We start from the raw sequence: 56,376 nt of genomic DNA, 5'->3' as shown, positions 1-56,376 counted from the left end.
GCCGTCGTCGACCGGTACCTGGAGGTCGCCACCGAGCTCCAGACCGACCTGGAGGGGCTGGAGGCGGAGGTGTTCTCGCCGGACGGCGGGGACTCGCGCGGGGCCGCGTCGCGGATCTACACCTTCAAGCGCCAGGTCCTGGAGTTCCGGCGGGCCACCGGTCCGCTCACCCTGCCGCTGACCCGGCTGTCGGGGTCCTACGGCACGCCCGTGCCGTTCGTCCACGACACGTCCCGGCCGTTCTTCCGGGACGTCGGCGATCACCTCGCGCGCGTGAACGAGTCCGTCGAGGGGCTCGACCGGCTCGTCTCGGACATCCTGTCGGCCCACCTGGCGCAGATGAGCGTCCGGCAGAACGACGACATGCGGAAGATCTCCGCGTGGGCGGCGATGGCGGCGGTGCCGACCATGATCGCCGGGATCTACGGCATGAACTTCAAGCACATGCCGGAGCTGCGGTGGGTGTGGGGGTACCCGGCGGTGATCCTGGTCATGGCCGTGTTCGAGGTGGCGCTGTACCGGCTGTTCAAGCGCCGGGGGTGGCTGTAGGGCGGTACGTCGGTCGGACAACTCACCCGTCCGACGTACCCCCACCCCGTAACCCCGCGCGTGCAGTGACGTTGTTCCTCACAGTCGGCCGTGGCGGGGAGACCCCCGAGCCCCCGCCACGGTCGTGGAACCCTCCGAGGAGTGTTCCCGGCGTGGTTACGCCACTCCGGACAGCTCCAGGGCCTCCACGCCCGCGCGCAGGGCCGCGAGGCGTTCTTCGAGGGTGAAGCCCGCGGGGGCGAGGGTGAGGGTGGTGACGCCCACCGCGGCGTAGGACTTCATGCGGTCGGCGATGCGGTCCACCGAGCCGAGGAGGGCCGTCTTGTCGATCAGGTCGTGGGGGACGGCCGCCGCCGCGCCGGTCTTGTCGCCGGACAGGAACTTGTCCTGGATCTCCGCCGCCTCCGACTCGTACCCCATGCGCTGGGCCAGCTGGTTGTAGAAGTTCTGCTTGCGGCTGCCCATGCCGCCGACGTACAGGGCCGTGTACGGGCGGAAGGTGTCCGCGAGCTTCTCGACGTCCTTGTCGTCGCCCAGGGCGAGCGGCAGGGTCGGGCAGACGTCGAAGCCTTCGAGGGTGTGGCCGGCCTTCTCGCGGCCCGCGCGGATGTATTTCAGCGCGGTGTCCTCCAGGTGCTCGGCGGAGGGGAAGATCAGGAGCGCGCCGTCGGCGATCTCGCCGGTCTGCTCCAGGTTCTTCGGGCCGATCGCGGCGATGTAGAGCGGGATGTGCTCGCGCTCGGGGTGCACGGTCAGCTTGATCGGCTTGCCGGGCCCGCCGGGCAGCGGAAGCGTCCAGTGCTCGCCCTCGTACGACAGGCGCTCGCGGGTCATCGCCTTGCGGACGATCTCGACGTACTCGCGCGTGCGGGCCAGCGGCTTGTCGAACTTGACGCCGTACCAGCCCTCGGAGACCTGCGGTCCGGAGACGCCGAGGCCGAGGCGGAAGCGCCCGCCGGACAGGGAGTCCAGCGTCGCGGCGGTCATCGCGGTCATCGCGGGCTGGCGGGCCGGGATCTGGAAGATGGCCGAGCCGACGTCGATCCGCTCGGTCTTGGCGGCGACCCATGTCAGCACGGTCGCCGCGTCCGAGCCGTACGCCTCGGCCGCCCAGCACACGGCGTAGCCGAGCCGGTCGGCCTCCTGCGCCACGGCGAGGTTGTCCCCGTCCATCCCGGCACCCCAGTACCCGAGGTTGATCCCGAGCTGCATTGGCCGCATCCCCTTACCGATCAGTAACGTCCCTTGTGGACAGACCATAGCGCGCACCCGGGTACGGCCGTCAGTGGCGGCCTCACGATCCACAACCTGCGGATTCGGTTATCCACAGGCCACCCACCGCCCGGTTCTGGCCAGTAATCTCGGCGTTCATGGAGCAGAGGCATCTCGGCCGCACCGGCCTGCGCGTGTCCCGTATCGGGCTCGGCACCCTGACCTGGGGCCGTGACACGGACGAGCACGACGCGGCGGACCTCTTGAAGACGTTCTGGGAAGCGGGCGGCACCCTCGTCGACACGGCGGACGTGTACGGCGACGGGGATGCCGAGTACCTGCTGGGCCGCCTCATAGAGGGCCTGGTCCCGCGCCGGGACCTGATCATCGCGACGAAGGCGGGCAGCGTGCCCGACCCCGACCGCCGCTACGACGGTTCCCGGGGGCACCTGCTGGCCGCGCTGGACGCGTCGCTGGCCCGCCTCGGCACGGACTACGTGGACGTGTGGCACATCCACGCGTACGACCCCCACACGCCGATGGAGGAGACCCTCCAGGCCCTCGACATCGCTGTCTCCAGCGGGCGTGCGCGGTACGCGGGCGTCTCCAACTTCTGCGGCTGGCAGATCGCCAAGGCGGCCACCTGGCAGCTCGCCGCGCCCGGCACGCGTACGCGGCTGTCCAGCACGCAGATGGAGTACTCGCTCCTCCAGCGCGGCATCGAGCGCGAGGTGCTGCCGGCCGCGATCGACCTCGGCATCGGGCTGCTGCCCTCCTCGCCGCTCGGGCGCGGTGTCCTCACCGGCAAGTACCGGGGCGACGCCCTCCCGCCCGACTCCCGCGCCGCCTCCGACCACTTCGCGCCGTTCGTCGAGCCCTACCTCGACGACACGGCCAGCCGCATCGTCGACGCGGTGACGACCGCCGCCGACGGCCTCGCGGTCACCCCGCTGCACGTCGCCCTCGCCTGGGTCCGCGACCGGCCCGGCGTCGCCGCGCCCATCATCGGTCCGCGCAACGCGCAGCAGCTCAGCGCCGCGTTGTCAGTGGAGGCCCTTACGCTTCCAGACGAGATCTGCCGGGCCCTCGACGATGTGTCGGCGCCTGTGCACCGCTATCCCGATCACGACTGGAGCACGCTGTGACCACGGACCCGGAGACCACGGAGAACGAAACGCCGGGGGCACCGGAGGGGGGAGCTGATGCGGGTCTCGCCGGGGGCGGAGGCAGCGGGGGTGGAGAGGACGCCGGGAGCGTCGAGGCCGAGGAGCCTGCGCGTCCGGTGGCCGTGGGCGGGGAGATCGAGGCCGGGGAAGCGGGTCTCGCGGGGAGTGGGGGTGGAGTGGACGTCGGGGATGACGAGAGCGCGGAGGGTGAGGTTGCCGGCGGGGAGGAGGCCGCGGAAGGCGACGCGAGCGGGGAGACCGGCGGCGCGGAAGGCTCCGGCGAGGCTCAGAAGGGGGAGGCCGCGGCTCCCGAACTCACCGAGGCCCAGGCCGAGCTCGCCGCGCAGAAGGTCGAGCGGGAGCGGATCGCGCGGCGCAAGGCCGAGAAGGGCGGGCCGATCGCCGCCGGGGGCAAGCTGAGCGGGACCGCCGCGGATCTGCTGGCCGCCGTACGGGCCGTGGAGAGCGGCGAGAAGCCCGCGAGCGCGTACGCCGCACCGCCCTCGCGGAGCGTTCCCGGCCCTGGGCGACGTCCTGAGCGGGGGGTGCCGGACGGATCCGCTGCGTCGGCTGCGGGGAACGCCACGACCGCCGGGGAGTTCGGGCCCGGCGAGGGAGACCGCGCCGCAGGAACCACCGGCGTCACGAGGGCCGCCGGAGGCACGGGTGCTGACGCCGGGTTCGTGCCCGCTGGGAGCGCGGGCGGCGCGGGAAGCACAGGTGGCGCGGGTGGCGCAGGTGGCGCCGGAAGCACGGGTGGCGCGGGAAGCACTGGGGGCACGAGGGGCGCAGGGGGCGCCGCGAGCCCCGGGATCGCCGGGAACTCCCTGGCTCCGTCCTCCGAGGGCGCCGGAAGCCCCTTCGCCTCGTCCTCCGGGGGCTCCGGGAGCCCCTTCGCTCCGTCCTCCGAGGGTGCCGGGGGCCTCTTCACCCCGTCCCCCGGGACCGCCGGAAGCCCCTTCGCCCCACCCCCCGGGCTCACCGAAGGCTCCCTGGCCCCGTCCCCAGGAACCGTCGGAAACCCCCTCGCCCCCTCCCCCACCCTCGTCGATGCCGTCCGGCGTGTCCTCGTCAGCGGGTCCGCGCCCGAGTCCCTGGCGGCGCAGGTTGCGGTGGCCCTCGGAGAGGGTGCGGCCGAGTTGCTGCGGGAGGACCCCTGGCAGTTGCTGCGGGTCTCCGGGGTTCGGCCCGAGCAGGCCGACGGGTTCGCGCGCGCGTTGCTCGGAGCCGAGTGCGGGCCGGCGGACGAGCGACGCGGACGCGCGGTGACGCTGTGGCTGCTGGAGCAGGCCGCGCTGGCCGGGCATACGGCGCTGGAGCTGTCGGCGCTGACCGCCGCACTGGCCCAGCGGGGCGTGCCGGACGCCGACGGCGCCGTACAGGACACCGTCGCCGAGGGAGAGGCGCTGATCTTCCAGGACGCGCTGGAGGAGCCCGGAGCCGCGCCCGCGCAGGACGACGACGAGGAGCGTCCCGTCCGTGTGCTGGTCGGCCTTGAGCGGTACGCCCTCGCGGAGGAGAGCCTCGCCGACGGGCTCGCCAGGATCGTCAACGCGCTGCCCAAGGACGACTCCCCCGCGTGGGAGACGGCCGCCTCAGCCGCACCCCGTGGCGCCGCCGACCTGATCCGTGCCGTCGCCGAGAACGGCCTCGTCCTGCACACCGGCGGCGAGGCGTCCCGCGCGGAACCGGCCGCCCTCCTCGACGCGGCCCGCGCCCTGGGCCTGCGCGCGGTCGCCGCCTGCCACACGGCGGACGGCCGCCAGAGGTTCGCGGCGCTGCTGAACGAGGGACGCGGGACCGGGGGAACCATCCCGCACCCCGCGCACCCCACGGAGGCCGCCGCAGGCAGCAGGCCCGCCCACGAACCCACCGTCGTCACCCTCCCCGGCCTCCTCGCCGGACTCGAAGGACCCGGTCGGGACTCCGAAGGAGCCTTCGCGCTGGACCTCCTGATCCTGCTCGACGCGCCTCAACTGGACGTCGAGGCCGCCGCGATGGTCGTCGAGTCGTTGGCGGACGGGGCACGGCTGGTGCTCAGCGGTGACCCCGGCGTGTTGTGGTCGGCCGGCGCGGGACGCGTGTTCGGGGATGTGCTCGCCGCGCGCGTGTGCCCGCAGGTCGCTTCGCGGACGCCGGACCCGGGGCCGATCGGGGAGCTGGTCTCCGGGATCGGCATCGGGGAGCTGAACCAGGTGGCCGCGCCCGGCAAGGAGATCGTGATCGTGCCGGTGCGGGACGCCGGGGAGGCCGTGCACCGGACCGTGCAGCTGGTCGCCGACTCCGTACCGAGGGCGTTCGGGGTGTCCCCCGAGGAGACCGTCGTGATCACGCCGGGCCACGGCGGCGCGGCCGGCACGCGCGCGCTGAACGCGGCCCTCAAGGAGCGCCTGAACCCCGGCCCGGGCCGCTTCGCCGGGTACGACCCGGGTGACCTGGTCGCCTACGCCCCCGCGCCCGGCCGCACGCTCCCGGGCCGGGTCGTGGGCGCCGACGCGGACGGCCTGCGCATCACCTGCGTGGGCGCCGGCATCCTCGTACCGAAGGACCGCGTCGAGCAGACCCTGCGGCACGGCTGGGCGCTGACCGCCCACCAGGCGGCGGGCGCGCGCTGGCCGGCGGCGGTCGTGGTGCTGCCCGGGGACGCGGCGCAGGCGCTGTCGCGGGCGTGGGTGTACACGGCGTTCAGCCGCCCCGAGCGGCACCTGTCGGTCGTCCACGGCGTGGAACAGGCCCTCCCGCACGCGGTCGCCGAGGTCCTGCCGAAGCCGCGGACGACCCGGCTGCCGGTGCTGCTGCGCGGGCAGGTGCCGGTGGCGGCGGGGTAACCAGCAGGGCAGTACGGACCGGAGTGCGCGAAGGGCGCGGGAGGAAATCCCGCGCCCTTCACCATGAGCACCCGCGCCGCGAACCCCGGCTACCGCCGGTCCGCGTCCAGCGGCTCCAGATCCTCCACATCGACCACATCGACCTCGTCCACGTCGTCGACCCCGTCGACTTCATCCACCTCGTCGACCTCGTCCTCGTCCTCCTCGAAATCCTCGTCCTCCGACTCCTCGTCGAAGACCGCGCTGACGTCGAAGCGGCAGACGACCCGCTGGGGGTCGGCCTGGTCGAAGGGGGACTCCAGCCATTCGCCGGGGTCGGCCGGGTCGTCGGCGGCGACCACCCAGAGCGTCGAGTCGCCCTCCTCCAGGCCGAACTCCTTGTGCCGGGAGGCGATCTCGTCGGCCTCGTACTCGCCGAAGAGGATGCCGAGGGCGCCGTGGACGGTGCTCGCGGTGTCCTCGCCGCCGTCGTACTCCGCCGCCTCGACCCGCTGGGCCTGGGCGAGGAGCCGCTGGGGTTCGGCGACCGCGTAGTCGCGGCGGATCAGCACGCTCAGGGCGTTCGGCTCCTCCGGACCCGCGTACGGCGGGAGGGAGTCGTCGGTGCCGGGGATCTCGAAGGGGGTGACCTCGTCGTACCGGTCGTAGAGCAGTTCGTCGTACGTCTCCGCCGCAGCGGCCAGTTCGTTGAACGCCTCGTAGACGGCCGGGTCGTCCTCCCCCGACCGGCGTTCGACCGCGGCCAGGTGACGGTCGAGCGCGGTCTTCACCGCCTCGGCGGCGGCGCGTACCTCGGCAGCGGTGGGCTGCGCAGCATCAGACATAGTGCAGACGCTATCCGTACGAGGCACCAGCCCGCACAATAGATGCGATGCCGGAATACGAATTTGTCGACGTGTACGTACCGCGCGGGGTTTCCCGCAAGGAAGCCGCGCGTCTGCTGACGGACCATGCCGAGTACGGTCACTGGGAGTTGCACCGTCTGAGCCTCATGCGGGACGGCAGCCGCAGGGTGCGGTTGCGGCGGCGGATCATCCGCCAGGTACGGGCCACGTGGTGAGCTGAAACGCAGACCAAGGGGCCGAAGGGGACGGGCGAGACGACGGAGCGGGCCCCGCCGGGTCGGGGCCCGCTCCGTCGCGCTTTGCGCGCGGGGTGATCCGTGTGTCCGGGATCACCCTCGCGGTTTCACGGCAGTTGGGGTGCTCTGCGTCGCTCTGCCGTGATTTTTACGGCCGTTGCCTCAGCTTGGCCGAAGATCGCCGTCAGCCGGACGTGTTCTTCCGGCGGTAGAGCAGCGCACCGGCGACGAGCATGCCCGCGCCGGCGGGGAGGGCGAGGCCCAGGGGGAGTTCGGCACCCGTGCTCGCCAGTTCCCCGGAGAGGGTGGGGTGTTGGACGGTGTGGGGGACGTGGTTCGGGGGCGTGTGGTGGGTGGGGGTGGTGGGATGCGTGGGGCCGGAGGGGTTCGAGGTGCCGGGGATGCCAGGGTTGCCGGGATGCCCCGGACCACCAGGACCTCCAGGCCCACCCGGATGACCAGGTCCCCCCGGGTTGCCGGGCCCGCCGGGATGCCCCGGGTGCCCCGACGTCCCGTTACCGCACTCGTTCCCGAACGCCGGGTTCATGGCCCCGACGACGTCGATGCTGTTGCCGCACAGGTTCACCGGTACGTCGATGGGGACCTGGACGTGGTTCCCGGAGCCGACCCCGGGCGACCCCCCGGCGTGCCCGCCCGCGTGCGCGCCCCCGGAAGCACCGTGCCCGCCCCCTCCGCCGTACCCACCGGAGCCGTGCCCGCCAGACCCGTACCCGGCCCCTGCCTTACCCCCGCCCCCGTTCCCGCACGAATTCCCCATCGCCGGATTGAGCAGCCCCACCACATTCACGGTGTTCCCGCACACATTCACCGGTGCGTGCACCGGCACCGACACCGTGTTTCCCGCGAGCACCCCCGGCGACTCCCCGGTGGAACCGTTCGCCGAGGAGTCCGCGTGGGCGACCCCTCCCGCCGCGGCGATCGCCCCCGTCGCCGCCGCCACGGTCATGAACCCCTTGCGGGTGACCTGTCGCATCGCTGATTACCTGCCCTTACTGATGTCCACGTGGTCCGCTGTTGCCGAAACCGGCCGGCCCCGGAGCGCATGGCGCGCGCTCCGGGGCCGGTACGGCGTGGACGCCCCCTCAGCGGGGTGGCGTCACTTGTTGATGCAGGTGTTGCCGAAGGCGGGGTTCAGCAGGCCGATCACGGAGATCGTGTTGCCGCACACGTTCACCGGGACGTGCACGGGGACCTGGATGACGTTGCCGGACAGGACGCCGGGGGAGCCCACGGCAGCACCCTGCGCACCGGCGTCGGCGACGGCCAGGCCCGCGCCCGCGAGAACGAGACCACCGGTGGCGGCAGCGGCGGCGACGACCTTCTTGATCATGTGTATTTCCTCCTGAGTAGGTAGACGGCCCAAGGAGCGGGCCGCACGACCTGTAACGAGGAGGAGCCATTGGGGCTACGAGCGTATGGTCGGATTCACCCGTCCGAGGGGAGACCGAACAGGCGCGCGGCCCCTTCAGGACGCGTCGATGAACCGGTCCAGGACGCGCACCCCGAACTGGAGCCCGTCGACCGGCACGCGCTCGTCGACCCCGTGGAACATGCCCGCGAAGTCCAGCTCCGGCGGCAGCTTCAGCGGCGCGAAGCCGAAGCCGCGGATGCCGAGGTCGTCGAAGGACTTGGCGTCGGTGCCGCCGGAGAGCATGTAGGGGACGGCCTTGGCGGTGGGGTCCTCGGCGAGCAGCGCGGCGGACATGGCGTCGACGAGGGTGCCGTCGAAGGAGGTCTCCAGCGCCTTGTCGGAGTGGACGTCCTCGCGGCGTACGCGGGGGCCGAGGAGGCGGTCGAGGTCGGTGAGGAACTCGTCCTCGTGGCCGGGCAGGAAGCGGCCGTCGATGTGGGCGGTGGCCTCGCCGGGGATGACGTTGACCTTGTAGCCGGCGCCGAGCTGGGTGGGGTTCGCGGTGTTGCTGAGGGTCGCGCCGATCAGCTTGGCGATGCCGCCGAGGCGGGCGAGGGTGGCCTCCATGTCCTCGGGGTCGAGGGGGGTGCCAAGCGCGTCGCCAAGTTCGTCGAGGAAGGCGCGGGTGGTCTTGGTGACGCGGACGGGCCACTTGTGGCGTCCGACGCGGGCGACGGCCTCGGACAGTTCGGTGATCGCGTTGTCGCGGTGGATCATCGAGCCGTGTCCGGCCGTACCGGCGACGGTCAGCTTCATCCAGTGCATGCCCTTCTCGGCCGTCTGGATGAGGTAGAGCCGCCGCTCCTCGCTGACGGTGAAGGAGAACCCGCCGACCTCGCTGATCCCCTCGGTGACGCCCTCGAAGAGGTCGGGGTGGTTGTCGACGAGGTGGCGCGCGCCGTACGTGCCGCCGGCCTCCTCGTCCGCGAGGAACGCCAGGACGATGTCCCGGGGCGGCTTGCGCCCGCTGCGCAGGCGGTCGCGGACGACCGCGAGGGTCATCGCGTCCATGTCCTTCATGTCGACGGCGCCGCGCCCCCACACGCAGCCGTCCGCGACCTCGCCGGAGAACGGGTGGTGCGTCCAGTCGTCCGCGTTCGCGGGGACGACGTCGAGGTGGCCGTGGATGAGGAGCGCGGGCCGCGAGGGGTCCTCGCCCTCGATGCGGGCCACGGTGGAGGCGCGGCCGGGGTGCGACTCGAAGATCTTCGGCTCGAGACCGACCTCGGCGAGCTTCTCCGCGACCCACTCGGCCGCCTGCCGCTCCCCCGGGCCCGAGTGGTCGCCGTAATTGCTGGTGTCGAACCGGATCAGCTCGGAACAGAGGTCCACGACCTCGTCCTCGCCCCTGACGTACCCGCCCGTGCCCGTGTCGCTCACGCCTGTGCCTCCCGCTGCCGGTGCTGTCTCTCCTCTCATCCTCCCTCCCCCGCCCCCGACACCCAAGACCGCTCCCACCTCGTCACACACCGTTCACGCCGGACCACCCGTGATCGAGCACCCCGGAAACCCTGGTAATGTTTACGGAGTCGCCGCCGGGGAAACCCGCGCGAGACACACCCCGTCCGGGTGGCGGAATGGCAGACGCGCTAGCTTGAGGTGCTAGTGCCCTTTATCGGGCGTGGGGGTTCAAGTCCCCCCTCGGACACAGTGAGCGAAGGCTCCGACCAGTCGGTCGGGGCCTTCGTTCGTTATGTGGTGGATCTCTCCTCCGTACCAAGATCGCGCAGGTCAGAGCCTTGCCCAGAGTCTCGATCGGTGGCTCGAACGGGTCTCTGCGGTGGCTGTCGAACCGGTTGATCCATAGCGTGGTACTAAAATTTCCGGCTTGTTACGGGCTGGAGCCGGACAACCCCAGGCATACCTGCGGGCCCGCCAGCGCCCCGGAGGTTTCCGGGCACGAGACGCGAGGGACCTGATGGCGGCCATACACGAGGTCAGCACGGCCTTGTTCGAAGAGGAGGAGACGGCGTTCGCGCGGTTCTCGGGGGGCTCTGCCGCCCCGGCGCGCACGCTCGTCGACGTCTTCGACAGCGCTGTGCGCTTCTACGGCGACGAGCCCGCGCTCGACGACGGAAACGCCCAGCTCACCTACCGCGAACTCGCCGGTGAGGTGGCCCGGTTGCGGGGCCGGCTCGCGCAGGCGGGCGTCGGCCTCGGCGACCGGGTCGGGGTGCGGGTGCCGTCGGGGACGAACGATCTGTACGTCGCGATCCTGGCCGTCCTCGCGGTCGGCGCCGCGTACGTGCCGGTGGACGCCGAGGACCCGGACGAGCGCGCCGACCTGGTGTTCGGCGAGGCGGACGTCCGTGCCGTGATCACCGGCGGGAACGCGATCACCGTCCACCCGGGCGAGGGCGGACCGGCGGGGCGGCCGGGCGTCGAGCACGACGCGTGGATCATCTTCACGTCCGGGTCGACCGGCAAGCCCAAGGGCGTCGCGGTCACGCACCGCAGCGCGGCGGCCTTCGTGGACGCCGAGGCGCGGCTGTTCCTCGCCGAGGAGCCGATCGGACCCGGTGACCGGGTCATGGCGGGCCTCTCCGTGGCCTTCGACGCGTCCTGCGAGGAGATGTGGCTCGCCTGGCGCTACGGCGCCTGCCTGGTCCCCGTACCGCGCTCCCAGGTACGCAGCGGCGCCGACCTCGGGCCCTGGCTGGTGGAGCAGGAGATCACCGTCGTGTCGACGGTGCCGACGCTCGCCGCGCTGTGGGAGCCCGAGACCCTCAACGACGTACGCCTGCTGATCTTCGGCGGCGAGGCGTGCCCGCCCGAGCTGGCTCAGCGGCTGGTGACCGAGGGGCGGGAGGTGTGGAACACGTACGGTCCGACCGAGGCGACGGTCGTGGCGTGTGCCGCGCTGATGACCGGCGAGGAGCCGATCCGAATCGGACTCCCGCTGGACGGCTGGGAGTTGGCGGTCGTGGACGACGCCGGTGAGCCCGTACTCATGGGCGGCACCGGGCAGTTGGTGATCGGCGGCGTCGGGCTCGCGCGGTATCTCGACGCGGAGAAGGACGCCGAGAAGTACGCGCCGCTCGAATCCCTGGGCTGGGAGCGGGCGTACCGCAGCGGTGACCTCGTCCAGGCCGATCCCGAGGGGCTGTTGTTCCTCGGGCGGGCCGACGAGCAGATCAAGCTGGGCGGGCGGCGGATCGAACTCGGCGAGGTGGACGCCGCGTTGCAGGCGCTGCCGGGTGTGGCGGGTGCGGCGGCGGCCGTACGGACCGCGCGCAGCGGGAATCAGCTGCTCGTCGGGTACGTGGTGACGCAGGAGGGCTGGGACCAGGCGGCTGCCGTGGAGCGGCTGCGGGCCGAACTCCCGGCCGCGCTGGTGCCGTTGCTGGCGGCGGTCGACGAACTCCCCACGCGTACCTCGGGGAAGGTGGACCGCAACGCTCTGCCGTGGCCGCTGCCGAATCTGCAAACCTCTTCTGCGAAGGAGGAGTTGTACGGGACGGAGGCGTGGCTCGCCGAGCAGTGGACCGAGGTCCTGGGTACTGAGGTGTCCAGCGCTTCCGACGACTTCTTCGCCATAGGCGGTGGCAGCCTGTCCGCCGCGCAGCTCACGACGCGGCTGCGGCAGCGGTATCCGAGCGCGGCCGTCCTGGACATCTATCAGCAGCCGGTGCTGCGCAAACTCGCCCGGCATCTTGAGGAGTCGGCGCAGGACGACGGGTCGACGCGGGTCATCGCGCCGGTCCCGGTGCGCGCGCAGGTGATCCAACTCCTGGCGCTGCTGCCGCTGTTCACGCTGACGGGGCTGCGGTGGGCGGTGGCGCTGGCCGCCGCCGGGAACCTGCTGCCGGGGTACACCTGGCTGCCGACCGCGTCGTGGTGGGTGATCGGGCTCGTCGCGCTGGTGCTGTTCACTCCGGCCGGGCGGCTGGGGATCGCGGCGGGTGGCGCGCGGCTGCTGCTGCGCGGGGTGAAGCCGGGCCGGTATCCGCGCGGTGGCAGTGTGCATCTGCGGCTGTGGACGGCCGAGCGGCTGGCCGAGTTCAGCGGGGCGACCTCGCTGACCGGGGCCTGGCTGGAGCGGTACGCGCGGGCGCTGGGCGCGAAGATCGGGCCCGAGGTGGACCTGCACTCGCTGCCGCCGGTGACGGGCATGCTGAAGCTGGGGCGCGGGGCGGCCGTCGAGTCCGAGGTCGACCTGTCCGGCTGGTGGCTGGACGGGGACCGGCTGGAGATCGGCGCGGTCAAGGTCGGCGCGCACGCCGTCGTGGGTACGCGCAGTGCCCTGTTCCCGGGGGCGCGGGTCGGCAAGCGGGCCGAGGTGGCGCCGGGTTCGGCCGTCGTCGGCCAGATCCCGACCGGACAGCGCTGGGCGGGGGCTCCGGCAGTCAAGCTGGGCAAGGCGAAGCGGAGTTGGCCCAAGGAGCGGCCGGCGCGGGGCACGTACTGGCGGTTCATGTACGGCCTGACGGGCGGCGCGCTCAGCCTGCTGCCGGTGGCCGCGGCGGCCGTCGCGCTGCTGATGGCGTCGGTGTTCGTCCGTCCCGGCGGAGCGGTGTGGCCGGGCGTCCTGTACGCGCTCGTCCCGGCGACCCTCGCGTACGGCCTCGTCTACGCGTCCCTGATCCTCGTCGGCGTACGGCTGCTCAGCCTGCGGCTGGGTACGGGGACGTATCCGACGCACAGCCGGGTCGGGTGGCAGGCGTGGACCGTGACGCAGCTGATGGACCAGGCGCGCGAGACGCTGTTCCCGCTGTACGCCGGGCTCGTCACGCCCGTGTGGCTGCGGGCGCTCGGTATGCGGATCGGGCGGGGCGCCGAGGTGTCGACCGTGCTGGCGCTGCCGAGTCTGACGACGGTCGGTGAGGGCGCGTTCCTCGCCGACGACACGCTGACCGCGCCGTACGAACTCGGCGGTGGCTGGGTGCGGATCGGGAAGGCCGAGATCGGGCGGCGGGCGTTCCTCGGGAACTCCGGGATGACCGCGCCGGGCCGGTCGGTGCCCGAGGGCGGGCTCGTCGGGGTGCTGTCGGCGACGCCGAAGAAGGCGAAGAAGGGCAGTTCGTACCTGGGGCTGCCGCCGATGAAGCTGCCGCGCAGCGCCTCGGGCGGCGACCAGAGCCGTACGTACGACCCGCCGGCGCACCTGCTGTGGGCGCGCGGGCTCGTCGAACTGTGCCGGATCGTGCCGGTGTTCTGCTCGGCGGGGATCGCGGCGGGGGTGGTGGCCGCGCTGTCGGTGCTGGGGGCGTGGGGGTTCCTGCTGGGCGGGGTCGTGGTGCTGGGGGCCGGTCTCGCGGGCGCGTTGCTGGCCATCGCCGCCAAGTGGGCGCTGGTCGGGCGGCATCGGGCCGGGGAGCACCCGCTGTGGAGCTCCTTCGTGTGGCGCAACGAGCTGGCGGACACGTTCGTCGAGGTCGTCGCCGTACCGTGGCTGGCGAACGCGGTGCCCGGGACCGTCGTCATGACCGCCTTCCAGCGGGGGCTCGGTGCGCGGATCGGGAAGGGTGTCTGGCTGGAGTCGCACTGGCTTCCCGAGGCCGACTTGGTGACGCTTTCGGACGGTTCCACCGTGAATCGTGGCTGCGTGCTCCAGACTCACCTCTTCCACGACCGGATCTTGCGGACGGATACTGTGGTACTCCGTGAGGGCGCCACACTGGGCCCTGGCGGAATCGTGCTGCCCGGCAGCACGATCGGGGCCCGTACGACACTGGGTCCCGCGTCGCTCGTCATGGCCGCGGAGTCCGTCCCCGACGGCACCCGCTGGCTGGGCAATCCCATCGAGTCGTGGCGCCCGTGAGCGCGGGCCACTCGGTGTCCATGAGCGGCAGTTCGAGTGGCACGGCGCAGGGAGCGGACGCGGTAGTGGCAGTTCAGCAGACAGCGGGGCCGGACCCGTACTTCCCGGACAACGGCGACCCTCGCTACCGCGTGCATCGCTACGAGATCACGCTGGACTACCGTCCTGGGCCGAACCGGTTGTCCGGGACGGCCCGGATCAACGCGATCGCCGGGCGGGGGGCGCTCGGTGAGTTCTTCCTGAACCTCGCGGACTTCCGTATAGGCCGCGTCCGTGTCGACGGGCGGCAGGCTCAATACACCCACCGGGGCGGGCGGTTGCGGGTCCGGCCCGCCAAGTCCGTGCGCGGGGGTGCCGCGTTCACCGTCGAGGTGCACTGGTCCGGGAATCCCAAGCCGGTCAACAGCCCCTGGGGCGGGATCGGTTGGGAGGAGCTGGGGGATGGGGCCCTGGTCGCTAGTCAGCCGGTGGGGGCGCCGTCCTGGTTCCCCTGCAACGACCGGCCCGCCGACAAGGCGTCCTATCTGCTGTCCGTGACCGTTCCCTCCGCGTATTCCGTGGTGACCGGGGGGCGGTTGCTCACGCGTACCACCCGTGCGTCCACGACTACTTGGGTGTACGAGCAGTCCGCCCCCACCTCCAGTTATCTCGTCGGGCTTGCCATCGGGAAGTACCAGACGGTTCTGCTCGGGGATCTCGGGCCCGGGGGTGTGCCTCAACACGGGCATATTCCCGCCGAGTTGCTTCCCCTCTTCTCCCGTGACTTCGCTCGGCAGCCCGCCATGATGGAGCTGTTCCAGGAGGTGTTCGGGCCCTATCCGTTCGACGAGTACGCCGTTGTCGTCACCGAGGAAGAGCTTGATGTGCCCGTCGAGGCGCAGGGGTTGTCGCTCTTCGGGATCAACCATGTCGACGGGGCTCGGGGGTCGGAGCGGCTCGTTGCCCACGAGCTGGCTCATCAGTGGTTCGGGAACAGTGTGTCCGTCGCCGACTGGCGGCACATCTGGCTCAACGAAGGGCTGGCCAAGTACGCCGAGTGGTTGTGGTCCGAGCGGTCCGGGGGGCGGAGTGCTCATCAACTTGCCTCGGCTGCTTATCGGTTGCTCGCCGGGTTGCCTCAGGATCTGCGGCTTGCCGATCCTGGGCGGAAGTTGATGTTCGACGATCGGTTGTATGAACGGGGTGGGGTGGTTGTTCATGCTGTGCGGTGTTTGTTGGGGGATGCCGCGTTCTTTCCTATGTTGCGTGGGTGGGCCGGGTTGCATCGGGGGGGTGCTGTGACTACGTCCACGTTTGTGGCTCATGTGGGGCGGTTTGCTGCTGAGCCGGTGGATGAGTTTTTTGATGCGTGGGTTTATGAGGGGGCGTTGCCTGCGTTTCCCTCTATGCCGCCGGTTCCGCCGTTGCCGTCGTTGCCGTAGGGAGGTTCGGCGGGGTTCGGGGGTGGGGGGCGCTGAGCTGGGGGCTTGGCGTTCGGTTCGGGGGTGTTCGGGGGGTGGGGGGTGAGTTTCCGTTGGGCGGGAGGGTGGGGGGACCTACTCGATTCGGTCGGTCCGGGAGGACGGGATGCGGAAACTCATCAGCTTTCGTAGTGCGGTGATTTTGGGGGTTTCGGTGGTTGTGGGGGTGCAGGTCAGTGGGGATCTGGGGGGATGGGTGGCGGGGGTTGTGGGGGTGTGGGTGGCGGAGAGGCTGGATCGGATGGTTGGGGAGTGAGGAGGGGGTGGAGGTAGTCGGATTCGTGGGGGGTCAGGAGGTCCGGGGAGTCCTCACCGAGGATGTGAGCGGCGTGGCGGGTGCACCAGCCACGGAGGTCGAGTTGGATAGCCGTTCTGAGGAGCCAAGTACGAGGGCGGGGAGCGCGGAAGAGTCTGTAGAGCTCCGAAAGAGCCAGTTCGGTGCTCCGGGCGGTCAGGTAGCGGAGTTGTCCCGGCGAGTAGTCCAGAAGTCGTGAGATCGACCTCGCCAGGGCCTCACGGGCGCCGGTGCGGACGAGTTGGCGGCAGGCGCAGGCCAGGAGGGCGATGCGGGTTTCGTCCTCCACCTCCATCACTTCCGTCAGCTTCTCCAGCGCCTCGTTCACGAAGGCGCCGGGGAGCCGGCCGCTCTCTCCGGCGAGCCGGTGGCTGATCGCGCTGTGCATTCGCTCCGCGCCTGGCCGCGTGGCGGACTCCGCGAGGACTTTCAGGCACCGTTCGTATCGGGCCGGCAGGTCCCCGTACGACGCCGGCGGTGCGAGCAGGAGAGCGACCAGGTCCCGGCCTGCGAAGGTGTCCCGTCCTTTGGAGTCCGTCTCTCCGCCGACGGATGTGACGTCTCCCAACGCCTCCCACACCGGGAGGGCCGGATTCGCCAACTCCTCGATGTCCGGGTCGTGAAGGATGAGGGTGCGACGGCCTGCGGTGAGTCCTGGGCCGTCGTGCTCGCTCAGCCTCAGCACGATGTCCCCTCCTGTCGGCACTGTCCCCACCAGCCGCGTGAACGCGTCCCACGCGCCCGGCTCGAACTGGGACTTCCAGAGTGTCGCGTGGATACGCCAGTTCGCGGCCGGATCTGGAGTAGTGCCTGCGATCTCGGAGAAGCGCAGGACATGTCCACGAGCGAACGCCAGCAGCAGGAGGTTCGCGCTGTAGCAGGCGTGGCGGTAGGTGACCGGGGTCGGGCCTGTGCTGTAGCCCGTGTCGTGTTCGACGGGGTACAGGGCTCGGGGGAACAGGGTGCGGATCGGGTCCGTGTTCGTGTTCGTCGCGGGGAGAAGGTCCCCTAGGTCGTCGATGATCTGCGTGCGGTCGGTCAGGGGTGCGCAGGACAGGAGCGCGAACAGGAGGGCGTCGTATCCGCCTCCGTCCGGGCAACTGGCCAGTGTGTGGGCGATCTTGCGGGCGGCCAGGTACTCGCCGAACGTGGCGTGCAGGAACTCGTACCAGAGGTGGTCCTCGCCGTTCTCGTACGTTGCTCTGGCCTCGTGGATGAAGAAGAAGCGGCCGAAGAGCAGCCAAGGCGCCGAGTCCGTGGCGGAGTTGGCGGGGTCGCGGAGGTGGGCGAGGTCGTGTTCGGCGTCCGTTGCGCTCACGCCTTGGCTGCCCCTGTTGAACATCGCCATGGCGATCACGGAGAGGAGGTCGAGTTCGTTCTCGACCTTTTCCTCCAGGAGAGTTGGGCGCAGACCGGGTTCCAGTTTGGTGATCTGGCGGCGTACGAAGAGTTTGAGGAGGCGTTCGTAGAGGGTGACTCGGCTCATCGGCGCTGTGGCTTCGGCGTCGGGCTCGATGGAGTGGTAGAGCGCGAGCATGAGCAACAAGAGGGGTTGCGGGGCGAGTTCGGGGTGTCGTGCGGCCAGGTCGGTGCGGCAGGGGTGCGTTCTGTTGACCGTGTTCCAGATGTACGTCCACCGGGTGATCCGTTCCTCGTCGAACGGCTCCAGTCGGATGATGGTGCTGCCCGGCGGGATCGCGGCCTGGTCGGCGACGACTGTGCGGCTGGTGACGATCGCGGCTACCGGGAGGCCGGTGGTCGCTGAGCTGCGCTGGAAGTCCGCGATGTCCTGGAGGTAGCGGTAGTGGTCGGTGCCGCCTGCCTGGAGGAGTTCGTCGAAGCCGTCGAAGATCAGGACCGGGAGGACGCCGGGGGATGCTTCGGTCAACTCCGCCCAGGTGATGGTGCGTTGGGTGAGTCGGTGCAGGGCGTGGTTGACCTGTTCGAGAACGCCCGCGTCGGCCGGGACCGTGCGGAGTTCGATACGGATCGGGAGGTAGTCGGTGGGTGGGAGGCGGGCGGCGAGGAGCTTGGTGAGGAGGGATTTTCCGGTGCCGGGGTCACCGAGGACGATCAGTGGTTGGTCGAGGGTGGGATACGCGGTGAGGTGGCCGGCGAGGAGGGTCTGGATGTCCTGGTGCAGAGGGCGCGTGTGCCACCAGGCGTCTATGTGTGGCCTGTTGTCGGGAGTGTGGATGGCTGCGCGGTAGGAAGGGTTGACGTACCCCTGGGCGAGCTTGGGGATACGGGGGCCGGGATGGCTCTCCCCCGCCTCGCCGACCGAGGAGAGGGGGCGGGCCAGTTCGTGGCGGTGCATCTCGGCGAGGCGTGCGGGCCATTCGGCAGGCGGTGCGTCGCGGGCGAGGGTTCGCAGGAGGGTTTCCAGGCCGCCGAGTCCCGTTCTCCGGGCGCCCAGTTCACCGTAGAGCCGTTCAAGTTCCGTACGGGACCGGCCAGGTGGGCAAGCGGCCAGGTCGGCGCCGGTGCCGTACCGCAAGGTGATCCAGACGCACAACTGCTGGCAGACTGCGGCGAGTTCGGCGACGCGCGACTCGTACAGGGCGACTGTCGCAGCGGTGTCATCGGGCGAGAGGAAGAGGCTCAGCGCCTCGGCGACTCCGTCGTAGTACTGGACGACGCGGGCGTGATGGTCCGGACCGAACATGTCGGCACCGAGCGGCGGAACCGAGGTGAGGCCCTGCCCCAAGCTGACCTCGACGAGCTCGCCTGCTCCGACTCCAACATCCCAACACGCAGGAAGAAAGGGACCTTTAATGCACGCTTCCACGACCAGCAGAGCGTGGGCCGCGCAGAACAGCTGCACCCTGTGCGGATGGCAGGCTCGGCGCGCCTTCTCCGCCAGGTCCGCGAGCAGCCGCCGTGCGACCCGGTCAAACTGGTTGCGGAAAGCCATCGATTCAGGTGGCGTCTCCAGGCCCTCCTCGTCGATGGCCACCATCTCGGCGAGCAGGCGCTCGTCCCGTCCTGCCAGGATGCGGGTATCTTCGCTCAGGCTGTGCAGATAGCCATCGCCGTAGGGGGGAGGCGGCGACACGTACGCGCTCCTCCCACAACCGACGCAACCAGCAGGCTCCCGCCCTGTGTTGTGGTCCCGGGCGCTCTCCGCGGCTTCCGACTCCTCAAGCCGGCGCCGCCAGTAGCCGACGTCGCCGCCGATCGCCTCCACCACTTTCCGGACCACATCCCAGTCCGGCGTACTCGTCCGTTTCCCGTTCAGGAGTTCGGAGAGGGCCGATGGGCTCAGGTGGAGGCGGCGGGCCAAGTCCCGTTGGGGGACGCCCTGTTTGCGGACCTCCGCCTTGAGTGCACGCCAGAACGGCTCGCTGTCCGCCACCCCGACCCCCTTGCCGTACGCGTCACCTGCGGTGAGCTTAGGAGCGCGCGGCGTGGTGGCTGGTGGGTTCCGGCAGAATGGGGGGCATGGCACGTCCCACCCCTTGCCCTTGCGGTCTTCCCCAGTCGTACGACGCCTGCTGCGGGCGTTACCACGCGGGCCCCGTCGCCGCGCCCACCGCCGAGGCGTTGATGCGGTCGCGGTACAGCGCGTTCGTGAAGGGGAACTCGGCATATCTGGTGCGGACTTGGCATCCCCGGACGCGGCCCGGGAGCCTGGAGCTGGATCCGGGGATGCGGTGGACCGGGCTGGAGATTCTTGCGACGCAGGACGGAACCGCGTTCCACAGCAAGGGAGTTGTGGAGTTCAGGGCCTCGTACCGGGGTGGGGCGTTGCACGAGGTGAGCCGGTTCGAGCGGGTCGACGGGGCCTGGGTCTACGTGGACGGGGAGTTTCCCGGGGAGTAGGTCAGGGGGCCAGTATGTCCAGTTCCTGGAGGGCTCCCTCGGTGATTTCGCGGGTCAGGCGTTCGGCGCGGATCGCGTCGCCCTCGCGGACCGCTTCGGCCACCTGGACGTGGAGGGTGACGGCGGCGGGGTCGGGGTCGGCGAACATCACCCGGTGTTCCGTGCGGCCGGTGAGGACCTCGGCGACGACGTCCCCCAGGCGGGCGAACATCTCGTTGCCCGAGGCCGTGAGGATGACGCGGTGGAAGGCCACGTCGTGGATGAGGTAGCCCTCCAGCTTGTGGCCACGGGAGTTGGCGACCATGCCGAGGACGCATTCGGTCAGCTCGGCGCACTGTTCGGGCGTCGCGTTCTTCGCCGCCATGCCTGCCGCGACCGGTTCGATCGCCGAGCGCAGAACCGTGAGTGAACGCAGCTGCCGGGGGCGGTCCGCGCCGGCGAGGCGCCAGCGGATGACCTGCGGGTCGTAGACGTTCCACTCGGCGGTGGGGCGGACGATCACGCCCACGCGGCGGCGGGACTCGACGAGGTGCATCGACTCCAGGACACGTACCGCTTCGCGCATGACGGAGCGGGAGACGTCGAAGCGCTGGGACAGCTCGTCGGTGCGCAGGACGCTGCCAGGGGGGTACTCGCCTGCGGTGATCGCGGGGCCGAGAGTGTCGAGTACATGGCCGTGCAGACCTCGGCCCGGAATGGTCATGCACTCAGCGTACGGCGTCCGTCACGGGCTCAAAAAGTCAGATTTATTTGGAGCGAGGGCTTGAATTCGTCGTACCTAATGGGTTTCAGTGGCGTTGACATCACGTGTCGGCAGCACGTCGAAGAAGACAGCGAGGTAGTGATGAGCACCCCCCAGGTCGTCGTGGTCATGGGCGTCGCGGGCACCGGCAAGACCACGATCGGTCCCCTGCTCGCGGCCCGGCTCGGCGTTCCGTACGCCGAGGGTGACGACTTCCATCCGCCGGCGAACATCGCGAAGATGTCGGCCGGTACCCCGCTGGACGACGACGACCGGTGGCCGTGGCTGGACTCGATCGGCGCGTGGGCGCACGAGCGGGCCGGGCTCGGCGGCGTCGTCAGCTGTTCGGCGCTGAAGCGGTCGTACCGGGACCGGTTGCGTGCAGCGGCCCCCGGCCTGCTCTTCGTGCACCTCAGCGGCTCGCGCGAGCTGATCGGGGAGCGCATGGGGCACCGGGAGGGTCACTTCATGCCGACCGCGCTGCTCGACTCGCAGTTCGCCGCGCTGGAGCCGCTGGGGGCGGACGAGGCGGGCGTCGTGGTCGAGGTCTCGGGGCGGCCGGAGGAGATTGCCGCGCGGGCGATCACCGCGCTCGGCACGGGGGCCGGGGCGCGGGGCTGATCGTTCTGCGGGGGCTGGCTCTTCGGAGGTAGCTCTCGGGGGCTACCGCTGCGCAGGTAGCTCTCCGGGACTACCGCTGCGGGGCTACCTCTATGGGGGTAACCCGCGAGGGGTAACTCGGCCGAGCTACCCCTCTGGTACTAGCCCCGGGGAGCTACCCCCTCGGTACTACCCCGCCGGTACTAGACCTCCGGAGCTACCCCGCCAGGCGTAACCCCCTCGCTCCGCCCCGCCCCACCCCGTCCCGTCCCTCCCTTCCCCTTCTCACCTCTCCCCCACCTAACCCCCTACCTGAGAGCTACCCCCACCAACCCCTCCCCCGTCCACCCCTCCCCGTCTCCGTAAGGGACCCCCGTGACCAGACTCAGCGTCGAGATGCTGGCAGCGGACGCGCCAGAGCCGATCACCTCGGCCGGGCACGCTCAGCTCGGTATCGCCGTGCTGGCGGGCATCGCCGTCATCGTCCTGCTCATCACGAAGTTCAAGCTCCACGCCTTCCTGTCGCTGACCATCGGCACGCTCGCGCTGGGCGCGTTCGCCGGAGCGCCGCTGGACAAGGCGATCACCAGTTTCAGTTCCGGCCTCGGTACGACGGTCGCCGGCGTCGGTGTGCTGATCGCGCTCGGCGCGATCCTCGGCAAGCTGCTCGCGGACTCCGGCGGCGCCGACCAGATCGTCGACACGATCCTCGCGAAGGCGAACGGAAGGACCATGCCGTGGGCGATGGTCCTGATCGCCTCGGTGATCGGCCTGCCGCTCTTCTTCGAGGTCGGCGTCGTCCTGCTGATCCCGGTCGTGCTGATGGTCGCCAAGCGCGGCAACTACTCGCTGATGCGGATCGGCATCCCGGCGCTGGCCGGCCTGTCCGTGATGCACGGCCTGGTCCCGCCGCACCCCGGCCCGCTCGTCGCGATCGACACGGTCGGCGCGAACCTGGGCGTCACGCTGGCGCTCGGCGTGCTGGTCGCGATCCCGACGGTGATCATCGCGGGCCCGCTGTTCTCGCGGTACGCGGCCCGCTGGGTCGACGTCCAGGCACCGGACAAGATGGTCCCCCAGCGACCGTCGGAGGACCTGGAGAAGCGTCCGAGCTTCGGCGCGACCCTGTTCACGATCATGCTGCCGGTCGCGCTGATGCTGTCCAAGGCGCTGGTCGACATCGTGATCGACGACAAGGAGAACAGCGTCCAGCGGGTCTTCGACGTCGTCGGCTCGCCGCTGATCGCGCTGCTCGCGGCCGTCCTGGTCGGCATCTTCACGCTCGGCCGCCCGGCTGGTTTCTCCAAGCAGCGGCTGAACGAGCTGGTCGAGAAGAGCCTCGCGCCGATCGCCGGGATCCTCCTGATCGTCGGCGCGGGCGGCGGTTTCAAGCAGACGCTGATCGACTCCGGCGTCGGCAAGATGATCCTGGAGATCTCGGAGGACTGGTCGATCTCGGCCATCCTGCTGGCCTGGCTGATCGCGGTCGCGATCCGGCTGGCGACGGGTTCGGCGACGGTCGCGACCGTCTCGGCGGCCGGTCTGGTGGCCCCCCTCGCCGCCGACATGTCCACGACGCACACGGCCCTGCTGGTCCTCGCGATCGGCGCGGGTTCGCTCTTCCTCAGCCACGTCAACGACGCCGGTTTCTGGATGGTCAAGGAGTACTTCGGGCTGAGTGTCGGCCAGAACCTCAAGACCTGGTCCGTCATGGAGACGATCATCTCCGTGGTCGCGGGTGGCGTGGTCTTCCTTCTGTCTCTGGTCCTTTAGGGGTACGACGATGACTCATCCTCTCTTCGACATCACCGGAAAGACCGCGCTCGTCACCGGGTCCAGCCGAGGTATCGGCCTGGCGCTCGCCCGGGGTCTCGCGGAAGCGGGCTGCACGGTCGTCCTCAACGGACGGGACGAGGCTCGCCTTGCCGAGGCGGCCCGCGAGCTGCCCGGCAAGGTCCACACCGCCGTCTTCGATGTGACTGACGGCCCATCAGTTGCCGCCGGAATCAAGGACGTCGAGGAGCGCGTCGGCCCGCTCGACATCCTCGTCAACAACGCGGGGATGCAACTGCGGGCCCCGCTCCTGGAGTTCGCCGACTCCGACTGGCACCGCATCCTGGACACCAACCTCACCAGCGCGTTCCTGGTGGGCCGCGAGGCCGCCCGGTACATGACCGCGCGCGGGCACGGGAAGATCGTCAACATCTGCTCGTTGCAGAGCGAGGTCGTCCGGCCCGGCATCGCGCCGTACGCGGCGACCAAGGGCGCGCTGAAGATGCTGACCAAGGGCATGTGCGCGGACTGGGGGCCGTCCGGCGTCCAGGTCAACGGCCTGGGGCCCGGCTACATCGAGACGGAACTGACCCAAGCCCTCGTGGACGACGAGGAGTTCAGCGCCTGGGTGCGCAAGCGGACCCCGGCCGGACGCTGGGGCCGTACCGAGGACCTGGTCGGCGGGGTGCTGTTCCTCGCCTCCCCTGCGGCGGATTTCGTCAGCGGGCAGATCCTGTACGTCGACGGCGGCATGACGAGCGTGCTGTGAACGGGGGAACGCGGATGCTGGGCTGTGTCATCCATGCTCAAGGCGACCTGCGCGTCGAGGAGTTGACGCCGGTCGAGCCGGGTCCTGGACAGGCGCTGGTCGCCGTGCGCTACGGCGGGGTCTGCGGGTCCGACCTGCACTACTGGCGCCACGGCGGTGTCGGCGACTTCCGCCTCAAGGAGCCGATGGTCCTGGGGCACGAGGTCGTCGGTACGGCTCTGTCGGGGCCGTACGAGGGGCAGTTGGTCGCCGTCCACCCGGCGACTCCGTGCGGGGTGTGCCCGGAGTGCGTGGACGGGCGGCGCAATGTCTGCCGGGACACGCGGTACTTGGGGAGCGCGGCGCGGACGCCCCACGTGCAGGGCGGGTTCGCGGCGCAGATCGCCGTGCCTCAGGAGCAGTTGAGGGTGCTGCCGGAAGGGCTGGATCTGCGGCGTGCCGCTCTTGCCGAGCCGCTGTCCGTCGCGCTGCATGCCGTGCGGCGGGCCGGGGACGTGCGGGGGCGGCATGTGCTGGTGACCGGGGCCGGGCCGATCGGGTGCCTGGTCGTCGCCGCCGCGAAGGCCGCCGGTGCGGCTCGGGTGACGGTGACCGATCTGCTTCCCGCCGCGCTGGAGTTCGGGCGGATCGCCGGTGCTTCCGAGGTGGTGCGGGCCGATGATCCGTCAGATGCCGGGTGGCCTGCGGAAGTTGACGTCGCCGTCGAGGCGTCCGGGGTCGCCGCCGGGCTCGACACCTGTCTGCGGCTGATCCGGCGGGGCGGGGTTGTCGTGCAGCTCGGGATGCTGCCGCCCGGGCAGAGTCCCTTCGCCGGGAACCTCGTCGTCAGCCGGGAGATCGAGCTGCGTGGGGCGTTCCGCTTCGACGTGGAGTTCGACGAGGCGCTTCAACTCCTCGCGGTGGAGCCCGCGTTCGATGGGCTGGTGAGTGCGGTGGTGCCGGTGGAGGAGGCGGAGTCGGCGTTCACGCTGGCTGCCGACCGGGGGCGGTCCTGCAAGGTGCTGCTGGACTTCGGGGGCTGAGGGCGGGGCTTGGAGCGAGCGGGTCGGGGGAACTCCCTGGCCCGCTCGGTGGTTTCAGTGGGTCGGGGTGAACTCCTTGGCCCGCCCGTTGATTTCGGTGGGGCAAGGTGAACTCCTCGGCCCGCCCGCTGATTTCAGCGGGGCGAGGTGCCCCCTCCCCCGGCCCGCTCGCCGGTTCCAGTGGGGCGAGGTGAACTCCTTGGCCCGCCCGCCGGTTTCAGCGGAGTGAGATGAACCCCCTTGTCCACTCGCCGATTTGAGCGGGGCAGGGTGAACTCACCGGCCCGCCCGTCGGCTTCACGAATCTCCCTCGCACCCGGCGTCGCGGGGCAGGTTTCGGTGCGGGAGCGGGCGGCACATGATGGAGGGTGGCGACTGGGGGGACGTCATGGGGATTTCGCTGGGGACACGGATCTCGGCGGTGCTGGTCGCGGGGGCCGTGGCTGTGGTGTCCGTGGCGCTTCAGGAAGGGGACGCGCCTCGGGTACGGGGCGGGGGTGCGGTGCCGGAGGCCAGTTCCTCGGCGGTGCGGTCGACGCCTGCGGTCACTTCTTCTCCGGCGCCTCGGACCAGTGCGCTGGAAGGGGGCGCGGTCGGGCGGAGTGCTCCCGCGCCTTCCGCGGCGCCGGCTCTTCCTACGCCAAGTCCCGGTCGTACGCCGCGTGTCGTCTCGGTTTCCTGGCTGCCTCCGGGGCCCGTCTCGCCCGACGCGGACCGGCTGGCGGATCCGGACAGCGTGTACGACGTGCTGCGGTCCCCGACTCGATGCCGGGAGGCGTTGGGGATGATCCCCGGGGGTGAACTCGGGGACGAGTGGCGGGTGTTGAAGGCATTGGCGCACGCGTGTCTCGCTGCGCGGGGCGAGGGCGGGAGTTGGGCGGAGGCGTCTCGGCCGGTGCGCGGGGTCAGTTGCAAGGGGGTTGCCGCGCAACGGGTGTTGGGCGAGTTGCTGGCGTTCCGGCACGGGGCGCGGAGCGGGGATTCGGTGCGGTTGGTCGCCAACTCCGGTGGTGTGCCCGCGTGTTCCTTCGGGGTGCGGGTCGTCGGGAGTGGGGAGGTGGCGGCCGGGGATGTGGTGCGGGTCCAACTGCGGGGGCTGTTCTTCGACTTCGGGGAGCTGATGACCGAAGGGGGCGCGGCCGTCGGGGGGTTGCGGGTGCCGTTGTTCCCTGCGGGGGACTTGGTGGAGTTCGCCGTGCCGGAGTTCGCGGGGCCGGGGCGGGAGGTTGTGGATGTGCGGGTGGAGTACGGCGGGGTGCGGGCGGTCGCGGAGGGAGCCCTGGTCGTCGTACGGGAGGGTGTGGGCGGGTCGCCGTCGCCGCCCGTGCGGGAGCCTTCGCCTTCTGCCGGGGAGCCGTCGCCGTCTGCCGAGGAACCGGGGTCGTCCGCCGGGCGGTCGTCGGCCTCTGCCAGGTGGCCGACGCCGTCCATCGAGGGGCCGCCGTCCCCCGCCGGGTCGCCGTGACCGTCGCCTCTCACCGACCGGGAGTCGCCTTCCGCCAAGTGGCCAACGCCGTCCGTCAAGGGGCCGTCGTCTGCCGGAGAGCCAGGGCCGTCCGCCGAGTGGCCGTCGCCTGCCCTGGGCTCCGGGGAACAGCTCGGCAGCCCGTCGCCCCCCGCCGGATGGCCGTCACCGTTGTCTCTCGTCGACCGGTAGTCGTTCTCTGCCGGGAAGCCCTCTAGTGCTCTGACCGGGAAGGTTCGCCGGGTTGGTGGTCGCGGCGGTTGGATGTCCGGTGACGTCCGTTCGTCCGATCGCTGGGGGTGTGGTGGCTGAGCCTGTCCGTGTGCGCAGGTTGACCGACCAGGAGGGGCAGAAGCTGCAGCAGATCGTGCGCCGGGGCAGCACCAGTTCGGTGCGCTACCGGCGCGCGATGATGCTGCTGGCGTCGGCCGGCGGGAACCGGGTCCCGGTGATTGCCCTGCTGGTGCAGGCAGACGAGGACACCGTCCGCGACGTGATCCACCGGTTCAACGAGATCGGCCTGGCCTGCCTGGACCCTCAGTGGGCGGGAGGCCGTCCCCGCCTGCTCAGTCCTGACGACGAGGACTTCGTCGTCGCGACGGCCACCACCCGCCCGACCAAGCTCGGCCAGCCCTTCACCCGCTGGTCCGTCCGCAAACTTGCCGCCCACCTGCGACGCGTGCACGGTCGCGTGATCAGGATTGGCCGCGAGGCGTTACGGTGCCTGCTCGCCCGCCGCGGCATCACCTTCCAGCGCACCAAGACATGGAAGGAATCACCCGACCCCGAGCGTGACACCAAGCTCGACCGGATCGAGCACGTCCTGGAGCGGTTCCCGGACCGGGTGTTCGCGTTCGACGAGTTCGGCCCGCTCGGCATCCGCCCCACCGGCGGTTGCGGCTGGGCCCCTGCCGGCTACCCCGAGCGGCACCCCGCGACCTATCACCGCACCCACGGCGTCCGCTACTTCCACGGCTGCTACTCGATCGGCGACGACACCCTGTGGGGCGTCAACCGCTGCAAGAAGGGCGCCGCGAACGCCCTGGCCGCGCTGAAGTCGATCCGCACGGCCCGCCCGGACGGCGCGCCGGTCTACGTCATCTTGGACAACCTGTCTGCCCACAAGGGCGAGATGATCCGGCGCTGGGCCAGGAGGAACAGGGTCGAGTTGTGCTTCACGCCCACCTACGCATCCTGGGCCAACCCGATCGAGGCCCACTTCGGACCACTGCGGCAGTTCACCGTCGCTAACTCCAACCACCGCAGCCACCCCACCCAGACCCGGGCTTTGCACGCCTACCTGCGCTGGCGCAACAAGAACGCCCGACACCCCGACGTGCTGGCCGCCCAGCGCAAGGAGCGTGCCCGGATCCGCAGCGAGAAGGGCATCCGCTGGGGCGGACGCCCCCTCAGCACAGCATCCTGACCCAACTGGTGTTGCTATCCGGTTGGATCTTTAATCGTCGAACTCGAAGCCCGAAGTTTCCGCCCGGGCGATGATCTCGCGGACTGCCTCGGGGCTGGTGATGACTGATTCAACGGCCGTCTTGAGAAGCGCGAGGTCGCTCGGACTCCCGACCGCGCAGAACATGCCGGCCTCACTGTCGAAGTCGAGGCGCTCGGCGATGTCTGGCCAGGCAAACCGCACGAGACCTTCCCAGAAGTATCCGTTCGGCTCGTGTTCTGCATCGACCACTGCGGCATCAGCAGCCAGGCCACCGACATCCAACGTCAGCGAGTGTTCGCCGTCGAAGTCATGAAGCTTGATGGTCACGGCCGCGATCCTCTCACGCCCGGCCCACGGACCGTCCGCTCCCTCCAGAGGCTCACCCGCTCCCGACCCCGGTGAACCTTTCCGGTCACAGCACTAGCTGGTGGCCCTCGGCCAGCCAGCCGCCCCCGGTGTCACCGTTTGTCCTCCGGGCGCCAGAGAGGGTGTTCGCGCTTGGCCCAGTTCCGGCTGACCGAACCCGTGCGCATGCCGTGGCGGGCCTCGGGGTCGGCGAAGGCCATGCCGATGTGGCCCGCGAGTACTACGCCGATCGTGAGGGCCAGCCAGTCGTGGACGAAGGTCGCGCTGGTGCGCCACATGATCGGGGCGAGGTGGGTGAACCACATCAGCAGGCCGGTGCCGAGCATGACCAGGGTGGCTCCGGCGATCCAGGCGGCGTAGACCTTCTGGCCCGCGTTGAACTTCGCGGCCGGGCGGGAGGACTGGCGTCGGTCCCGGCGCAGGGCCGCGCGCAGCCAGACACGGTCGTGCGGGCCGAAGCGGTTGAGGTGGCGCAGCTCGCCGCGGAACGCGCGCGAGGCGAGGCCGGCGAGGACCGGGACGGGCAGCGCGAGACCCGCGAACTCGTGGATGCGGACGACCAGTTCGCGGCGGCCGACGAGTTCGGCGAACTCCGGGAGGTAGAGGCAGGCGGCGGTGACGACGCAGATGCCCATGAGGAGGGCGGTGGTGCGGTGGATCCACCGCACGGCCGGCGCGAAACGGGGGACGTCGGTCGTCGTCGGGAGAGTGTCAGCCGGTGGGGTCATCGTCCCGTCCGTTCGACTTGCCGACCCAGGCGTCGACGTCGTAGCCACGGTCCTCCCAGTAACCGGGCTTCACGTCCTCGGTGACCGTGATACCTGAGAGCCACTTGGCGGACTTGTAGAAGTACATCGGGGCGACGTAGAGACGGACCGGGCCGCCGTGGTCGTGGCCCAGGGGCTTGTCCTGCATACGCAGGGCGACCAGGACGTCGGCGCGGCGGGCCTGGGCGAGGGTGAGGCTCTCGGTGTAGGCGCCGTCGAAGCAGGTGAAGCGGATCGCGCCCGCCTTGGACTTCACGCCCGCCGCGTCCAGGAGATGCGAGAGGCGTACGCCCTCGAAGGGAGTGCCGGGGACGCGCCAGCCGGTGACGCACTGGACGTCCTTCACCATGCGGGTCTGCGGCATGGCTCTCAGGTCGGGGAGGGTGTACGTCGCGGGGCGGTCCACCAGGCCGTCGATCGTGAGGCGGTAGTTCGTGTCGTTCTTGCGGGGGACGGACGAGGTCACCGAGTAGTAGCGGAAGCCGCCGCCGTTCGGGAGGAGACCGGTCAGGCCCGTGGGGTCCTTGCCCGCGATCGCGCCGAGCACGGACTCCATGCCGCGCTGGAGGACGGGTGCGGCGGCCACGCCCAGGGCGCCGAGACCGAGAGTGCCGAGGAAGACACGGCGGCCGATGGGGGTGCCGGCTGCGGGGGTCTCCTCGGGTGGTTCGGGGTGCACGTATCCATTCGAGCACTCGGGGGTGGGTGGGGGCCAGTCCTGCGGGGGGAGTCACACCTGGTTCTCAGGTATTAACCGGGTAGTACGCGGGTGTCCCTCGGCACAATGCCGGGTTCTCTCCCGTACTGCGCCGGTTGTCCCTCCGTACTACGCCGGGTGCTCCTCGCAGCAGCCCCTGCCCAGCGTCCTCTCCCGCGCCGCCGTGAACGCCTTGTACGGGTCCCTGGCGGGGTAGGACCAGGGGCGGATCGTCGCGTGGTCGGCGATGCGGTGGAAGAGGGCCGAGGCCTCGGCGGGGCGGCCGGCGCAGACCGTCGCGTGGGCCAGGTAGTTGAGGTCGAGCAGACGGCGCGGGTGGCCCTCGTGCTCCCACTCCAGCCACCAGTCGTACGCGGTCTTCATCACCTCGCGCGCCCGGTCGTCGGCCCAGTGCCCGGAGGCCGCCGGGTCGGCGGAGAGGTGACCCCGGGCGGCGAGGACGCGGTAGCGCTCGGCGTGCGCGACGACCGGGAGGATCGCGAGCGGGGAGTCCGCGGGGGCCTGTTCGGCGGCCCAGGCGGCGAAGTCGTACACCTCGTGCAGCGGGTCGGGCCCGCTGTCGGCACGGCGTTCGGCGAGGTGGGCGACCATGAGGTGGTGGGCCTGGTGGTGGTCGGGGTGACGCGAGCGGACCTCTTCGAAGAGCCGGACCACCTCGGCGTCGTCGTCCCCCTCCCCCCACAGAGCCAGCCGCAGCAACCCCAGCCACGGGGTCGGGTCCGTGGGAGCCAGGTCGGCCGCGATGACGCAGGCCGCGCGGGCGTCGTCGTGGACGTCGGTCCTGCCTCGTACCGTGCGGCGGACCAGGGTCAGGGCGCGGAGGGTCGCCGCGTCGGCGTTGTCCGGTTCGGTGTGCAGCCAGTCCGTGGCCGCGGTGTCCGGTTCCAGGGCGAGGACGGCGGCTCGGTGGCCGCGGCGGTCCCAGTCGTCGCCCGTGCGGGCCAGGAGCGTACGGGCGGCCTGCCAGCGGCCTTGCGCCAACGCGGCGCGGGCGACGCCGAGTTCCGCGTCGTCGAGGGTGGCGTCGAGGATCCGGGGCTCGCGTTCGCGACCGGGAACCGGGGAAGGCGGGGGTGGGGGCACCGCGGGTTTTCCTCGTCCTCCTGGCGCGACACTGGTTGCCGTCGGCCTGCGATCGGCCGATCACGGACAGCAAAGCCCCAGGCAGTGGTCACCGTCAAGGGCCGGGGGAACATGACACGTATCAAGTGGCTGTCCGGACAAGGGACTTGGCCGGGTGATCGCCGAGGTGAGCGCGCTGGTCGGGGGCGTGCGGGGCGGCCGGGGCGGGTGGGTCGCATGGCGTGAACGTGACGGCGATGTGGCGTACGCCATGGCGCGGCGGGGCGGCGCACCCCACGATGGCGGTACGGCCGTACTCCCCCGCGCGCTTTGCTTCACGTTGCTTCCGGGTGGAGTCCCGGCCGGCGTCGTACCCCGGTACCGGGGTACCCGTAGGACCGTTCCCGTACTACCCGGGAACGGTCGTAGCTCCTGAGCGCTACAGTCGGCCCACGACAACCGTGGCCCGACCGGATGATCATCGAGGTACGCAGCGTGTCGGTTCTGGTTCTGACTCTCGCCGTGAGCGCCGCCTGCTGTCTGGGTTTCGGATTCGTGCTCCAGCAGCAGGCCGCGCAGAAGGCGCCGCTCGGTGACTTCCTCTCGCCGCGCCTGCTGCTAGACCTCGTACGGGTGCCGCGCTGGCTCGGCGGGCTCGCGCTGATGGTCGCCGGGATGGTGCTCGGCGCGGTCGCGCTGGGGCAGGGCGAGGTGTCCCTCGTCGAGCCGCTGCTCGCGACGAACCTGCTCTTCGCACTCGCCCTCTCCCGCCGGTACACCCGGCAGTCCCTCGGGCGGCAGGGGTGGGCCGGGCTCGCGCTGCTCGCGGGCGGGGTGACCGCGTTCATCGTCGCCGGTGAGCCGCGCGGGGGTCACGCGGTGGCCGATCCTTTCCGGCACTGGCTGATCATCGGCGTGATGACCGGGCTCGCGCTGCTGCTCACGACGTACGCGAAGCGGTCCCGGCTCAGTTCCGGGCCCGTGCTGCTCGCGCTCGCCGCCGGGCTCCTGTACGGCGTCCAGGACGCGTTGACGCGGGTCAGCGGGGAGCGGTTCGCGGCCGGCGGGGTCGTCGAACTGCTCACCGGGTGGCAGCCGTACGCCGTCCTCGCGCTCGGCGTGACCGGGCTCGTCCTCGTCCAGAGCGCGTTCGAGACGGCACCGCTACGGATGTCCCTGCCGGCCCTCACCGCCGCGCAGCCGCTCGCGGGGATCATCTGCGGGGTGGGGTTCCTCGGGGACCGGCTGCGGACGGACACGGGGGCACTGGCGTGGGAGGCGGTGGGGCTGGCGGGGATCGTCGTGGGGATCGTGCTGCTGGGGTTGCATCCGGCGATGCCGCAGGGGGTGGCGGTGCGGGAGCGGGTTCTTCAGCCGAGGTGAGGTGAAGGGTGGGGCTCGGGCCCGGCGGGATCGGGGGCTCCGGGCAGTCAGGAGGCTCTGGGCGGCGGGTCGAGTGGGATCAGGAGAACCTGCGGCAGCCGGAGTCGGGCGAAGCCCCGGGCCGGGGCTCCGGGGCCGGGCGTGGCTCCCGACCGCGGGCCGACTGGGATCAGGGGCCCTGCGCAGCCAGGATCGAGCGCGGCTCCGAGCCAGGGGCGGGGAGTACTCCGGGGCAGGCAGGTTCGGGGGCTCCTGGCGGCTGGTTCTTCGCGTCGCGGCCGGGCACTGTTTCGGCTCGCCGGTCCCGCGCGGGTGCTCGCCGGTCCGGCACGGACGCTCACCGGTCCGGCGCAGGTGCTCACCAGTCCCGCGCGAGCGCTCAGCGTGCTCGCCGGAAGCTGCCGTCCGGCCCGCCGGCCCGAGGCGGCTGCTTGGATGGGCCCATGAGCGCTGCTGACGAGATCCTCGACATCGTCGACGAACAGGACAACGTGATCGGGCAGTTGCCCCGTGGGGAGGTGTACGCGGACGGGCTTCGGCACCGGTGTGTGTTCATCCAGGCCCGCGATGCCGAGGGACGGCTGTTCGTGCATCGGCGGACCCCCACCAAGCTGGTGTTTCCCTCCCTGTACGACATGTTCGTGGGCGGGGTCGTCGGGGCCGGGGAGGCGTACGACGCGGCTGCGTTGCGGGAGGCCGAGGAGGAGCTCGGCGTCAGCGGGTTGCCGCAGCCGGAGTTCCTGTTCAAGTTCCTGTACGACGACGGGGCGGGGCGGAGCTGGTGGTCCGCCGTGTACGAGGTGCTGTGCGAGCTGCCGGTCGTCCCCCAGGTCGAGGAGGTCGAGTGGTACGGGTACCTGTCCGAGGGGGAGGTCGAGGGGCGGCTCCGGGAGTGGGAGTGGGTGCCGGACGGGCTCGCGGCGTACGAGCGGCTCAAGGAGTTCCGGCGCCGCTGAGAGGGGTGGTGCCCGAGACGTCCCAGGTCCCGGGGGTGTGCCGGTCCAGGAGGTGCTCGGCCAGCGCGGGGGCACTGCGCGCGGGTACGCCGATCGCCGTCAGCGCGGCGGCCGTCCGCTCCCGCGCGGGCGGGTCGACATCGCCGTACGCGGGCAGCAGCAGGAGCAGACGGCGGTCCGGGTCGCGTACGCCCTCGCCGGTCTCCGGCACCGCTTCCGCCAGTGCGAGGAGGTCCGGCCAGGGGAGGGCCGGGTCCGAGAAGGCGCCCTCTGTCTCGGCGAGCGTCCGGGGGCTGCCGGGGTGCGCGGGGTCCGTGAGGACGTAGTCGATGGCCGGGTCGTCGGGGAGGTTGGCGAACACGATCCATACGGTCCTGCCGTGCGGCAGGGGGATTCTGTACGTCGGCCACGTGCGCCACGCGTCGTACAGCACCTCGTACGCCGCATCCACGTCCGCCGGGTCCGCGCCGAACTCCTCGAAGTGCTCGGGGGACGCCGCGAGGTAGGCCGGCCAGAAGCCGGGCAGGGTGAGGTGGTGCTCGGCCGGGGCTATGGCGTAGCCGTTCAGCGGCGTGGGAACCTCCATGCACCGACCGTAACGGCCGCCACTGACAACGCCCCCTCACCGGCCGACGGGTAGGGTTTTCGGCGTGATCGATTTTGTTCGGAACGTCCGTCTGTGGTTCGCGCCCTCCGCGGTCCGCGAGGAAGGGACGACGCCGGACTACCGCTTCTCCCTCGCCAACGAACGCACGTTCCTCGCGTGGCTCCGCACCGCCATGGCCCTCGTCGGAGGCGGGTTCGCGGTCGATCAGTTCCTGCCCGACCTGCGGTGGGAGTGGCGGGTCGGGTTCGCGTTGGCGCTGCTCGTCGCGGGGGTGCTGTGCGCGGTGCGGGCGCTCAATCACTGGGTGCGGTGCGAGCGGGCGATGCGGCGGGGGGAGGATCTGCCGACGTCGCGGTTCCCGGCTGTGCTGAGTCTTGCGGTGACGCTTGTCGCGGTGGCGATGGTGGTGGTCGTCGTTCTGGGGCGGAACGGGTGAGCGGGGTGGGGGTTCCTGAGGGGTCGCCGATCCCGGATGCCGGGTCCGATGATCACACCGATACGCCACAGCCCTGCGTCACCGCCCGTGACCCCGGCCTCCAGCCCGAACGTACGCGGCTCGCATGGCGCCGTACGACCCTGGCCGGTGCCGTCGCCGCCGTCCTCGCGATGAAGACCTTCCTGCACGGAGGACCCACGGTCGCCGGGGCGATGATCAGCGCGGCGTGCTGCGCCCTGTGGCTGGCGTTCCTGACGGTGGCACACCGCCGGATCCAGACCCTGGCATCGACGCCCCACCCACCGGCCCTCACACCGCGCCTGGCCACTGCGGCGGTGCTGTGCACGGTGGCCACGGCGGTCTGCGCGGCGGCGTTGGTGGTGGTGTAAGGGCGCACGCGCGCAGGGAGCGACCCTGACCCTCGTCAACGAGGTAGGCCGGCGCCTGGGAGGGCGCACGCGCGGGGAGCGACCGTGCACAGCCGAACTGTGAACAGGCGCGCACGCACGAGGGCCGACCGGGGGTGTGCGCACGCGCGCGGAAACGGGAAGCGGGCTGCGAAGGCGCCCAGCACGGACCCGGGGATGTGTGCACGCGCGCGGGAACGGGGCGATCCGCGTCAGCCGGGGCGAGAACCCGATCGGGATGTGCGCACGCACGCGGGAACGGGTGCCACCCCGCCGGGCGACCGCCTTCAACGCGCGGGATGTGCGCCCACGCGCGGGAACGCGCCCAAGCTCCCCGCCCACCCAGGCCAGCCGCCCGAACCGCCCTACCCGCGCGCGAGCCGAACCGCCGCCGCCACCCTTCCCGACCAGCCAGCCCTACCCGCGCGCAAGCCCCTCCCCCTACACCCCCTCCTCCCCCCAATCCACCGTCACCACGATCTTCCCCCGCGTCCGCCCCTCCTCGTTCAACCGATACGCCTCAGCCGCCCTCTCCAGCGGGAACGTCTCGGAGACGTGCACCGAGACCACTCCCTGCTCGGCGAGTTCCGAGAGGCGGGTGAGGTCGGCCGCGTCGGGGCGGACCCAGAAGTAGCGACCCCCGTAGCCGAGGACGTCCCCGTCGGCGATGGAGGCCAGGCGGCCGTCGCCGCTGAGGACGTCCGCGGAGGCCTTCAGCGCTTCGCCGCCGACCGTGTCGAGGGCCGCGTCGACGCCCTCGGGCGCGAGGCCCCGGATGCGGTCGACCAGGCCCTCGCCGTACGTCACCGGCTCGCCCCCCAGGGAGCGTACGAAGTCGTGGTTGCGTTCGCTGGCCGTGCCGATGACGCGGCAGCCGAGGTGGTGGGCGATCTGGACGGCGAGGGAGCCCACGCCGCCCGCTGCGGCGTGCACGAGGACCGTCTCGCCCCTTTTGACGCCGAGGGCGTGGACGAGGCCCTGGTAGGCCGTGAGGCCCGCCAGCGGGAGCCCTGCGGCCTCCTCGAAGGACAGGTTGCGGGGCTTGCGGGCGAGCGTGCGGACGGGGGCCGCGACGTACTCGGCGAAGGTCCCCCGGGAGAGGAAGTCCTCGCGGACGTACCCGATGACCTCGTCGCCGACGGCGAACTCCGTGACGGAGACGCCTGGTTGGACGACCACGCCTGATACGTCCCAGCCGGGGACGACGGGGAACACCGTGTCGATGATCCCGTCGAGGTACCCCTCGCGGGCCTTCCAGTCGACAGGGTTGACGGCGGCGGCCCGCACCTTGACCAGCACGGAGTCGGGGCCGACCTTGGGCTCGCGCACCTCGCCGTACTCGAACACCTCGGGTCCGCCGTACCGGCTGTAGCTGATGGCCTTCATGGCTTCGACCCTCCGGGCTGGGCGCACGCCACGCAAGCGGTGTGCCCCTAAATACGCCATATGGGCCGTTTGCGTGGGAATCTGAGGGAAGCAATTCCCCCACACCTTCCGAAGGTGAGCACCATGAGCGTTCTGCACCAGGAACACCCCACGCACCCCCACGCGCACGGCCCGGACTGCGGCCACACGGAGGTCCGGCACGGCGACCACGTCGACTACGCGCACGACGGTCATCTGCACCGCTCGCACGACGACCACTGGGACGAGTGCGAGCCGGGCGGTCATGTGACGCACGACGGTCACGACCACCAGCACGACGAGAACTGCGGCCACGCGCGCGTGCAGCACGGCGACCACGTGGACTACGTGCACGACGGTCACCGGCACGCGGAGCACGACGACCACTACGACGACCACTGACGCGCACGCGCGCGTAGGTCCGAAAAACGTTCCTGACGGCTCCCCGCGCACCCGCGCGGGGAGCCGTACCCCTAGGGTGGCCCCGATCACGTCGGCGCCTCGCACTGGACGACATACCGACCGGTCGGCATCATGTGACCCACGTCCACCGTCGCACGCACCCAGGAGCGCCGTATGAGCACCGATCATCCACCCGGGCTCGACCTCGACCGGCTGCGCGTTCTGCTCGACAGAGAGCTGCCCGGCCTGGTCACGGGACCGCTGTCCGGGCAGCTGATCGAGGGCGGGCGCTCGAACCTGACGTACACCGTCTCAGACGGCGGGCAACGGTGGGTCGTACGGCGGCCCCCGCTGGGGCACGTGCTGGCGACCGCGCACGACATGCGGCGCGAGCACCGGGTGATCGACGCGCTGCACCGCGAGACGGACGTACCCGTGCCGGGGCCGCTGCTGCTGTGCGAGGACGAGGAGGTGCTGGGGGCGCCGTTCTACGTCATGGAGTTCGTCGAGGGGACGCCGTACCGGACCGCCGAGGAGCTGGTGCCGCTGGGCGCCGAGCGGACCCGGGGGGTGATGCTGTCGCTCGTGGACACGCTCGTCGAGCTGCACGGCGTGGACCCCGCCGCGGTCGGGCTCGGCGACTTCGGGCGGCCGGAGGGGTTCCTGGACCGGCAGCTGCGGCGCTGGGGGAAGCAGCTCGACGCGTCCCGCGCCCGCGACCTCGCGGGGATCGACGAACTGCACGCGGCGCTCGGCCGCAGCCTGCCCTCCTCGCCCGCGCCCGCGATCGTGCACGGCGACTACCGGCTCGACAACGTCCTCGTCGGGGACGACGACCGGATCCGAGCGGTTCTCGACTGGGAGATGTCCACTCTCGGCGACCCGCTGACCGATCTTGGTCTCCTCGTGATGTACAGCGTGCCGCTGGAGATGCCGAACTCGCCCGTATCGACGACCGCCGAGGCTCCCGGGCACCCCTCCCCCGCCGAGCTGATCGAGCGCTACGCGCGGCGGTCCGGCCGGGACGTCTCGGACGTGTCCTGGTACACGGCGTTCGCCTGGTTCAAGCTCGCCGTCATCCTCGAAGGCATCCACTACCGCTACACCCTCGGCCGGACGGTCGGGCGCGGCTTCGACCGCATCGGGGAGCTAGTCCCCGTCTTCATCTCGCACGGACTGACCACTCTCCAGGAAGGCTGACCGGCATGGACTTCGCGTTCGACGCGCGCACGGAGGAACTGCGCGGGCGGCTGCTCGCCTTCATGGACGAGTACGTCTACCCCGCCGAGGAACTCGCCGAGGCGCAGCGTGCCTCTCTGGCGTCCCCGTGGGACACCCCGGCGGTGGTGGACGACCTCAAGGCCGAAGCGCGCCGACAGGGCCTCTGGAACCTCTTCCTGCCCGATGCCGAGTACGGCGCCGGCCTCACGAATCTCCAGTACGCGCCCCTCGCCGAGATCACCGGGCGCTCGCCGCAGCTCGCGCCGACCGTCCTGAACTGCTCCGCCCCCGACACCGGGAACATGGAGGTCCTCGCGCAGTTCGGGGACGACGCGCAGCGCAAGCAGTGGCTGGAGCCGCTGCTGGCCGGGGAGATCCGGTCCGCGTTCGCCATGACGGAGCCCGAGGTGGCCTCCTCGGACGCCACCAACATCACGACGTTCATCCAGCGCGACGGCGACGAGTACATCGTCACGGGCCGCAAGTGGTACATCTCCGGGGCCATGAACCCCGACTGCAAGATCTTCATCGTCATGGGGAAGACCGATCCCGACGGGGCCGACATACGGCGTCAGCAGTCGATGATCCTCGTCCCGCGCGACACGCCCGGGGTCACCGTGCAGCGGGCCATGAAGGTCTTCGGGTACGAGGACCACTACCACGGCGGGCACGCGGAGGTGGTCTTCGACCACGCGCGTGTGCCGGTCACCAACCTCATCGGTGAGGAGGGCGGCGGGTTCGCCATCGCGCAGGCGCGGCTCGGTCCCGGGCGCATCCACCACTGCATGCGGCTCATCGGGATGGCCGAGCGGGCCATCGAGCTGATGTGCCGGCGGGCCGTCTCGCGTGAGGCGTTCGGGAAGGCGCTGGCTCAGCAGGGGGTCGTGCACAACTGGATCGCCGACGCGCGCGTGACGGTCGAGCAGCTCCGGCTGCTCGTGCTCAAGACGGCCTGGATGATGGACACCGTCGGCAACCGGGGCGCCCACACGGAGATCCAGTCCATCAAGATCGCGACCCCGCGCGCGGTCGTCGACATCATCGACCGGGCGATCCAGCTGCACGGGGCGGGAGGCCTGAGCCAGGACTTCCTGCTGGCCGAGCTGTACGCGGGCGCGCGCACGCTGATGATCGCGGACGGGCCCGACGAGGTGCACCAGCGGTCGCTGGCCCGGCGGGAGCTGAAGAAGTACATGTAGGGATGCACGGGTAAGGGGCGGTCACCTGGGTGGCCGCCCCTTACACCTGCGCTCTGTCAGGGTCGCAGTGCCCTCAGCAGCAGGTCCGCGAGGTGTTCCGCGACCTCCTGCGGGCTCAGCGTGCCGTCCGCGCGGTACCACGTCGGCAGGTGGTGGACCGAGCCGAAGTGGTAGTCGACGACCAGGTCGGCCGGGGTGGCCTTCGAGAAGACGCCCGCCTCCTGGCCCTCCTCCACCAGGGCCCGGAAGCGCTCGTGGTAGTGGCGGCGTTCCGAGCGGACCTGCTTGTACTTCTCGGGGCTCAGGTGGTGCATGGAGCGGAAGAAGATCGCGGCGTCGTCGAGGTTCTCGATCGTCGTGACGACCACGTCGGCCGCCGCCCCGCGCAGGCGCTGTTCGATCGGCTCGTCGGCGTTCGCGAACGCGTCGAGGCGTTCCTGCTGGACGCGCAGCACGCGCGCGTAGACCTCGTGGAGGAGGTCGTCCTTGGAGCCGAAGTAGTGGTACAGGGCTCCCTTGGTGACACCGGCCGCCTCGACGATCTCCTGGACCGAGGTGCGGTCGTAGCCCTGCTCGGCGAAGAGCCGGGTGGCGGCGGCGAGGAGCCGTTGCGGGACGGGGGTGCCGTCGTTGTCCGTCGATCTGGGCACTGCCGCCACCTGCCTTTCCTGGGGACTAATCGTTCTCTGTGGTGCGGGAACGCAGTTCCCGACGCAGGATCTTCCCACTTGCGGTCTTGGGGAGCTCCGGCAGGATCTCCACCTGCCTCGGGTACTTGTAGGCGGCCAGTCTCTCCTTGCAGTACGCGGCGAGGTCGTCCGGGGTCGCGTCGGCGCCGGGACGCAGGCTGATGTAGGCGCGCACGGTCTCACCCCGGTACCCGTCGGGTACCCCCACGACGGCCGCCTCGCGTACGGCGGGGTGCGTGTACAGGACGTCCTCGACCTCACGCGGCCACACCTTGAACCCGGACGCGTTGATCATGTCCTTCTTGCGGTCGACGACGTACAGCCACCCCTGTTCGTCCATGAACCCGATGTCCCCGGTCCGCAGCTCCCCGCCGGGGAACGTCTCGGCGGTCGCCTCGGGGCGGCGCCAGTACCCGGGTACTACCTGAGGACCACGCACGACGATCTCCCCGTGCTCCCCGAAGGGCACCTCTTCTCCGTCGTCGCCGAGGATGCGGACGACGGTGTCGGGGCCCGGCAGCCCGACGGCGAGGGTGCCGGAGGCGGGGTCGACGGGCGCCTCGTGCTGGGGCGGTACGGAGGCTGCGGGCGCCGTGCACTCGGTGAGGCCGTAGCCGTTGCGGATGTACGGCCCGAATCCGGCCCGGAACCGCTCGACCAGCGCCGGTGGCACGGGTGCGCCGCCGGAGCTGATGTGGACGAAGGAGGAGAAGTGGTCCGGGCTCGCCCCGGGGTGCGCGGCGAGGGCCATGAACGCCGTGGAGGGGCCGACGGTGTAGTGCGGCCGGTGCTCCGTGAACGCGTCCAGGACGACGCCGGGTTCGAAGCGGTACGTCAGGACGAGGGTGCCCGCGCTGTTGAGGCAGGCGCCGAGTTCGCAGACCATGCCGGTGATGTGGAACAGGGGCGCGAGGGCGTAGTACACGGGCGCGTCCGGCAGATGCAGCCAGGCGCGCTGACGGTCCGCGTTGCACATGAGGTTGCCGTGCGTGTTGGTGGCGCCCTTGGGGGTACCGCTCGTACCTGAGGTGTAGCTGATCAGCCCGATGTCGGCCGGGACGAGGACCCGCCCCTCGGGGGCCTTGCCGCCGCGCCGGGCCACCTCGACGAGGTCGTCGGCGTCGGTGGGGTTCGGCTCGAAGTTCAGGACGCGTGCGTCGTACCGCGTCTGGAAGTCCAGCTCGCTCGCGGTGAGCGTGAACCGGACCGGCGAGTCGACCGCCGTAGCTCTCAGGTACGAGTCCCAGGCGCGCTCCGTGCAGATCAGCGCGGCTACCTCGGCGTCCCGCAGGACGTGGGCGACCTCGCCGGACTTGTACATGGGGTTGACGGGTACGACGATCGCGCCCGCCTTCCAGGCGCCGAGGAGCGCGAGCACGAAGTGGGGGGAGTTCTGGAGTACTACGGCGATCCGGTCGCCCTGGGCGATGCCCCGGTCGGCCAGGTGGCCCGCCACGGAGTCGGTGAGGGTGTCGACCTCGGCGTACGTGAGGCGTCCGTCGAAGTACGTGAGGAAGGTGCGTTCGGGGGCCGTCCGCACCGCCTCGCGCAGGGCGTCGACCATCGAGTCCAGCGGGGTGACCGGGGCGAGCTGGGCGTCGTCCAGGAGGGCGGTCCAGGGCTTGTCGGCGTACGTCGTCACTGTGCCGCCTCCCACTTCTGCTGGAGGCGGTTCATGGTCGTCAGCCAGCCGTCGGGGTCGGCTGCGCGGCCCTGGTAGTACCCCGCTACCTCAGGGTGAGGGAGGATCAGGAAGCGGTCGTCCTCGATGCCCTGCATGAGGGCGTCTGCTACTTCCGAGGGATCGATCGCTGTCGGCTTGAGGACTAGTTCCCCAGCGCTGCCCGACTCCTCCAGCATGTCGGTGCGTACACCCTGGGGGCAGATCGCGTGGACCTTGAGGCCTCGGTGGCGGTACGTCAGGGAGAGCCACTCGGCGAAGGCGTAGGCGCCGTGCTTGGTGACGCTGTAGGGGGCCGCGCCGATCATCGTGAGCAGGCCCGCCGCCGACACCGTCGACACGAAGCGGCCCTCGCCCCGCTCCAGCCACTGGGGGAGCAGGGCCTGGGCCGCGCGGACGTGTGCCATGACGTTGACGTCCCAGGCCAGGGCCCAGACGTCCTCGCCGGCCGACTCCGAGCCGCCCGAGCCGACGCCGGCGTTCGCGCAGTAGACGTCCACTCGGCCGCCGAGCGCCTCGCGGGCCTCGTCCACGACGACGGAGGCGTCCCCGGCGACCGCGATCGCGCCGATCTCGTCCGCCACGGCCTTCGCCCTCGCGCCGTCCAGGTCGTTGACGACGACGCGTGCGCCCTCGGCGGCGAACCGGCGGGCGAGCGCCGCGCCGATGCCTCCTCCGCCCCCGGTCACGACAACTCCGGCACCTCGAACGGCTTCCACCATCGGGTCTCCTTCGACACGACACGTGCGGCTCGGAACGGGTACAGACTAACCAGTCGGTATGTGAGGGGGAAGGGGGGTCGGGGCGTGGCGCGGGGCGGGGGTGGTGGGTGCGGGTTCAGTGGGTTGGGCGGGGAGCGCGGTGGTGTGGTGGGGGGCGCGCGGTGGGGCGTGTCATGGCGTATCGCGTGACGTATGGCCAAGGCGGTCGGTTAGCAGGACACTGCGCCCACATCGCTCCGGGGGACGGAGGCCGGGATGGCCGAATCCGTAATGACTGTCGCTCCCTACTGGCAACTCACCTTTGACGCGGACGGGGACGTGGACCCCGTCGAGCGTGACCGGCTGCTCGGCGAGGCCGGAGCGCGCAAGGTGCGGGATCTGGTGTTCTTCTCGCACGGGTGGAACAACGACCGTTCCCGTGCCACCGCGCTCTACCGGGCGTTCTTCGCGCCGTTCCCGCAGCTCGCGCCCAACGCGAAGCTCGGGTACGTCGGTGTCGTGTGGCCGTCGATGCGGTTCTGCGACGAACCCATCCCGGATTTCCCGCACTTGACGGTCACTCAGGAAGGCTGCCTGGACGGCGACACGAAGAACGCCCTCCTGGAGACCTTCCCCGGCAAGGCGGCGACCGTCGACCGGATCGCCCTGCTGCTGGACCAACGCCCGCCCGGCGACGCCGGGTTGGCGGAGTTCGGGGAGCTGGTGGGGCGGCTCGTGGACGCCGTGCCGGCGAGGTGCGTGACGGACATGCCGGACGAGGGCGTGCCCGCGATGCTCTCGGAGTCGGCGGCGGAGATGTGCGCGGAGTTCGCGGAGGCGCTCCAAGAAGGGAACGGGACACGGGAGTTCTCGTTGCCGAACCCCTGGGACGGCGCCAAGGAGTTGCTGCGGCAGGCGACGTACTACGCGATGAAGCGCCGGGCCGGGACGGTCGGCGAGCGTGGACTCGGGCCGTTCGTCGGGAAGCTGGCGGCGGCCGTACCCGGCGTCCGGGTCCACCTGGTCGGGCACAGCTTCGGCGGCCGGCTGGTGTCGTTCGCGCTCAACGGCCTTGCCCCCGGCGTGCGTTCGGTGAAGTCCGTGACGCTGCTCCAAGGGGCCTTCTCCCACTACGCGTTCGCGGCGAAGCTGCCGTACGACCAGGGTGCGCGCGGGGCGTTGCAGGGGAAACAGGCCCTGATCGACGGGCCGTTGACGTGCTGCTACTCCTCGTACGACCAGGCGCTCGGGACGATGTACCCGCTGGCGTCACGGATGGCGGGGGACGCGCGCGGGGCGATCGGGGACCTGCTCGGCGACAAGTGGGGCGCCATGGGGCACAACGGGGTCCAAGCGGTGCCGGGCACAAGGGCGTTGACCCTCGCGGACGCGCTGCGGGGCCCGTTCCCGGCGTCCGGGTGCGTCAACGTGGACGCGGCGGCCGTCGTCCGCAAGGGCGGTCCCCCGTCGGGCGCGCACAGCGACATCGTGCACCCCGAACTCGCGCGGGTGGTCCTGGCGGCGGGGCGGATCAACTGAGGCGGGGCCGGGTCCCCCGAAGGTGAACCCAGCCCCGCCGTACGGCACTTACCGGTCGGCGCTCACCGGTGTGACGTGAACTCCACCACCTGCTGGTAGGTGGGCCGGTTCTGCCAGCTGATGTTGTAGTGCTTGATGCCTCCGAGGGGGCGCTGGAAGATCGAGTCGGCGCACCACTGGTTGCCGGCCGCGCAGAGGGCGTCGCCGGGGTAGACCTGTGCGGCGGTCTTGCCCGCGGCGGTCTTCAGGGTGCTGATCAGGGTGTCGCGGCAGGCGGTCAGGACGCCGTTCCCGCAGTACGTCCGGGCCAGCGGGTCCTGGACGGTCTGGCCGAGGACCGACCTGATGTCCTTGTCGACGTAGCTCCACCACCCGTACTGGAAGGAGCTGCCCGCATGCGAGCCGGTCGGGCCGTGGGCCGCCGAAGGTGCCTCGTCCACGGGGAGGTTGGCGGTGATGGCGGTGAACAGGCCGCTGCCGAGGCCGGGTTGGAACTCGGCCTGCACGAGGAGCGGCCACCACGCGTCGAGGATGCGGACCGCGTCGGCGTCGGCGTACGCCTTGGAGCCGGCCGAAGTCTCGGTGCGTTTACCGCCGTTGGTGAGCCAGGTCTGGAGTTTGGTGACGGCTGCGGCTGCCGTGGAGTCGGTGACCGTGGAGCTGTTGACGACCTTGAGGAGGTCGGGGAGGACGTCCTCGGCGCGCAGGTCGGTGAGGGCCGCGTCCGCCATCGCCTTGGTGAGGGAGGCACGGGTGACGCCGCCCGCGGTGACCAGCTTCTTCACCCGGTCCTCCAGCAGGTTGCCGCGGTGCACCGAGCCCTCGCCCCAGGGGGCGCTGGTGTAGTCCTTGGCCTGCTTGTTGTTCCAGGAGATGTAGTAGTCCTGGTCGACGGACTGCGGGTGCTGCGAAGAGGGCGTGTAGTCGGCGGTGTTGGTGGCCGGGTTCCAGTTCTTCCAGTCGTACGCCGCCTGCGCCCAGACCGGGAACTCGGCGTCGACGCCGCTCGCGCGGACCGGGTTGTCGCCGGAGTTGTAGTACGCGGTGTGCTGGGAGTCGGCGTAGAACCAGTTGAAGGTGTAGTTGATGTGCTGGACGGCCTGCTGGAAGGTGTCCGGGCCCTTCACGAAGCCGGGGTCGTTGAGCATCTGGAAGCCGATGATCGAGTCGGCCTCGTGCAGGTAGGAGGAGCGCAGGGTGGTGTAGGCGACCTTCTTGCCGCCGACGGTCGCGCGGTGGGTGACGGGACCGTATTTGGTGCGCCACACGCGCATCGTGTACGAGCCGGCGGCGGTGCCGTCGGCGGTCGTCGGCTTCCACGCGTTCTTCTGCTCGACCTTGTCCATGGCCGTACAACTGCCGTGGTACAGGTAGTGGTAGTCGTCCTGGCAGAGCTCGACGGCGTACGCGTCGATGATGTCCTGGCCGGACGTCGTAGCACTCCAGGCGTAGTCCTGGCCCCTCCCGAGTTCTACGTACATGGAGAGACCTGCGAACGACGCGCCACGGGCACTGATTCCGGGACCCTGGATCTCCTGGAGAAGGAGGAGCTGTGGAGCGAAGTAGCCGGTCTGGGGGCCGAAGACGGCGACGGGGTGGCCGCTGGCGGTGTGCGCGCCGTTGACGACGAGGGCGTTGGACATGCCGCGCTTCGCGGAGGTCGTGGCGGCGGCAGCGGCGGTGGCGGCGGGGCCTCCGGTGCCGGTCGCGTCGTAGATAAGGGGTTCGGCGGCGACCGTACCGGCGTCGGGGAGCGCCTCGCCCTGGGGGGTCGCGGGCTTCGTGGCGTACGGGAAGCTCTCGCCGTTGTGGACGGTGACGACGGCCTCGGCGTCGTTGCGTTCGCGGAAGGACTCCCAGACCTTGGTGCCCTCGGTGACGCCGTACTGCTCCTGCGCGGCGAGCAGGGAGATCGCGTTGTTGACCTCGCCGCCGCCCCCGGAGCCGAAGAGGGCGCCGATGACGGACGCGAGCGCCACCATGTCGGTGACCTTGAAGTGGTCGATCGTGCCGGCGTTGGTGATCGAGTCCTTGTGCCCGGTCAGGACGTACTCGCCGGGGAAGTAGCGCCCGCTGTCGGAGGCGTCGATGTAGGAGTTGATGCCGTCGAGGTAGGCGTTCACGTCGGCGAGGGCCTGCTGGCCGCGCGCTCCGCTGGTGGCGACGGCGTTGTCGATCTGCGCCTGGAGATCGGCCTCGGTGTAGGGGGCGTTGCGCCAGAACTGCTGCTCAAGGCCCTGGTTGGAGGGGTCGCCGCCGGCGAAGCCGGTGAGCTGGCCGCGGCCGACGTGGCGGAAGACGTCCATCAGCCACAGCCGGTCCTGGGCCGCCGCGTACCCGGCGCCGAACTCGGTGCCGTACCGGGTGGTCCCGGTGATGTGCGGGACGCCGGTCTTCCTGTCGCGGACGATCTTGACGTCGGTGCGGCCGGCTGGCTGGAGCGTGGAGGCGACCTGGTCGGCGGGCACGCCGAACGACGAGTCGTTGAAGAACGTGTTGATGGTGGCGTTGGTGAGGGCGGGATAGCCCTTGGCCAGGTTGTTGTACGGGCCGAGCTGGTCCTCGGCGTGGTCGGGCTGGGTGCCGAAGGCCTGGTTGAGGATGATCTGCGCGAGGGTCGCGTTGCCGTTCTGGCCCGGCGGCAGGATGTCGGAACACTGTCCGCCGCAGTAGTCGTTCGGCTCGGCCGCCTCGGCGGTGGCGACCTGGGTGAGCGGGGACAACAGACCGGCGAGGAGCGCGCATACGGTCGCGCTCTTCAGGAACCCGGGGAATCTGCCGGGAGTTCTCAGTCTGTCGAGGGGAGTTCGCCGTGGCATGTGCAGCTCCTAGCGACGGGGGTGGCCGGAAGGTTACCGCCGGTATCCCCGGGATTGAAGATGAACATGCGTCAAGTTTTTCCCGGCTTCTTACCTCGGCGAGAACTGTTCCGACATCGGATGGAGCCGAATCGAGAGTCGATACGTCTATTCGACGACGTCGCGCGAGTTCGGCGCGGCGGCGCCGAAGTGACCGAAGTACAGGTGCAGGTGTGACGGAGGTGCAAGGCGATGGCAGGTTTCCGGAGTCTGGCGAGACAGGCGCGCGATCCGCGCAGCGATCTGGCGCTGCGGCGTTATTCGCTGCGCAAGTGCCTTGAGCGGTTCGCCCCTTACGGGCACAGGGCGACCTGGGACCACCTCTCCGCGCGGGCCGGGTTCGGCCCCGAGGACCGCTCTCCCGACCCGGTGCGGCTCGTGGCCGCACTGGAGGAGCTGGAGGAGGCGCGGACGGTGTGGCTGGCGTACGAGGCGGGTTTCGCCGAACGGCGCAGGAAAGAGAAGCACGACGGACTGCGCAGGCCCGGCAGTTTCGACGACTGGCACCGGCTGACCTGGGGCGGGTTCGGCGTGGCGTGGTGCGACGACCCGCGGCTCCACCCCCGTGAGCCGCTGGCCGAGGTACTGCGCCGGCTGATCGCCGCGCTGGAGCGGGAACCGGGCGATGGTTGCCCGGTGTGCGGTGGCGAACGGCTCCTGTGGAAGTACGACCTCGACCACGAGCCGTCGGCGGGCCCGGTCTGCACGGACTGCGGCATATTGGTCCCGCGTCCGGTCCTCACGCCGGAGGCGCTGGCGTTCGCGCGCCGGGGGCGGTTGCTCGTCCCGGCGTAGTACCTGAGAGGGAGGCGGGGGTGCGACGGGGATGCCGCACCCCCCTGATTTCAGGGAGTCTCAGATCACGAGGACTTCCACGCCACCGAGAACGCGCCGCTCGACAGCGACCCCGGCTGCGCGCGGACCGTACCGCCGCTGTTGGTCATCGTGATCTCGTCGGGCGAGGCGTTGTCCAGGTTGGAGCCGTTGGCCTTCGCACCCGTGAAGCCAACGCTGCCGAAGTTGGCCAGCTTGGCGAGCGAGCCGTCGACCTCCGGCGCCTCGGCGATGACCTCGGCGGAGGCGTTCTGGAAGTCGGAGGAGCCCGCGTCGGTCTGGGACTTCGTCCACCCCTGGGTGGAGTCCTTCAGGGTCATCGTGAAGGTGCTGCCGCTGTAGGTCACGGTCGCGGTCAGCTTGTCGCCGCCCTTGACCGTGACGTCGTCCCACGCCGTCGAGGCGGCCGGCAGGACCTCCCACCAAGCGCCGTACACGGCCTGGCCGTTGATGCAGTCGGCCTCGGTGCCGGTCTGCTCCAGCGCGTCGTTGCCGTCGCCGTCGAGGCCGACCCAGAACGAGGAGTACGTGGTGGCCGAACCGCAGGTGACCGTCGGCTGGGTCCAGGAGGTGGTGACGGAGGTGAAGGCGCCGGAGGAGCCGGTGGCCGCGTAGCCGGACCAGTTCGTGGACGTCTCCGAGGCGTTGACCTTGCCGGAGTGCTTCAGCGCGCCGTGCGGGGCGTGGTTCTCGTGGCTCTCGATGGACTGGGTGAGCTGACGCGGCGCCTTCACGGCGGCCGTGGCGGTGGCGGGCTGCGTCGCCGCGAGCGCCGGGGTGGCGAGGGCGGCGGTGAGGGTGCCTGCGGCGAGGACGGCGAGACTCGCGGACCTGATGCTGGACATGAACTCTCCGTGTTTCCGGGGGAGGTGGGGGGACATGCGGCGGTGACCAGCAGCTTCCGGGAGCCCTCATGGGCATGGCAAGAAGTCCGAGTGCGTTCAGTCCTGCGGGAATTGAGGGGCAATGCGATCGAAACGGCGGCCAGAAGAAGGCTTTAGATTCGGGCGGTTTCGATCAAACAAGCGGAAACTTTGATCAAACATCCGGACGGCGGTCTTCCGCTCCGTGGTGCGCCCGGGCGGAGACTGGGGGATGCACGGGGAGAGACCGTTCCACGAGGAGCTGCGGGCCGCCATCGCCGCGAGCGGCCTGAGCCTGGACCGGATCCACGAGCGGCTGCGGCTGCGCGGGGTCCCGGTCTCCGCGGCGACTCTCAGCTCCTGGCAGTCGGGCCGCCACCAGCCCGAACGGCGGCGCTCCCTCTCGGCGTTGGCGGTCCTGGAGGACGTCCTGTCCCTGCCGCCGGCCAGCCTCAGCGCGCGGCTGGCTCCGCCCCGGCCGCGAGGACGGTGGCTGCCGCCCGGCGACGGGCTCCCCGCTCTCGACCGGGCCTGGCCGCTCGGGGGCGCGCGCGGCGCCGTCGACGTCCGGTGGGACTCCTCGCTGACGCGGCTCAGCTGCCACAACCGGGCCGAGGTCGACGGGCAGCGGCGGCTGCGGTCGCTGTCCAGCCGGCGGCTGCTGCGCGCGGAGGCCGACGGGGCGGACCGGTGGATCGCCCTCTACCGGCTCGACTCCCCCGGGCCGCTCCCCCGCATCCGGCTCGCCGAACCCCTGCGGCTCGGGACCGTCGTCGAACTGCCCGAGGAGGGGCTCGTCGTCGCGGAGATGCTGTTCGAACGGCCGCTGGCGCGAGGGGAGACGGTGATCGTGGACTACACCGTCGAGCACCGGGAACCCCGGCGGGTGACCCGGCACGTCGAGACGGCGATCCATGTGCCCATGCGGGAGCACCTGTTGGAGGTGCGGTTCGATCCGGGGGCGCTGCCGTACGCCTGCTACTCCTACCGGACCACGGGACTTGAGGGGGACAGCAGGGGGGCGCGGTTCCGGCGGGAGCAGCGGCTGCGGGTGGACGCGGCGGGGGTGGTGCACGCGGTGGCGCTGGGGGCCGGGGAGTGCCGGTTCGGGATTCGGTGGGTGTGGGGGTGAGGCGGTACGGGTGAAGCGGGGCCGGAGTCGGAGGGGGCCGGGAGACGGGTACTACCCCTGGAGGGGTAGTACCCCCTCATCCCTCCCGGTGTTCCACCACCAGCCGGGAGCCGCTGAGGCGGTTGCCGAAGACGTCGTCCGGGTTGGACAGGACGCAGGTGTCGAGGGAGAGGCAGCCGCAGCCGATGCAGTCCGTGAGGTGGTCGCGCAGGCGGTTCAACTGCTTGATGCGCTCGTCCAGTTCGGACCGCCACGCCTTCGACAGCCGCGCCCAGTCCTCCCGCGTCGGCGTCCGCTCCTCCGGCAGCTGGGCCAGCGCCTCCCTGATCGTCGCGAGCGGTATCCCGACCCGCTGGGCCGCCCGCACGAACGCCACGCGCCGCAGCGTGTCACGGCCGTACCGGCGCTGGTTCCCGGACGTGCGGCGGCTGGCGATCAGCCCCTTCGCCTCGTAGAAGTGCAGCGCGGACACGGCGACACCACTGCGCGCCGACAACTGGCCGACGGTCAGCTCTTGGACGTTCTCGTGGATCTGGGGCACACGTCCAGCCTAGTGGGGCGATCGCGCCTGACCAGGTCCGTTGACAGGGTCTCCCCGACCTACCATGCTAAGCAGTTGCTTAGACTTCGGGACTTCGCACTGAGAGGCCGGGAACCATGGCAGAGCCGAGGATCTTCACGTCCGCCGACGAGCTCAAGGCGGCGGTGGGCGAGCAGTTGGGGTACAGCGACTGGGTGGAGGTCGACCAGAAGCGGATCGACCTGTTCGCCGAGGCCACCGGGGACCACCAGTGGATCCACGTCGACCCCGAGAAGGCGGCGGCCGGGCCGTTCGGCACGACCATCGCGCACGGCTATCTGACGCTGTCGCTGCTGCCGCTGTTCGGACCCCAGCTCATCCAGGTCGACGGCGTGAAGATGGGCGTCAACTACGGGACGAACAAGGTCCGTTTCCCCGCGCCCGTCCCGGTCGGCTCCCGGCTGCGCGCCACCGCGCGGATCAGCTCCGTCGAGGACGTCAAGGGCGGGGTGCAGATCGCCCTCGCGTTCACGGTGGAGCGCGAGGGCGGCGACAAGCCGGTGTGCGCGGCGGAGTCGGTGTCGCGGTACTACCTCTAGAGGACGAGTACTCAAGGGGTACCCCCGCAGAGCTACCCCGCGAGGGCTACCCCCGGAGAGCTACCTCGCCGCCCCCACCATCCGCAGTACGAGGTCGGCGTACAGCTCGCCGACCTCCTCCGGCGTCCGCGTCCCGTTCACGTTGAACCAGCGGGCGACGTCCACGCACAGGGAGAGGATCGCGAGCGTCGTCCCGCGTACGTCGATGACGTCGAACTCCCCCGAGGCGACCCCGTCGTCGAGGATGCCGCGCACCTCCGCGTTGACCTCGCGGCGCAGGGCGACGATCTCGGCGCGGGCGTCGGGGCCGAGCGCGTCGAGCTCGTACTGGACGACCCGGGCCGTCGTACGCCGTACCGCGTGCCAGCGGACGAAGGAGCCGACCGCGTCGGCGAGGCGGTCGGCGGCGCTGCCCTCACCGCGGGCCGCGCCGCGCAGGATGCCGAGCGCCTTGTCGTGGCCGATGCGGCTGATGCGGTGGAGGAGCTCCTCCTTGGTCTTGTAGTGGATGTAGAGCGCGGCCGGGCTCATGCCGGCGCGGCTCGCGATGTCGCGGGTGGTGGTGGCGTGGTAGCCGCGCTCGGCGAACGCCTCGACCGCGGCGACGAGCAGACGCCGGGCCGCGTCGGGCGTGACCTCTTCCCACGGCTCGGCCTCGCCGCCGATCGTGTCCTGCGCCGTACTCATCGCTCACCGACCCTTCTCACAGACAGTCGCCCTACCATACCGCCGAAGGTGAGCGGGCGCTTAGCCGGGCCGGTCGCAGCCGCGTCCGCGCACGGAGGCTGCCCGCGCTCAGAGCTTCTCGAACGGGTCGTGCTCGGCGAGGAGCTTCTCCAGGCGGGCCTGGTCCACGCGGCCGACGATGGTGCTGGCCTCCTGGCGGTCGCGGATCACCTTGGCGAGGGTGAAGCAGGACGTCACCAGGTAGAGGACGGCGATCGCGAGGAAGGCACGGACCCAGGCATCGGCGCTGAGCTGGTAGATGCCGACGGAGGTGGCCGCCATGGCGACGGCGAAGGAGGCCACGGCCTGGCCGTAGAAGGCGGCGGTGCTCTGCTGCTTGGGTGTGTCACTCATGGGAACGAGTCTCGGCGGACGTGGCCCGCGCCACATCCGCCGTAGTACTCAGGAGGTACTCAACCGAGAGGGACCTGAGGGGTAACTCAGAAGGCTGACACCCCGGTCAGCGCCCGCCCGATCACCAGCTTCTGGATCTGGCTGGTCCCCTCGTACAACGTCATCACCCGCGCGTCCCGCAGCAGCTTCCCGACCGGGTACTCGTCGATGTAGCCGTACCCCCCGAACACCTGGAGCGCGTTGTTCGCGGCGCGTACGGCGGCCTCGGAGGCGAAGAGCTTCGCCTTGGACGCCTCGGTCGTGAACGGCAGCCCCCGGTCGATGAGATCGGCGACGCGCCAGGTCAGCAGGCGGGCGGCGTCGACGTCGACCGCGATGTCGGTGAGCAGCTCCTGCACGAGCTGCCGGCCCGCGATCGGCGTACCGAACTGCTCACGCTCCCCCGCGTACCCGATCGCCGCGTCCAGCGCGGCCTGCGCGATCCCGACGCAGCCGGCCGCGACGGACATCCGCCCCTTGGCCAGCGCCGACATCGCGACGGAGAACCCCTTGCCCTCCTCGCCGACCAGCGCGGACGCGGGGATGCGGACGTCCTCGAAGACCAGCTCGGCGGTGGCCTGCCCGCGCAGCCCGAGCTTGCCGTGGATCGTGCGGCGGGTGAGGCCGGGGGTGTCGGTGGGGACGAGGAACGCGGAGACACCGCGATGGCCGGGCGCGTCGGTGGAGCGCGCGAAGAGAAGGACGACGTCGGCCCAAGTCCCGTTCGTGATGAACATCTTGGTGCCGTTGACGACGTACTCGTCACCCTCACGTACGGCCCGGGTGACAAGGTTCCCGGCGTCGGAGCCGGTGCCGGGTTCCGTCAGCCCGAAGCACCCCAGGTACGACCCCGACGTCAGACCTGGGAGCCAGTGCCGCTTCTGCTCCTCGCTCCCCCACGCGGCGATCGTCTTGGCGACGAGGCCGAGGGAGACGGAGACAATGCCGCGCACCGAGGAGTCGCCGCGTCCGAGTTCCTCGGTGACCAGGCAGTACGCGAGGTGGTCGCCGCCCGAACCGCCGTACTCCTCGTCGATCGTGAGGCCGAGGAAGCCGACCTCGCCGAGTTTCTTGACGATGCCCTGGTCGACGGCCTCGGCGCGGTCCCAGTCGCGGACGTGCGGGGTGATCTCGCGGGTGACGAAGTCCCGGGCGAGGCGCTGGACGGCGGTCTGTTCCTCGGTGAGTTCCAGGTTCATACGGCCGCTCCCCGATCCGTCCGGCGGTTCCCGCACCGGTAAATTACCACTGCTAGTTTTCTGGCGCAGCCCTACTATGAACGCCATGGCCCGACCGCACAAGCCCTTGCTGAGCACCGAACGGATCGTCGCCGCGGCCGGGGAGCTGATCGACGCGGAGGGGCTCGCCGCGCTCTCGACACGCCGCCTCGCCGCCGAACTCGGCGTCAGCGGGCCCTCGTTGTACAACCACTTCCGCACCAAGGACGAGATCGTGGAGGCGGTCGCGGACGCGGTGAGCGCGCGGGTCGACCTGTCGATGTTCGAGGACGGCCGCGACTGGCGCACCGCGCTGCACGACTGGGCGACGTCGTACCGGGCCGCCCTGAGGGACCACCCCAACATCGTCCCCGTACTCGCCCAGGGCCCCGGTCGTAGGCCTGCGGGACTACGGGTCGCCGACGCGGTGTACGGCGCGATGGTCCGGGCCGGGTGGCCCGCCGCGCAGGCGACGTCCGTCGGGGCGCTGATGCGGTACTTCGTGATGGGGTCGGCGCTGGGGTCGTTCGCGGGCGGGTTCGTGCGGGACCGCGGCGCGTACGACCCCGCCGACTACCCCCACCTCGGCCAGGCGCACTTGCTGGCCGAGCAGCAGGAGAAGGTGGACGAGCGGGCCTTCGAGACCGGGTTGACGGCTCTGCTGGACGGCCTGGAAGGCCAGTTCGCGAGGTTCAGCGTGAACGGGCCCGGTCCGCAAGGACCTTGATGGAGACCAGGGCGATCACCGCGAGGCCGATGATGTACGCCGAGACCGACATCGACGTACCCGTCGTCTCCAGGAGCAGCACCATCACGAACGGCGCGAGTCCGCCGCCCGCGACCGCCGCGATCTGGTAGCCGAGCGAGGCTCCCGTGTAGCGCATCTCCGGGGTGAACAGCTCGGCGAACAGGGCGGCTTGGGGGCCGTACATGATGCTGAGGAAGCAGCCGGCGACGAAGGTGGAGACGGCCAGCCACAGCAGCGAGCCGGTGTCGATGAGGAGGAACATCGGGACGGCCCACAGAGCGATGCCGGCCGCGCCGATCGCGTAGATCCTGATGCGGCCGACCTTGTCGGAGAGGGCCGCCGAGGCGGGGATCAGGACGAGTTGGGTGAGGCTGACGCAGAGGGAGACGGTCAGGACCGCGCTCCTCTTCATGTCCAGGTCGCGGGTCGTGTAGTCGAGGACGCCGGTGATCAGGATGTAGAACGTCGCGGTGTTCACGGCGAAGGAGCCGCCGGCGAGGAGGACCGTGCCGAGGTGGTGGCGCAGGACCGTGCGCAGCGGGGAGCCCTGTCCGGACTGTTCCTTGTTCGCCAACTCCCTTTCCGCCGCCCGGAATTCGGGGGTCTCCTCGACGTGTCGGTGGATGTACCAGGCGAGGCCGAGGACGAACAGCCCTATGACGAACGGGATCCGCCAGCCCCACGCCTCGAACGAGCTCTCGCTCGTGAAGGCGCCGGCCAGCAGGAAGACGGAGTTCGCGGTCACCACGCCGATGGGGACGCCGAGTTGGACGAAGCTGCCGTAGATACCGCGCTTGCCCTCCGGCGCGTACTCGGTCGCCAGCAGCATCGCGCCGCCCCACTGTGCGCCGACGGCGATGCCCTGCACGACACGCAGCAGCACCAGCAGGATCGGCGCGGCCACGCCGATCGTGTCGTACGTCGGGAGCAGCCCGATCGCTGTCGTCGCCACACCCATCAGGGTCAGCGCCAGGACCAGCATCGGCTTGCGGCCCCGCTTGTCACCCAACTGACCTGCGACGATCCCGCCGATCGGGCGGGCCAGGAAGCCGACGGCGAACGTCGCGAAGGCGGCGAGGATCCCGGCGGTGGAACTCCCCGATGGGAAGTAGAGGTCTCCGAGCACCAGAGCGGCGGCGATCCCGAAGACGAAGTAGTCGTACCACTCCACGGCCGACGCGAGCGCGGCAGCCGTGGCGACCCGGCGGTGGGACGCCGCGCGGGTAGGGGTGGTACGGGGGTGAGCGGTGGGGAACGTGTCCATGCGTGCACACTCCGTGGGGTGCGGGGGACGTTCCCGGGAACATACTGACCGGACGGTATGGGGTCAACGGGGCTGACGGGAAACGGGGTGTGTGACCCGTTCAGGGTGGTTGCGCTAAGGGGGGTACGCCCGGATCGTCGCGCGGGGCGGTTACTCCGCCAGGTCCGGGAGGTGGGCCGGGGCCGGGGAGATGCGTTCGCCCTGGGGGGCGAAGACGAAGAGGTGGGCGAGGTCCACCAGGAGGGGGAGTTGGGTGCCGGGGCGGAGGTCCAGGTCGGGGGTGGTGCGGACTATCAGGTCGCCGGGTACCTGAGGGGTACGGGTAGGGGGTGGGGGCGTCGGGGGTGCGGGGTGGGGACGTAAGCGGGTCAGGAGTGGGGGTGTTCTGCGGCGGCGCGGTGGGTGGAGGGGTACGGGGTGGGGGGATTCCAGGGTGGGGACCTGGGCCGGGGTCGAGCCCGTGTCGAAGTGGGCCAGGACCTCGTGGCCCTGGAACTCGACGTGCCGGACCAGGCCGGTGATCAGGGTCTCCCCGGGGCGTGCCGCTCTGCCGGGGGCGATGCGGATCGCCTCGGAGCGCAGGCCCACGATCACCTCGCGGCCCTGCTGGACGCGGAGCAACTTGTGCTCCGGGGACAGGGGTTCGGGCAGCCGCAGCGCCTGTCTGCCGAGGTTGATCGACATCGCACCGTCGAGCGGGGCTCGGACCACCCCGCGCAGGAGGTTGATCCTGGGGGTGCCGATGAACGCGGCGACGAAGACGTTGCGGGGCAGGGCGTAGACGTTGCGCGGCGTGTCCACCTGCTGGAGGACGCCGCCGCGCAGGACGGCGACCCGGTCGCCGAGGGACATCGCCTCGGCCTGGTCGTGCGTGACGTACAGGGTGGTGACCCCCAACCCCGTGGTGAGCTGCGAGATTTCGGCCCGTAAGTGGGTGCGGAGCTTCGCGTCGAGGTTGGAGAGCGGCTCGTCCATCAGGAACGCGGAGGGGTGGCGGGCCAGCGCCCGGCCCATCGCGACGCGCTGGCGCTCGCCGCCGGAGAGCTGGAAGGGGTAGCGCTCCAGCAGGTCCTCGATGCCCAGCATCCGCGCGGTGGCGTCCACTTGGGGCGAGGGGTCCGCGCTCGGCGACTCCATCCGCAGCGGGAAGCCGATGTTGGCGCGGCCCGTCATGTTCGGGTACAGCGCGAAGTTCTGGAACACCATCGCCATGTCCCGCCCGGACGGCGGGAGTTGATTGGCGTACGCGCCGTCGAGCAGCAACTCCCCCTCGGTGATGTCCTCCAGGCCGGCGATCATCCGCAGCACGGTCGACTTGCCGCACCCGGACGGGCCGAGCAGCACCAGGAACTCCCCCGGTTCGACGTCCAGCGTCAGCCCGTCCACGACGCGGACGCCCTTCGCGTACACCTTGCTCACGTCGTGCAGAGAGATCGCGCGTGTCATGAGCCTCGTCCCCGGCGCCCGGCCGTCCCCCACGGGTCGTACGGGACGGGTGAGCAAGGGAAGCTAACGGACACCGCGCCGGTGAGGGAAGGGATCGGACAGCATGGTCCGAGGGGTGAGAAAGCGGACGTCCGGATTCAGCGGGAGGGGCGGCAACCGGCCTTGCCGCAAAGGCGGTTCGGGGTGCGCGAACCGCCTGCTCAGCCTCCGCGCACCCCGGTGAGATGCGCGAACACGACCGTGTTCCCCGAGTACCCCGTACGCCGGTCGTACCGCCCCGCGCACGTGATCAGCCGTAGCTCCGCCCGCCCCCGGTCCCCGTACACCTCCCGATCGGGGAAGCCCTTCTTGTCGTACGCCGCGACCCTGTCGACCGTGTAGACGGCGGTCCGCCGGTCCGCGCGGCGTACCTCCACGAGGTGACCCGGGGTGAGCTCCTTGAGCCCGGCGAAGACCGCCCCGGCGGTGTGGGTGTCGAGGTGTCCCACGGCGACGGCGGTACCGGAGCCGCCGGGCGCGGGGCCGCCGGTGTACCAGCCGACCAGGTTGGGATCGTCGCCGGGCGGCACGGTGAGGCGGCGGTCGCGGTCGAGGGGCAGGGGCATGACGGGGGCGTCGACATCGAGGTAGGGGATGACGAGGCGGGTGGCTCTGGAGGGGGACGGGTAGGGGGTGGCGGGCGCGCCTTTCGCACCAGGGGCGGGGGGCGTGCTCCTCGCGGCCGGGGACACGCTTCCCGCGCCGGGGCGAGCGGGCGAGGACGCGTTCCGGCCGCCGGGACGCGAGGCCGGAGAGGCGCTCCCCCTGCCGGAAC

The 56,376-nt window shown here is 70.9% G+C and carries 50 protein-coding genes and 1 tRNA gene (2 of these 51 cut by a window edge); 26 read left to right on the top strand and 25 right to left on the bottom strand.

From position 1 onward, the window contains the following. Positions 1-549 carry the 3' portion of a magnesium/cobalt transporter CorA gene (corA, locus tag J8M50_RS15755; protein ID WP_010350359.1) on the top strand. The gene continues 444 nt to the left of window position 1, outside the view, so only the last 549 of its 993 coding nucleotides appear in the window; its start codon lies beyond the left edge, outside the window; the stop codon is at positions 547-549. A 156-nt stretch (positions 550-705) separates the two neighbouring features. Here the strand turns inward: corA and J8M50_RS15750 are convergent, their stop codons facing one another. Beyond that, complete coding sequence (locus tag J8M50_RS15750; RefSeq protein ID WP_010350360.1) at positions 706-1,761, bottom strand: LLM class F420-dependent oxidoreductase; 1,056 nt, start codon at positions 1,759-1,761, stop codon at positions 706-708. 158 nt (positions 1,762-1,919) lie between these two features. Here J8M50_RS15750 and J8M50_RS15745 point away from each other — a divergent pair, with 158 nt between their 5' ends. Together J8M50_RS15745 and J8M50_RS15740 are read left to right on the top strand one after the other, a co-directional pair. Further along, a complete protein-coding gene (locus tag J8M50_RS15745) occupies positions 1,920-2,906 on the top strand; it encodes an aldo/keto reductase (protein WP_010350361.1) in 987 nt (328 codons plus the stop codon). Positions 2,907-3,472: 566 nt separating this feature from the next. Further along, positions 3,473-5,755: a helix-hairpin-helix domain-containing protein gene (locus J8M50_RS15740; RefSeq protein ID WP_050987107.1), complete on the top strand. Its 2,283-nt coding sequence runs from the start codon at positions 3,473-3,475 to the stop codon at positions 5,753-5,755. A gap of 89 nt (positions 5,756-5,844) precedes the next feature. On the opposite strand, the gene J8M50_RS15735 is transcribed toward J8M50_RS15740, so the two are convergent. Continuing rightward, positions 5,845-6,579, bottom strand: coding sequence for a hypothetical protein (locus J8M50_RS15735; protein ID WP_010350364.1), 735 nt, complete (start codon positions 6,577-6,579; stop codon positions 5,845-5,847). Positions 6,580-6,626: 47 nt separating this feature from the next. Here J8M50_RS15735 and J8M50_RS15730 point away from each other — a divergent pair, with 47 nt between their 5' ends. After that, positions 6,627-6,815, top strand: coding sequence for a DUF5703 family protein (locus J8M50_RS15730; RefSeq protein WP_010350366.1), 189 nt, complete (start codon positions 6,627-6,629; stop codon positions 6,813-6,815). A gap of 205 nt (positions 6,816-7,020) precedes the next feature. Here the strand turns inward: J8M50_RS15730 and J8M50_RS49690 are convergent, their stop codons facing one another. The 3 genes from J8M50_RS49690 to J8M50_RS15715 all read right to left on the bottom strand — a co-directional run bounded on the left by J8M50_RS49690 (position 7,021) and on the right by J8M50_RS15715 (position 9,648). Beyond that, the gene (locus J8M50_RS49690; protein WP_010350367.1) at positions 7,021-7,830 is read right to left on the bottom strand and encodes a chaplin; all 810 of its coding nucleotides are present in this window, start codon (positions 7,828-7,830) and stop codon (positions 7,021-7,023) included. 123 nt (positions 7,831-7,953) lie between these two features. Then, positions 7,954-8,187 carry a chaplin ChpH gene (gene chpH, locus J8M50_RS15720; RefSeq protein ID WP_010350369.1) on the bottom strand — a complete coding sequence of 78 codons (234 nt, stop codon included), beginning with the start codon at positions 8,185-8,187 and terminating at the stop codon, positions 7,954-7,956. A gap of 135 nt (positions 8,188-8,322) precedes the next feature. Next, on the bottom strand, positions 8,323-9,648 hold the full coding sequence (locus J8M50_RS15715) for a M20/M25/M40 family metallo-hydrolase (RefSeq protein ID WP_010350370.1): 1,326 nt from the start codon (positions 9,646-9,648) through the stop codon (positions 8,323-8,325). Between the two features lie 183 nt (positions 9,649-9,831). Here J8M50_RS15715 and J8M50_RS15710 point away from each other — a divergent pair. From J8M50_RS15710 to J8M50_RS15700, 3 genes are all read left to right on the top strand, one after another. After that, a tRNA-Leu gene (locus J8M50_RS15710) sits at positions 9,832-9,916 on the top strand. 270 nt (positions 9,917-10,186) lie between these two features. Then, a complete protein-coding gene (locus tag J8M50_RS15705; RefSeq protein WP_010350371.1) occupies positions 10,187-14,029 on the top strand; it encodes a Pls/PosA family non-ribosomal peptide synthetase in 3,843 nt (1,280 codons plus the stop codon). Between the two features lie 65 nt (positions 14,030-14,094). Next, positions 14,095-15,450, top strand: coding sequence for a M1 family metallopeptidase (locus J8M50_RS15700; RefSeq protein WP_040835236.1), 1,356 nt, complete (start codon positions 14,095-14,097; stop codon positions 15,448-15,450). Positions 15,451-15,662: 212 nt separating this feature from the next. Here J8M50_RS15700 and J8M50_RS49115 read toward each other — a convergent pair whose 3' ends face one another. Further along, a complete protein-coding gene (locus J8M50_RS49115; RefSeq protein ID WP_010350374.1) occupies positions 15,663-19,139 on the bottom strand; it encodes a helix-turn-helix domain-containing protein in 3,477 nt (1,158 codons plus the stop codon). 86 nt (positions 19,140-19,225) lie between these two features. Here J8M50_RS49115 and J8M50_RS15690 point away from each other — a divergent pair, with 86 nt between their 5' ends. Further along, entirely contained in the window at positions 19,226-19,606 is a 381-nt protein-coding gene (locus J8M50_RS15690; RefSeq protein ID WP_086013940.1) for a YchJ family protein, read from the top strand. A gap of 1 nt (position 19,607) precedes the next feature. Here the strand turns inward: J8M50_RS15690 and J8M50_RS15685 are convergent, their stop codons facing one another. Continuing rightward, positions 19,608-20,309, bottom strand: coding sequence for a FadR/GntR family transcriptional regulator (locus J8M50_RS15685; protein WP_010350376.1), 702 nt, complete (start codon positions 20,307-20,309; stop codon positions 19,608-19,610). Positions 20,310-20,450: 141 nt separating this feature from the next. Here J8M50_RS15685 and J8M50_RS15680 point away from each other — a divergent pair, with 141 nt between their 5' ends. From J8M50_RS15680 to J8M50_RS15655, 6 genes are all read left to right on the top strand, one after another. Then, the gene (locus tag J8M50_RS15680; protein ID WP_010350377.1) at positions 20,451-20,969 is read left to right on the top strand and encodes a gluconokinase; all 519 of its coding nucleotides are present in this window, start codon (positions 20,451-20,453) and stop codon (positions 20,967-20,969) included. Positions 20,970-21,323: 354 nt separating this feature from the next. Next, the gene (locus tag J8M50_RS15675; RefSeq protein ID WP_010350378.1) at positions 21,324-22,721 is read left to right on the top strand and encodes a GntT/GntP/DsdX family permease; all 1,398 of its coding nucleotides are present in this window, start codon (positions 21,324-21,326) and stop codon (positions 22,719-22,721) included. Between the two features lie 10 nt (positions 22,722-22,731). After that, positions 22,732-23,490, top strand: coding sequence for a glucose 1-dehydrogenase (locus tag J8M50_RS15670; protein ID WP_010350379.1), 759 nt, complete (start codon positions 22,732-22,734; stop codon positions 23,488-23,490). A 14-nt stretch (positions 23,491-23,504) separates the two neighbouring features. Next, positions 23,505-24,512, top strand: coding sequence for an L-idonate 5-dehydrogenase (locus J8M50_RS15665; protein WP_010350380.1), 1,008 nt, complete (start codon positions 23,505-23,507; stop codon positions 24,510-24,512). A gap of 358 nt (positions 24,513-24,870) precedes the next feature. Then, positions 24,871-25,977, top strand: a complete 1,107-nt coding sequence (locus J8M50_RS15660; protein ID WP_141655524.1) for a hypothetical protein — start codon at positions 24,871-24,873, stop codon at positions 25,975-25,977. 304 nt (positions 25,978-26,281) lie between these two features. Then, entirely contained in the window at positions 26,282-27,403 is a 1,122-nt protein-coding gene (locus tag J8M50_RS15655; protein ID WP_305793695.1) for an IS630 family transposase, read from the top strand. 30 nt (positions 27,404-27,433) lie between these two features. On the opposite strand, the gene J8M50_RS15650 is transcribed toward J8M50_RS15655, so the two are convergent. The 4 genes from J8M50_RS15650 to J8M50_RS15635 form a co-directional block, all read right to left on the bottom strand. Continuing rightward, positions 27,434-27,751, bottom strand: coding sequence for an Imm51 family immunity protein (locus tag J8M50_RS15650; protein WP_010349935.1), 318 nt, complete (start codon positions 27,749-27,751; stop codon positions 27,434-27,436). Positions 27,752-27,882: 131 nt separating this feature from the next. Then, a complete protein-coding gene (locus J8M50_RS15645; protein ID WP_010356799.1) occupies positions 27,883-28,518 on the bottom strand; it encodes a cytochrome b/b6 domain-containing protein in 636 nt (211 codons plus the stop codon). Next, a complete protein-coding gene (locus J8M50_RS15640) occupies positions 28,502-29,236 on the bottom strand; it encodes a molybdopterin-dependent oxidoreductase (RefSeq protein ID WP_010356800.1) in 735 nt (244 codons plus the stop codon). The genes J8M50_RS15645 and J8M50_RS15640 overlap by 17 nt, the downstream gene beginning before the upstream one ends. A gap of 147 nt (positions 29,237-29,383) precedes the next feature. Further along, positions 29,384-30,358: a tetratricopeptide repeat protein gene (locus J8M50_RS15635; protein ID WP_010356801.1), complete on the bottom strand. Its 975-nt coding sequence runs from the start codon at positions 30,356-30,358 to the stop codon at positions 29,384-29,386. Positions 30,359-30,832: 474 nt separating this feature from the next. On the opposite strand from J8M50_RS15635, the gene J8M50_RS15630 reads away from it, so the two are divergent. Together J8M50_RS15630 and J8M50_RS15625 are read left to right on the top strand one after the other, a co-directional pair. Further along, entirely contained in the window at positions 30,833-31,720 is an 888-nt protein-coding gene (locus tag J8M50_RS15630) for a DMT family transporter (protein ID WP_029184261.1), read from the top strand. 443 nt (positions 31,721-32,163) lie between these two features. Then, positions 32,164-32,676 (top strand): NUDIX domain-containing protein, encoded by a 513-nt coding sequence (locus J8M50_RS15625; RefSeq protein WP_010356803.1) that lies wholly within the window; start codon positions 32,164-32,166, stop codon positions 32,674-32,676. Here the strand turns inward: J8M50_RS15625 and J8M50_RS15620 are convergent. Beyond that, positions 32,654-33,262, bottom strand: a complete 609-nt coding sequence (locus tag J8M50_RS15620) for a hypothetical protein (RefSeq protein WP_010356804.1) — start codon at positions 33,260-33,262, stop codon at positions 32,654-32,656. The two genes, J8M50_RS15625 and J8M50_RS15620, sit on opposite strands and share 23 nt — an antisense overlap. A gap of 64 nt (positions 33,263-33,326) precedes the next feature. Here J8M50_RS15620 and J8M50_RS15615 point away from each other — a divergent pair, with 64 nt between their 5' ends. Next, entirely contained in the window at positions 33,327-33,719 is a 393-nt protein-coding gene (locus J8M50_RS15615; protein WP_010356805.1) for a YidH family protein, read from the top strand. A 29-nt stretch (positions 33,720-33,748) separates the two neighbouring features. Then, positions 33,749-34,108: a DUF202 domain-containing protein gene (locus tag J8M50_RS15610; RefSeq protein WP_050987327.1), complete on the top strand. Its 360-nt coding sequence runs from the start codon at positions 33,749-33,751 to the stop codon at positions 34,106-34,108. Positions 34,109-34,567: 459 nt separating this feature from the next. Here J8M50_RS15610 and J8M50_RS15605 read toward each other — a convergent pair whose 3' ends face one another. Further along, positions 34,568-35,512 carry an NADP-dependent oxidoreductase gene (locus J8M50_RS15605; protein ID WP_010356807.1) on the bottom strand — a complete coding sequence of 315 codons (945 nt, stop codon included), beginning with the start codon at positions 35,510-35,512 and terminating at the stop codon, positions 34,568-34,570. A 123-nt stretch (positions 35,513-35,635) separates the two neighbouring features. On the opposite strand from J8M50_RS15605, the gene J8M50_RS15600 reads away from it, so the two are divergent. The 3 genes from J8M50_RS15600 to J8M50_RS15590 all read left to right on the top strand — a co-directional run bounded on the left by J8M50_RS15600 (position 35,636) and on the right by J8M50_RS15590 (position 38,352). Then, on the top strand, positions 35,636-35,932 hold the full coding sequence (locus J8M50_RS15600; protein WP_010356808.1) for a hypothetical protein: 297 nt from the start codon (positions 35,636-35,638) through the stop codon (positions 35,930-35,932). Between the two features lie 174 nt (positions 35,933-36,106). Beyond that, positions 36,107-37,132 carry a phosphotransferase family protein gene (locus J8M50_RS15595; protein ID WP_010356809.1) on the top strand — a complete coding sequence of 342 codons (1,026 nt, stop codon included), beginning with the start codon at positions 36,107-36,109 and terminating at the stop codon, positions 37,130-37,132. A 5-nt stretch (positions 37,133-37,137) separates the two neighbouring features. After that, positions 37,138-38,352 (top strand): acyl-CoA dehydrogenase family protein, encoded by a 1,215-nt coding sequence (locus J8M50_RS15590; RefSeq protein ID WP_010356810.1) that lies wholly within the window; start codon positions 37,138-37,140, stop codon positions 38,350-38,352. 56 nt (positions 38,353-38,408) lie between these two features. Here the strand turns inward: J8M50_RS15590 and J8M50_RS15585 are convergent, their stop codons facing one another. Genes J8M50_RS15585 through J8M50_RS15575 form a run of 3 tightly spaced genes read right to left on the bottom strand, consistent with a single transcriptional unit; the run spans position 38,409 to position 41,444 of the window. After that, positions 38,409-39,002: a TetR/AcrR family transcriptional regulator gene (locus J8M50_RS15585; RefSeq protein WP_010356811.1), complete on the bottom strand. Its 594-nt coding sequence runs from the start codon at positions 39,000-39,002 to the stop codon at positions 38,409-38,411. Positions 39,003-39,027: 25 nt separating this feature from the next. Beyond that, entirely contained in the window at positions 39,028-40,683 is a 1,656-nt protein-coding gene (locus tag J8M50_RS15580) for a class I adenylate-forming enzyme family protein (RefSeq protein ID WP_010356812.1), read from the bottom strand. Continuing rightward, entirely contained in the window at positions 40,680-41,444 is a 765-nt protein-coding gene (locus J8M50_RS15575) for an SDR family oxidoreductase (protein ID WP_010356813.1), read from the bottom strand. Before J8M50_RS15575 ends, J8M50_RS15580 begins: the two co-directional genes overlap by 4 nt. A gap of 255 nt (positions 41,445-41,699) precedes the next feature. On the opposite strand from J8M50_RS15575, the gene J8M50_RS15570 reads away from it, so the two are divergent. Further along, positions 41,700-42,962, top strand: a complete 1,263-nt coding sequence (locus J8M50_RS15570) for a hypothetical protein (RefSeq protein WP_029184262.1) — start codon at positions 41,700-41,702, stop codon at positions 42,960-42,962. 62 nt (positions 42,963-43,024) lie between these two features. On the opposite strand, the gene J8M50_RS15565 is transcribed toward J8M50_RS15570, so the two are convergent. Further along, positions 43,025-45,781: a penicillin acylase family protein gene (locus tag J8M50_RS15565; protein ID WP_010356815.1), complete on the bottom strand. Its 2,757-nt coding sequence runs from the start codon at positions 45,779-45,781 to the stop codon at positions 43,025-43,027. Positions 45,782-46,012: 231 nt separating this feature from the next. On the opposite strand from J8M50_RS15565, the gene J8M50_RS15560 reads away from it, so the two are divergent. Beyond that, the gene (locus tag J8M50_RS15560; protein WP_010356816.1) at positions 46,013-46,615 is read left to right on the top strand and encodes a hypothetical protein; all 603 of its coding nucleotides are present in this window, start codon (positions 46,013-46,015) and stop codon (positions 46,613-46,615) included. 65 nt (positions 46,616-46,680) lie between these two features. Here J8M50_RS15560 and J8M50_RS15555 read toward each other — a convergent pair whose 3' ends face one another. Beyond that, a complete protein-coding gene (locus J8M50_RS15555) occupies positions 46,681-47,499 on the bottom strand; it encodes a G1 family glutamic endopeptidase (RefSeq protein WP_010356817.1) in 819 nt (272 codons plus the stop codon). A 250-nt stretch (positions 47,500-47,749) separates the two neighbouring features. Between J8M50_RS15555 and J8M50_RS15550 the strand changes: the two genes are divergently transcribed. Next, positions 47,750-48,649 (top strand): helix-turn-helix domain-containing protein, encoded by a 900-nt coding sequence (locus tag J8M50_RS15550; RefSeq protein WP_010356818.1) that lies wholly within the window; start codon positions 47,750-47,752, stop codon positions 48,647-48,649. A gap of 76 nt (positions 48,650-48,725) precedes the next feature. Here J8M50_RS15550 and soxR read toward each other — a convergent pair whose 3' ends face one another. Beyond that, positions 48,726-49,190: a redox-sensitive transcriptional activator SoxR gene (gene soxR, locus J8M50_RS15545; protein WP_010356819.1), complete on the bottom strand. Its 465-nt coding sequence runs from the start codon at positions 49,188-49,190 to the stop codon at positions 48,726-48,728. Between the two features lie 116 nt (positions 49,191-49,306). Here soxR and J8M50_RS15540 point away from each other — a divergent pair, with 116 nt between their 5' ends. Beyond that, positions 49,307-49,768, top strand: a complete 462-nt coding sequence (locus J8M50_RS15540; protein ID WP_059047228.1) for a MaoC family dehydratase — start codon at positions 49,307-49,309, stop codon at positions 49,766-49,768. Positions 49,769-49,828: 60 nt separating this feature from the next. On the opposite strand, the gene J8M50_RS15535 is transcribed toward J8M50_RS15540, so the two are convergent. The 3 genes from J8M50_RS15535 to J8M50_RS15525 all read right to left on the bottom strand — a co-directional run bounded on the left by J8M50_RS15535 (position 49,829) and on the right by J8M50_RS15525 (position 52,086). Beyond that, positions 49,829-50,455, bottom strand: a complete 627-nt coding sequence (locus J8M50_RS15535) for a TetR/AcrR family transcriptional regulator (RefSeq protein ID WP_010356821.1) — start codon at positions 50,453-50,455, stop codon at positions 49,829-49,831. A 108-nt stretch (positions 50,456-50,563) separates the two neighbouring features. Next, positions 50,564-50,848: a YiaA/YiaB family inner membrane protein gene (locus tag J8M50_RS15530; RefSeq protein WP_010356822.1), complete on the bottom strand. Its 285-nt coding sequence runs from the start codon at positions 50,846-50,848 to the stop codon at positions 50,564-50,566. Between the two features lie 86 nt (positions 50,849-50,934). Then, on the bottom strand, positions 50,935-52,086 hold the full coding sequence (locus tag J8M50_RS15525) for an acyl-CoA dehydrogenase family protein (RefSeq protein WP_010356823.1): 1,152 nt from the start codon (positions 52,084-52,086) through the stop codon (positions 50,935-50,937). Between the two features lie 85 nt (positions 52,087-52,171). On the opposite strand from J8M50_RS15525, the gene J8M50_RS15520 reads away from it, so the two are divergent. Beyond that, positions 52,172-52,831: a TetR/AcrR family transcriptional regulator gene (locus J8M50_RS15520; protein ID WP_010356824.1), complete on the top strand. Its 660-nt coding sequence runs from the start codon at positions 52,172-52,174 to the stop codon at positions 52,829-52,831. On the opposite strand, the gene J8M50_RS15515 is transcribed toward J8M50_RS15520, so the two are convergent. From J8M50_RS15515 to J8M50_RS15505, 3 genes are all read right to left on the bottom strand, one after another. Beyond that, positions 52,797-54,116, bottom strand: a complete 1,320-nt coding sequence (locus J8M50_RS15515; protein WP_010356825.1) for an MFS transporter — start codon at positions 54,114-54,116, stop codon at positions 52,797-52,799. The genes J8M50_RS15520 and J8M50_RS15515 overlap by 35 nt on opposite strands. A 150-nt stretch (positions 54,117-54,266) precedes the next feature. After that, entirely contained in the window at positions 54,267-55,562 is a 1,296-nt protein-coding gene (locus tag J8M50_RS15510) for an ABC transporter ATP-binding protein (RefSeq protein ID WP_010356826.1), read from the bottom strand. Between the two features lie 200 nt (positions 55,563-55,762). Beyond that, positions 55,763-56,376, bottom strand: the 3' portion of a protein-coding gene (locus J8M50_RS15505) for a class F sortase (protein ID WP_075825440.1). Its footprint extends 265 nt past the window's final position; 614 of the gene's 879 nt are visible here — the last part of the coding sequence; the start codon falls outside the window, past its right edge — the gene reads right to left on this strand; it ends in the stop codon at positions 55,763-55,765.

The sequence above is a fragment of the Streptomyces acidiscabies genome (genome assembly GCF_020010905.1).
GTDB lineage: Bacteria > Actinomycetota > Actinomycetes > Streptomycetales > Streptomycetaceae > Streptomyces > Streptomyces acidiscabies.
This window is presented reverse-complemented; position numbering and strand designations above follow the sequence as displayed.

Coding starts and splice junctions, on each gene's coding strand:
- J8M50_RS15680 (WP_010350377.1), top strand. CDS start 20,451: ATGAGCACCCCCCAGGTCGTCGTGGTCATGGGCGTCGCGGGCACCGGC.
- J8M50_RS15645 (WP_010356799.1), bottom strand. CDS start 28,518: ATGACCCCACCGGCTGACACTCTCCCGACGACGACCGACGTCCCCCGT.
- J8M50_RS15750 (WP_010350360.1), bottom strand. CDS start 1,761: ATGCAGCTCGGGATCAACCTCGGGTACTGGGGTGCCGGGATGGACGGG.
- J8M50_RS15660 (WP_141655524.1), top strand. CDS start 24,871: ATGATGGAGGGTGGCGACTGGGGGGACGTCATGGGGATTTCGCTGGGG.
- J8M50_RS15520 (WP_010356824.1), top strand. CDS start 52,172: ATGGCCCGACCGCACAAGCCCTTGCTGAGCACCGAACGGATCGTCGCC.
- J8M50_RS15550 (WP_010356818.1), top strand. CDS start 47,750: ATGCACGGGGAGAGACCGTTCCACGAGGAGCTGCGGGCCGCCATCGCC.
- J8M50_RS15530 (WP_010356822.1), bottom strand. CDS start 50,848: ATGAGTGACACACCCAAGCAGCAGAGCACCGCCGCCTTCTACGGCCAG.
- J8M50_RS15535 (WP_010356821.1), bottom strand. CDS start 50,455: ATGAGTACGGCGCAGGACACGATCGGCGGCGAGGCCGAGCCGTGGGAA.
- J8M50_RS15565 (WP_010356815.1), bottom strand. CDS start 45,781: ATGCCACGGCGAACTCCCCTCGACAGACTGAGAACTCCCGGCAGATTC.
- J8M50_RS15665 (WP_010350380.1), top strand. CDS start 23,505: ATGCTGGGCTGTGTCATCCATGCTCAAGGCGACCTGCGCGTCGAGGAG.
- J8M50_RS15575 (WP_010356813.1), bottom strand. CDS start 41,444: ATGGTGGAAGCCGTTCGAGGTGCCGGAGTTGTCGTGACCGGGGGCGGA.
- J8M50_RS15560 (WP_010356816.1), top strand. CDS start 46,013: ATGGCAGGTTTCCGGAGTCTGGCGAGACAGGCGCGCGATCCGCGCAGC.
- J8M50_RS15595 (WP_010356809.1), top strand. CDS start 36,107: ATGAGCACCGATCATCCACCCGGGCTCGACCTCGACCGGCTGCGCGTT.
- J8M50_RS15540 (WP_059047228.1), top strand. CDS start 49,307: ATGGCAGAGCCGAGGATCTTCACGTCCGCCGACGAGCTCAAGGCGGCG.
- J8M50_RS15510 (WP_010356826.1), bottom strand. CDS start 55,562: ATGACACGCGCGATCTCTCTGCACGACGTGAGCAAGGTGTACGCGAAG.
- J8M50_RS15620 (WP_010356804.1), bottom strand. CDS start 33,262: ATGGAGGTTCCCACGCCGCTGAACGGCTACGCCATAGCCCCGGCCGAG.
- J8M50_RS15705 (WP_010350371.1), top strand. CDS start 10,187: ATGGCGGCCATACACGAGGTCAGCACGGCCTTGTTCGAAGAGGAGGAG.
- J8M50_RS15745 (WP_010350361.1), top strand. CDS start 1,920: ATGGAGCAGAGGCATCTCGGCCGCACCGGCCTGCGCGTGTCCCGTATC.
- J8M50_RS49690 (WP_010350367.1), bottom strand. CDS start 7,830: ATGCGACAGGTCACCCGCAAGGGGTTCATGACCGTGGCGGCGGCGACG.
- J8M50_RS15515 (WP_010356825.1), bottom strand. CDS start 54,116: ATGGACACGTTCCCCACCGCTCACCCCCGTACCACCCCTACCCGCGCG.
- J8M50_RS15600 (WP_010356808.1), top strand. CDS start 35,636: ATGAGCGTTCTGCACCAGGAACACCCCACGCACCCCCACGCGCACGGC.
- J8M50_RS15555 (WP_010356817.1), bottom strand. CDS start 47,499: ATGTCCAGCATCAGGTCCGCGAGTCTCGCCGTCCTCGCCGCAGGCACC.
- J8M50_RS15525 (WP_010356823.1), bottom strand. CDS start 52,086: ATGAACCTGGAACTCACCGAGGAACAGACCGCCGTCCAGCGCCTCGCC.
- J8M50_RS15570 (WP_029184262.1), top strand. CDS start 41,700: ATGGCCGAATCCGTAATGACTGTCGCTCCCTACTGGCAACTCACCTTT.
- J8M50_RS15670 (WP_010350379.1), top strand. CDS start 22,732: ATGACTCATCCTCTCTTCGACATCACCGGAAAGACCGCGCTCGTCACC.
- J8M50_RS15690 (WP_086013940.1), top strand. CDS start 19,226: ATGGCACGTCCCACCCCTTGCCCTTGCGGTCTTCCCCAGTCGTACGAC.
- J8M50_RS15590 (WP_010356810.1), top strand. CDS start 37,138: ATGGACTTCGCGTTCGACGCGCGCACGGAGGAACTGCGCGGGCGGCTG.
- J8M50_RS15730 (WP_010350366.1), top strand. CDS start 6,627: ATGCCGGAATACGAATTTGTCGACGTGTACGTACCGCGCGGGGTTTCC.
- J8M50_RS15605 (WP_010356807.1), bottom strand. CDS start 35,512: ATGAAGGCCATCAGCTACAGCCGGTACGGCGGACCCGAGGTGTTCGAG.
- J8M50_RS15735 (WP_010350364.1), bottom strand. CDS start 6,579: ATGTCTGATGCTGCGCAGCCCACCGCTGCCGAGGTACGCGCCGCCGCC.
- J8M50_RS15625 (WP_010356803.1), top strand. CDS start 32,164: ATGAGCGCTGCTGACGAGATCCTCGACATCGTCGACGAACAGGACAAC.
- chpH (WP_010350369.1), bottom strand. CDS start 8,187: ATGATCAAGAAGGTCGTCGCCGCCGCTGCCGCCACCGGTGGTCTCGTT.
- J8M50_RS15685 (WP_010350376.1), bottom strand. CDS start 20,309: ATGACCATTCCGGGCCGAGGTCTGCACGGCCATGTACTCGACACTCTC.